Here is a 57671-nt window from a genome sequence, read left to right as displayed (position 1 = left end):
TGTTCCGGCGAAGCGACAGTCGAGGAATGCCGGCGGGTCGAGGAATGGATAAAGCAATCGGATGAAAATTACCGGGTTGCCAAGCAGATCCATACGCTTTATCTGGCCACGGATACGATGCAGGTATTGTCGAAAGTGGATACGGAAAAAGCATTGTCTTCTGTTTGTCAAAAGATGAGTAAAGACAGTGTTCGTCCTAAAGTAACCCTGGTTACTTGGCTGCAACGTGTTGCAGCCATCCTGTTTATGCCTCTGTTGATAGCCTTCGGCATACAGAATCTGAAACATCGCCCGGTCGAAATAGCCCAGACGATTGAAGTAAAAACGAATCCGGGCATGACGACCACGGTTCATCTGCCGGACGGTTCTGTTGTCCATCTTAATTCGGAATCGAAACTGTCTTATCCGTCTTTCTTCGATAAGGACAAAAGAAGGGTGACTTTGCAGGGAGAGGCTTTTTTTGAAGTGCAGAAAGATCCGGAACACGGCTTTGTCATCTCTACTCCCCATGAAACGAAAATAGAGGTGTTGGGCACTTCTTTCAATGTCGAAGCATTCGAAAAAGACGCTTTTGTCTCTACTACCTTAATTGAAGGAAAGGTGCGCTTCGATTATATGAAAAACCGGCAGTCCACAGCCGTACTGATGAAACCCGGACAGAAACTGACCTATGATTCTTCTTCTTCCCGGATACAACTGACCGAAACGAATGGCGAGTCGGAAATTGCCTGGAAAGACGGAAAGATTGTTTTCCATGCGACTCCTCTGCCAGAAGCCTTGCGGATGCTGGAGAAGCGGTTTAATGTAACTTTCGTATTATCCAATGACCGTCTTCGGAGTGAAGCGTTTACCGGATCTTTCAGTCATCAACGGTTGGAGCGCATATTGGAAATCTTCAGGATATCATCCAATATCAAATGGCGTTATCTGGATACACAAGATACCATGAATGAAAAAACGAGAATAGAAATCTATTAAACAATCAAAGTAAACATGAAAAACAGACCTCCTTAAAGAAAAACATCCGGAAGAATATTGGCGTATTCTCCCGGATGAAATGAGTTAACTTTAAAACGCTTGTTTGGCGACAAGCAGTAATAAATCATTTTTTATTAAATACATCACAACAAAGTTATGCAAAAACATTTTAATACCCAACTGTTTTGGGTACCAGAGTCGCTTTGGTTTACCTTAAACAAAATTCCAAGAGTTATGAAGCTATACATCTTCTTACTATTCTGTTCGATCGGTTTGGCGCAAGCTACGAACAGCTATGCTCAAAAAGCCACTGTCAGTTTGAACATCCGGAATCAAACGGTCCAGTCGGTTTTAGACGAAATTGAAAACCAATCGGATTTTTCGTTCTTTTTCAATACGAAACATGTCGATCTGAACAGGAGGGTTTCTGTGAATACGAAAAAAAGCGACATCTTTAAGGTCTTGGAAACGGTCTTTTCGGGGACAAATGTGCGCTATTCAGTGGTGGATAAGAAGATTATTCTTTCTGCAGAACCAGCTTCAGTTTCCGTTGTTCAACAGAATAAGAAAACGGTAAGCGGCGTTGTAAAGGACGAAAACGGCGAACCGGTTATTGGTGCGAATGTAGTAGAGAAAGGAACAACCAACGGAACGGTGACGAATATGGATGGCAAATACACATTGACGGTTTCACCGGGAAGCAATTTGCAGATCTCTTATATCGGTTTCAATGAACAGGTAGTAAAAATTGGCAAGGAGAGTGTGATCAATATAACATTGCGGGAAGATACGCAGGCTTTGGACGAAGTTGTAGTCGTTGGTTACGGTACGGTGAAGAAAGGCAATTTGACCAATGCGGTAACTTCTGTTAAAGCCGATGTGTTGGAAAACCGCCCTGTTAGTTCAATGGCTGATGCCTTGCAAGGTCAAGTTCCGGGATTGTCGATCGTTCAGTCCGGTCGTCCGGGTAAGGCTGCCAGTATGCAGTTGCGTGGTGCTACTTCTTTAAATAAAAAGGCCGATGATAAATATTCGAATGGTGCTCCTTTGTTGCTGGTCGATGGTATTCCGACCGATGCTGAAAATTTCAATTACCTGAATGTGGAAGATATCGAAAGCATGTCTGTTTTGAAAGATGCCGCTTCGGCTGCTATTTACGGTTCGCGTGCTGCAAACGGTGTTATCTTGGTTACAACCAAGCGTGGTAAGTCCGGCAAACCTGTTTTCCGTTATAATGGTTATGTCGGGGTAAACACTCCAACTGAAATGCCTAAGATGGTTAGCTCGGAAAAGTATGCTCGTATGCGTAATGAAGCTATGTACAATTTGAAGCCGGAAGAGGGCAGAAACCAGTATTATAGCGAAGAGCAAATACGCAAATATGCTGACGGTTCCGACCGGAATCATTATGGCAATACAGACTGGATTGACTTGATGTTTGAAAACAGCATCACTACTCGCCATGCGATTTCGGCTACCGGTGGTGCCGAGAATATCAAGTATTTTTTGAGTGCCGGCTTGGATTACCAAACAGGTGCATTGCCCGAATCACAGCACAAAGTCTATAATGTCCGTTCGAACATTGATGCCCAATTGACTAAAAAGTTGAGCTTGTCATTCGACATGCGTTACATCTTGAGACAAAAGAACGAAGTGGATGATATGGATGGCATCATCAGCGATGTATATAAAATGAATCCTACCGATATCGCTTATTATACGGATGGCAGCTATGCCATGAACGCTAAATCGGTTGTCAATCCTATGGCTGATTTGCACCAGAGAGGTCATAATTTGAATGACACTCACGATGCATCAGGAACTTTTAAGGTCAAATACGATATTTGGGATGGCTTGAAATTCCAAGGTGTTGCTAACGTGAATTTTAAGTTTGACAAATCGACTACTTTCAAGCGCATGGTTGGCTATACCAATTATGATACTCAGGAAGTGACTTATATGGGGCAAAATGCATTGGATGAAGGGCGTGACTTTACCCAATACTACAACTTGCAGGCTTTGCTTACTTATCAGAAGAAATTTGGTGAACACAACTTGGATATCTTGGCCGGATATCAGCAGGAAAATGAAAAGTGGGATGGTATCAGTGCTTATCGCGACGGATTCCCTACCGATATTCTGCATGTACTTGATGGCGGTTCGAAAGAGAATTGGTCAAACGGAGGTTCGGCTACTCACTGGGCAATCGCTTCTTTTATCGGTAGCTTGAACTATGACTATGCCAGCAAGTACTTGCTTTCTTTGAAGATGCGTTCGGATGGTTCCTCACGTCTGGCGAGCGGCAGCCGTTGGTCGACTTTCCCTTCCGTATCGGCTGCATGGCGAATTAGCAGTGAAAGCTTCATGGAAAAGACACAAGATTATTTGAACGATTTGAAAATTCGCGCTTCTTGGGGGTTGACAGGTGCTACTACCGGTGTAGGCCTTTATCCGAGTTATTCTACGATTGGATTTGGAAACGCAGCTTTGGGCAATCAGTATATCCTGTCTGCCTATTTAAGTGGATTGGGAAACTCTGAATTGGGGTGGGAAAAGACTTCCATGCTTGACTTCGGCTTCGATGCCCGTACGTTGGATAACCGTTTGGGCGTAACATTCGACTACTATATTAAGAATACGAAAGATATCTTGATCGGTTTGCCCGTACCTTTGGAATATGGCTTTGATAAACCCAATGTCAATATCGGTGAAGTGCAAAACAACGGTTGGGAATTGGAATTGAGCTGGAATGACAATATCGGTGAATTCAGATATGGTATTCAAGCAAACTTGTCTAACAACAAGAACGAAGTAAAAGACTTAGGCGGTACGAGCCCTTGGAAGGACGGTTATACGGCAGAAGGTTTGGCCATGAATTCCTACTACGGTTATGAAGCGTTAGGTTTGTTCCAGACGGAAGAAGAAGTGAAGAATTCGCCCGTTTACAGCCGTCGTTACGCGAAACCCGGCGATGTGAAGTACAAAGATCAGAACAATGACGGCGTGATCGATGCCGATGACCGTGTGGTTTTGGGCGACCGCGATCCGCACTATCTGTTTGGCGTCACCTTGAATGGTGCATGGAAAGGTTTTGACTTTAGTGTCTTCTTCCAAGGGGTTGGCAAGCGCAACTATATATTGAACGGTCCGAGCATCCGTCCGCTCTCCGACCAAGGGAAAGGCCCGGCCTTCGAGCATCAGTTGGATTATTGGACCGAAGACAACCGCGATGCCAAATATCCACGTCTGTTGGAAGCAACAAGCTCATTGGGATTCAACCATATGACTTCCGACTATTGGATGATTAACGCCGGTTATTTGCGTCTGAAGAACTTGCAGGTGGGGTATAACTTCTCGAACGATTTGTTGAAGAATACGGGATTCTCCAATATCCGTCTCTATTTTTCGGCAAACAACCTGTTTACCATTAGCAATTTCACTCCCGGATACGACCCGGAGACACTCAACGCATATACATATCCGTTGTCTCGAACTTATTCGTTTGGTTTAAATCTACAGTTTTAATTGAATAAAAAGATAGTGTAATGAAAACTTTAAAACATATCATGATGGCAACGCTTTGTACGGTTGCCTTAACAGGATGCGATGACTTCTTAACGACTCCTCCGTTGGATCAAATTCCGGAAGATGCATGGTGGAAAAGCGAGCAGCAGGCTAAAATGATGGTAGACGGGTGCTACGACTATGTTTATGAAGGGGATGGCGATAATATCATCGCTTTTCGTGACGCTTGGACCGACAACTCGACATGGTGGGGGCTCGAACATTTTGCCAACGGTGATTTGCGACCGACTTCTCGTGGCCTGCAGGACGAGTGGAAATATAAATCCATCGCTCAGATGAACTATGTGCTTCATGGATTGGAACTGTCTAAAGAATATCTGACTCCGGATCAATATGCACACATGCGTGCCGAAGTTCGTTTTATCCGTGCATTGAATTACTATGACATGCTTTTTTTCTTCGGAGATGTACCTTTGGTTGATAAGGTGTTGACCGTAGATGAGTCGCGTGAACTGACACGTACGCCTCGTGCCGATGTGTACGAATTTGTGATTAAAGAATTGGAAGAATGTTTAGTGGATATCAAGAAGGCTCCTAACTTTGAATCGGGCCGCGTCACCGAAGATGTGGTCAACGCCATGATCGCTCGTGTTTCTTTGCATGAGGCGGCTAAGTCAAAATATATAAGCTTCTTGAAAAATAGCAAAGAGTCAACCGAAGATCTTTATAAAAGAGTCTTGACTGCAACTCAGGCTATCATAGACGGTGGGCGTTACGGCTTATACCGTGCCTACGACGGCGATCCTAAAAAGCATAGCTACGAAGAGTTATTCCGCCCTCAAGCCGATGGAAACAACAATGAAGTGATTTTCGAACGCCAATACTTCCCTTCCTTGAAGACGCATAGCTTGAATAACAACCTTTCCTATCCATCGTCTGTCTATTGCGGGTGGAAGGGCTTACTTCCTTTGCAGGACATTGTCGACGAATATGAATGTATCGAAGGCCACCCATATGATCAATGCGAAACGTTGAACTGTCCTCACGTGGCCAAACGTGCGGAATTAGACCAAGCCGGCATGTTGAGCTATGGTGAATATGAATTTCGTGACCCTCGTTTGAAATCGACGATTATTCACCCGGGATGGGAATGGATCAAAGGCGGTAAAGTCGATTCGCATTATGGCGTGGAAGATCCCGATAGCCGTGATTATATTGGCAAAGAACCTGTAAGCACCGGCTTTTTGTTGACCAAGTGGACTGACTTGGAAGGAGAAGAACCGGATCGCTGGCTGGGACATAAGAACATAACCATCTTCCGCTACGCGGATATCCTGTTGATGAGGGCTGAAGCCTTGATAGAGTTAAACGAAAACTTAGGCGAAGCCTTGAGCCTTATTAACGATATCCGTAATCGTGCAGAAATGCCCGAATATCCGGCCGTGACCAGTCAAAGTGATATGATTGCCAAAGTGCGCCACGAACGTCGTGTCGAAACGGCTTTCGAAGGTTTGCGTTACTACGATATCATACGGTGGGGCATTGCGCCTAAAGTACTTAACGGACCGGCCTATGGATGGAAACGTTGGAATCCCGAAACTCAGAAACATGATAATCCGTATGTGTTCGAAAAGCGTATTTGGGACGATGTGCAAGGACGTTATTTTTGGCCTATTCCTCAAGCTTCTATCGATCAAAACGAAAATATCAAGCAACAAGAGGATAAATGGTGGTTGCGTTAATTTGTAAACGAATCGTTTATGGATTAGTAGAATCGTCATTCTAAAAGAGATAGCAACTTTTCGAGTATTTAGTCAGAAGCACGACTACTTCAAAAGTTGCTATTCTCGTTTTTGCATGAGTTTTGTCTTAACTCCGTTCCTGTTGATCGGATTTATATTGGAGATGAAATTGGAAATTGAAAATAGAAGATGAGTGTTAAAGGCAATGAAAAGAATGTTTTCCAATGAGTTGAAAGTTTATGATGTAGAATAAAAACAAGCAATGATATGAACTTGAAGTTTTATTTTTTAGAAATATTATTCCTGTCTTTGACATTGTCTGTGGCTGAAGCGCAACAAGTCTGGACTCCGGATAATGGAGATGGGACATTTACAAACCCGATTATGTGGGGCGATTGGCCGGATCCGGATGTCATTCGTGTGGGAGATGATTTTTATTTCGTTTCTACAAGTATGCATTATGTTCCGGGATGCCCGATTGCTAAGTCGAAAGATTTGGTCAATTGGGAAATTGTCGGTTATGCAATAGATCGTTATGATGAAGATCCGCGATATGACCTTAAAGGGGGAAATCTGTATCTGAATGGTTCTTGGGCGAACTCGATACGCTATCATGATGGGAAGTTTTATGTCTTTTTTTGTACTCCTTATGGATGGGGAACGGAAACCGGTCATTTTTCGGTTTGTGAAGCAGAAAAGCCGGAGGGACCTTGGACCAGAACGATTTTCCCCGATTATCTATATGATCCCGGCGTCTTGTTTGATGACGACGGCAGGGTTTATGTCGTGCATGGACAGAAGACTCTGTATGTGTCGGAATTGAACGCGGATTTGAAGTCGGTCAAGAGCGGGCCTGTTGAGATTTGGAATAAGAACATTTATAATGAAGATCAGAAGAGAAGTGCTGCAATGGAGGGATCTCATGTGTACAAAATCAATGGGATGTACTACATTCTTTGCCCTGCAGGGGGAACGGAAGGGTGGCAAGTCTGTCTTCGTTCAAAAAGTATTTATGGACCTTTTGAGCATAAAGTGGTTTTTAGCGATAATAGTTCTTATCCGCCTAACGGTCCTCATCAGGGCGGAATGGTGCAGTTGAAAAACGGAGATTGGTGGTTTATAATCATGCAAGACCGTGATAAGATCGGACGCGTCCCTTGTCTGTTGCCAGTAAAATGGGTGGATGGTTGGCCTATGTTAGGAGCGAATGGTAAGGATGCCGTTGCTTATCGGAAACCGAATGTCGGGAAGACATATAAAATCAAGAATCCGGCGACTACAGACGAGTTTGAAAGTAAGCGCTTGGGTTTGCAATGGCAATGGAATCATAATCCGGATAATAAACGGTGGTCTCTTACGGAACGTCCGGGTTATATGCGTTTGAAAGCTTCGCAAGCGGAGGATTTGAAAAGTGCTCGCAATACGTTGACTCAACGTGTGCAAGGACCGAGTTCGTCCGGTACGGTAGAGATGGATGTGGCTGGCTTGAAGGATGGAAATGTGGCCGGTTTTGGCATATTTCAATTTCCTTATGCTTATGTCGGTGTACAACAGGTTGAAGGGAAGCGGAAAGTGGTGATGTGTAACAACGGGCAGATCATCGAAACGGTAGTGGATGATTTGAAACAAGATAAAGTCTGGATACGGGCACGTGTAACGGATAAGGATTGGACGGCCCGTTTTTATTGCAGCTTGGATGGCGTAGCGTTTTTTCCTGTCGGGAACGTGTTGAACATGGATTTGGGACTTTGTTTTACAGGTAACCGCTTTGCTCTTTTCAATTATTCGGTGACGGAAGAGGGAGTCGATGGATTTGTTGATTTTAATTGGTTTCGGTTTTATGGAAAATAGTAGGGTGAAGTCCGTTCTTTGGGGAGTCATTGTGTGTTTGAACTTAGTCGCTTGGTGTGCTTGGGGACAGCGGCAAGTCTCCGATTTTGATCGCGACTGGCGTTTTGCCCGTTTTGGTTTGCAGGCCGACGGGACACGTTTGCCGGAGCCGGATTCGCTGGAAGCATATGAGGCCGACGATGCGGGTTGGCGCAAACTGGATGTCCCGCATGACTGGGCTATCGAAGGTCCTTTCCGTATCGAACTGGAAGGCTATACCGGCAAATTGCCCTGGAAAGGAATTGGTTGGTATCGGAAACATTTCGATGTGTCGGGCAAAGATAAGACGAAGCGTTTCTATCTGGATTTCGATGGGGCGATGGCCAATGCTGAAGTCTGGCTGAACGGTCGGAAAGTGGGGGAGCGTCCGTTTGGCTACAGCTCTTTCCGTGTAGACCTGACGCCCTATCTGCGCTATGGGGCAGACAATGTGGTGGCGGTCCGGCTGGATACGGAGAGGTATGACTCGCGCTGGTATCCGGGTGCCGGTATCTATCGGCACGTTCGTTTGGTCGAGACCGGGCCGGTTCATGTCGGCCAATGGGGTGTCTTTGTGACGACACCTGAGGTGACAGATGCCTATGCAACCGCTTCCGTACGGGTAGAGGTTGAAAACCACCGGTCCTCAGCCGTCGAAGGACAATACAAGGTGGATATTTATGAGCTGGATGCAAATGATGTGGCGGGCCGGAAGGTTGCATCGACAACCAAGCAACCGTTGGATTTGGCGGCGGTATCTGTAGTGATAGACTCGGTTTCTTTGCGCGTGGAATCTCCCAAAAGATGGGATTTGGAGCATACGCACCGCTACTTGGCAAGCGTCTCAGTGTATGAAAAGAACAAATTGGTGGATGTCTATGAGACGCCTTTCGGTTTTCGCACAATCCGCTTCACGCACGACAACGGCTTTCTGCTGAACGGAAAGCGTGTGCCTCTTAATGGAACATGCAACCACCACGATCTGGGAGCGCTGGGGGCAGCGATCAACAAGGTTGCGTTGGAACGCCAGTTACGGATCTTGAAGAGTTTCGGTTGCAATGCATTGCGTACGTCCCACAATCCGCCCGCACCTGAGTTGTTGGAGTTGGCTGACAAGATGGGCTTCCTTGTGATGGATGAACTTTTTGATTGTTGGACAGTCGGGAAGAAAAAGAAGGATTATAGCACGCTGTTCGATAAGTGGCATGAAAAAGATATAGAGATGTTGATCTGTCGGGATCGTAACCACCCGTCGGTCATTATGTGGAGCACCGGTAACGAAGTGTATGAACAATATAAACCGGAGATAGGTATTGCTCGGCATCTGACAGAGGTGGTACATCGTTTCGACACGACCCGTCCTGCGACGTTCGGCGCTTCTTATCCCAGCAAGTCGGCAATGAATGGGACGGAGTTGCAAGTAGATGTACATGGAATGAATTATGCGGCGGGTGTGTATGGCGGACCTGATTTTTATGGAGAATTTTTGAATAAGGAAGGGCATGAGCATCTTTCGGGCTATTCGAGCGAATCGAGTTCGACGATGAGTTCGCGTGGTGAATATTTTCCGCGCAAGTTCCATGTATCCTCCTACGACTTGACGGAACCCGGCTGGGGCGGACTGCCCGACTGGGAGTTTGCGGCTTTGGACAAATATCCGGCAATCTGTGGTGAGTTTGTCTGGACCGGCTTCGATTATTTGGGCGAACCGACCCCATATAACAGTGATGCCAGCGTTTTGCTCAATCATTCTGCCGCGATGACGAACGAAGAATTGCAAAAACAGCGTGAAGAGTTGGTACGCATAGAGCGCAATCGTCCGACATCGCGTAGCAGCTATTTTGGCATTGTCGATTTGGCAGGTTTCCCGAAAGACCGATACTATTTATATAAATCCCGTTGGATGCCTGACACGCCGATGGTGCATATCCTTCCGCATTGGAACTTCCCTGATAAGGTAGGTGAATCCATCCCCGTCTTTGTCTATACTTCGGGCGATGAGGTCGAACTCTTTTTGAACGGCAAGTCGTTGGGCAGGAAAGTGAAGAAACCTTTCGAATATCGCTTCCGTTGGGACAGCGTGACGTATGAATCCGGCGAACTGAAAGCAATTGCTTATAAGCAGCATGAAAAATGGGCGGAAGCGCAGGTACAGACAACCGGCAAGGCTGTCGCTCTGAAAGCCGTGCCGGATAAACGACAGATTAAGGCGGATGGCGAAGACTTGGTCTTTGTGACGGTTTCATTGGTCGATGAGGAGGGACGGAGTGTGCCGACGGAAGAACCTGTCATCTCTTGTAGTGTGGTTGGCGACGGCGAGATCGTGGCAACGGATAATGGTGATCCGACTTGTCTGATTACCTTTTCAGAGCCTGCTCGCCCGGCCTTCAACGGCTTGTTTTTGGCCATCGTCAAGGCAAAACGAGGAGGAACCAAACCCATCCGACTGACTGTGGAAGCGAAAGGATTGAAAAAAGCGGTGGTTGATATCGAGATATGAGCCGTGTTACCAATTGTCATTTAAGAAAAGATATATGAAAAAGAACAGTCGTATGAAGATCTGCTTGGCCGGTCTTCTTCTCACTCTTTTTACAGGGTGTGGTTTGGGAGAAAAGGAACTGCCGGTGGAAAGACCGGTAGCTACCTGTGCGGAAGGAGAACTGCTGGGATCCTGCCGGATCGAGCCGATGGAGGGAGATGTGCCCTATTCGATCCACGAAACGCAAGTCAAGCCGGTTCAGGGTAAACATGCTTTGGTCCTTGTCTTCAAGGCAGCAGACGGAGAAACGAAGGATGAGGACCTGATGGATTTGGAATGGCTTGCATTTGAAAATAAAGTATATAAACGATAAACTATATGAGATTGACAAACAAATTATGGATAATGTTGATGGCGATATGCCTGATCAACTTATTGGCCTGTGCTCCTAAAGAGAAGGAGAAACATGATTTTGCTGCTGGAAAAGGCACGTTTTTATTGGATGGCAAACCGTTTGTGGTAAAGGCTGCGGAAATCCATTATTCCCGTATTCCGGCCGAATATTGGGAACATCGTATTCAGATGTGTAGGGCCTTAGGTATGAACACGATCTGTATTTATGCCTTTTGGAACATCCATGAACAGAAACCGGGGCAGTTCGACTTTAAGGGACAGAACGACATTGCTGCTTTTTGTCGTTTGGCACAAAAGAACGGTATGTATATCATCTTGCGTCCGGGACCGTATGTCTGTTCGGAGTGGGAAATGGGAGGATTGCCTTGGTGGCTGTTAAAGAAAGAGGATATACAGTTGCGCACGAATGATCCTTATTTCTTGGAACGCACGAAGTTGTTCATGACGGAAATCGGTAAACAGTTGGCCGATTTGCAGGTAAGCCGGGGCGGGAACATCATCATGGTGCAGGTCGAAAACGAGTATGGCGCGTATGCGGTGGACAAACCTTATATCGCCAATATCCGGGACATGGTCAAGGAGGCCGGTTTTACGGACGTTCCGCTCTTTCAGTGCGACTGGAGTTCGACTTTCCAGTTAAACGGATTGGATGATCTGATCTGGACGATAAACTTCGGAACGGGAGCTGACATCGATGCCCAGTTCAAGAAGTTGAAGGAAGCGCGTCCGGATGCTCCGTTGATGTGCAGCGAGTTCTGGAGCGGTTGGTTCGACCATTGGGGACGTAAGCATGAGACACGCGATGCAGGCATCATGGTTTCCGGTATTCAAGATATGTTGGACCGCAACGTATCCTTCTCTTTGTATATGGCACACGGAGGAACGACTTTCGGCCACTGGGGAGGTGCGAACAGTCCGTCTTATTCAGCCATGTGTAGTTCTTATGATTACGATGCCCCGATCAGCGAAGCGGGCTGGGCAACTCCCAAATATTACAAATTGCGTGAACTCTTGTTGCAATATGCCGACTCCGGACAAGTGATTCCGGAAGTGCCTTCTGCTTATCCGTTAATCACGATTCCCGAATTTGAACTGAATGAAGTTACACCTTTGTTTGAAAATCTACCGGAACCGAAGTTCTCGGAAGAGATCAAGCCGATGGAACAGTTTGATCAAGGCTGGGGTACGATCTTGTATCGGACAGTCTTGCCGGAAGTGAAGGAGGGTACAACATTGTTGATCGACGAGGTGCACGATTGGGCACAGATCTTTGCTAATGGCAAATTGTTAGGTCGTTTAGACCGCCGACGTGGCGAAAACACATTAATTTTTCCGGATTTGGCTAAGGGAACTCAACTGGACATTCTGGTGGAAGCTATGGGACGTGTGAACTTTGACGTAGCGATTCATGATCGGAAAGGTATCACCGACAGGGTGGAATTGAGAAGTGAAACCGAGCGGACAGAACTTAAGAATTGGCAGGTTTACAACTTTCCGACCGACTATTCTTTCGTGAAAGATAAGAAATATGCGATAGGCAAGAGGTTAGATGTTCCGGCCTATTACCGGGCAACATTCAATTTGGATAAAGTGGGTGATGTATTTCTCGATATGCAAACCTGGGGAAAAGGTATGGTCTGGGTCAATGGAAAAGCAATGGGGCGCTTTTGGAAAATCGGACCGCAGCAGACATTATATATGCCAGGGTGCTGGTTGAAGAAAGGTGAAAATGAAATCATCGTCTTGGATCTCCTTGGACCGGACCGTGCTGTAGTGAAAGGGTTGGATAAACCGATTTTAGATATGTTGCGTGCAGAAATACCGGCTACTCACCGTATAGAAGGTCAGACCTTGAACCTGAAAGGTGAAAAGCCTGTAGCAAGCGGTTCCTTGAAGCGGGAAAGCGGTTGGCAGGAAGTACGTTTTGACAAATCATCGAAAGGTCGTTATTTTTGTTTGGAAGCCCTTAGTGCACAAGATGGTGAAAAGGTCGCCTCGTTGGCTGAATTTTATCTGCTTGACGAATCAGGTAAACCGTTGCCACGCTTGAAATGGAAGATTGCATACGCCGATAGTGAAAGTACCGGTTGGGGCAACTACACGGCAGACAAGATCTTCGATTTGCAGGAATCGACTTACTGGAGTACCCTTGACCATGATGCCTATCCGCATCAAGTCGTGATTGATTTGGGCGAAGAACAGACAATCTCCGGTTTCCGTTATTTGCCGCGTGTAGAAGAGGGATGCCCCGGAATGATAAAAGATTACAAGGTATTTGTAAAGGCAACGCCTTTTGCAATGTAATCTTTCTGAGTGAAAAAAGTTTTAATAAACGGCTATTATTCGCTCTGTTGTATGTTGGTAGATAATAATATTGTATTATGAAATTGGAAATATTCGGATGTTTGCTGATGTTGGCGGCATGTACGGGAGAGAAGTTGGCAAAAGAAAATGCTGATATGGTCTTTTATGAGAGGAAGAAATCGTTGATGACGGCTGTCTGGAAGGCACCGTTCGGTTATGAACAGGTGAAAAGTAATCATGCTCCGTTAGGACCTTACTTAGGAAATGGAGATGTCGGTATCGTCAGTTTTACATCAGTTGGAAGTCAGACGCTCCAACTGTCGAAAGTTGATTTCGTCACGGACGGTTGGGAAGACTGGGCGGGAAAAGGGGCGGCTGCTTTGCCTGCTGGTGGTGTGCAGATTGTGGTTGAGTCAGATTCGGTTGGCGGCTTTTTGTATGAGATGGACGAATTGAATGCTGAATTGCGGATGAAGAGCGGAACGGTGCTCCCGGTCGTTATGAAAACTTGGATAGGGACAGAAGAAAACATTATTGTGACAGAACTATCTACCTGCTCGAAAGAACCGGTATCGATAACGGTTGATACCTATGCTGGTGATACTTCGCCTCTTTATGCAACAACGGCCGCTATACAGGGAAATGTTGCCCAAGTGACGCGCCGGACCAATACTGAAGGCGGAATTCGTTGGATCTCACAAGTGGGCATCTCTACACGTGTTTTGGGAGCGGATGTTACCTCTGAACAGCTTTCGGATGCGAAGGTACGGACGAAGTTTACGTTTTCCAACCAAAAACCGGTACAAATCCTGACCTACGTGTCGGGAGGCGGAATGGACAATAATGCTCGTTTGGCTGAAGCCTACGAGGCTTTGAAGGCATGCGATGTGTCTCGGCTCCATGCGCTGAAGGCAGAAAAGGAGGCGTGGTGGAAAGAGATGTGGACTCGTTCGTATGTGGAGACTAACGATTCGTTGCTGAATCGTCATTATTTCTCGTCCATCTATTTGTTGGCTTCTGCCTACAATAGTCATTCTCCGGCTTGTGGTGGGATGTATGGTGTCTGGAATATGGACGATAAGATGATGTATCATGGTGACATTCACTTGAATTACAATAGTCAGGCTGGCTTTTATAGTGTGTTTTCGGCCAATCGTCCGGAGTTGGCGATGCCTTTTTATGATTTTATCGAAAAGATGGTACCCGAAGGCCGGAGGCGTGCCCGTGAGGAGATGGGGATCATGCACCCTTCTTGGAAAGGAAAGTCTTGTCGGGGTATTTTGTTTCCCGTATGCGGTTTAGGCATTGGTTCTTTTTATGGTGAGTATTGGCAGCAGACGATGGATGCCCCGTTCAATGTGCCATTGTTTAGTTGGTATTATGAATATACGGGTGATGAGACGTTCCTGCGTGAAAGGGCTTATCCTTTTATTCGAGAGTGTGGCGATTTCTATGAAGATTATTTAGACAAAGAACCGTTTGGTGATTCCTATCGTTATTCAATTACGACTGGTGGACATGAAGATTCCTGGGATTTGAATCCGCCTTCCGATTTGGCTTTTGTGGAACAGACCTTCCGCCTATTGCTGCGCTATAGCGGGATTTTGGGTGTCGATGAGGAACGACGGGCGTTATGGCAAGATATTTTAGGCCATTTGCCTGCATATAAAGTCATCATGCCGACTCAGGAACCTAACCTGGGATTGCCCGTCTATGCCAAGAACGAAGCCGGTTGGGACTGGCCGAGTCATGTCATTCAGATGCATCCTGTTTACCCCTGTGAAATCTTGCATTTCCATTCCGACAGTACCGCCTTGCAATTGGCTCGTAATACGTTATATTATTATGGCGTGTCGCAAAATGGATTGACCGAGACCATGAACGAGTTAGGGTTGAGTGCTTTTGTGATGGGAGCGCGTGTCGGCCTCTCGCCGGATATTTTGGTAGAGAAGATGCAGACGTTAATCCGGAGAGCCGGTGCTAATTTCCTGATTGCAGACGGTCATCATTGCTTGGAAAAGACGACGGTTGTGGAAACGGTCAATTCCATGATGCTTCAATCGGTTGAAGGGGTTTTGCACCTGTTCCCTTGCTGGTTACAAAAGCCGGCATCCTTTACCCGCTTGAGAACCAAAGGCGCATTCCTGGTTTCGGCAAGCTATGACGGTGAGAAGCTCACCGCTTTGCAGATTGAGAGTGAGAAAGGAAATATTTGTAAATTGTGTGATCCCTGGCAGGGAAAAGATGTGGTGGTCTTGGAAGATGGACAGCCTGTTTCTGTTAGGCGGGAAAACGGCATCTGGTCGTTCGAGACGCAGAGTGGATGTCTATATGAAGTCGTTCCCCGATGATTAAGTATGTGAAATATAAAGATAAAGAAATTAAAAGATGAACAACTATTTAGGTGTATTCGGCCTGCTTGTGATGGGAGTATTGGCCGGATGCCAATCCGGTGAAAAGAAAGAACCGGCAGATCAGGAGAAACCTGTCGCATCCGTTTCAATGCATCGTGCTCTGAACCCTATAGCCCCTCCGGGAGTCTTCATTGCGGATCCGGAAGTGAGGCAAATGCCCGATGGGCGTGTTTATGTTTACGGTTCACGTGACGAACCGGGGAATAGCTGGTGTTCAAATTCTTATGATGTATTGTCATCTTCCGATTTGGTGAGCTGGAGCGTAGAGCAGTTCTCTTTTGCTACTGAAGGAATCGGGAAACAGACCGATTATACAGATGATATCCTCTATGCTCCTGATTGTATTCATCATAACGGGAAGTATTATCTTTATTATTGTTTGGCCGCTGATGGCGAAAACGAAGGAGTGGCTGTCTCTGATTCTCCTTATGGACCGTTCCGTGATGGAAAGAAAATTACGGGTATTACGGGTATCGACCCGTCTGTATTTATCGACGATGACGGGCAGGCTTATCTGTTTTGGGGGCAGTGGCATGTCAGAGGTGCAAAGTTAAGCAAGGATATGCTTTCTATCGAAGGGGCTGTCCATGATAGCCTGCTGACCTACAAAAAAGATTACTTCAACGAGGGGAGTTCGGTACGGAAACGGAACGGTATCTATTATTTGGTCTATGGCGGCCATTCCCGGCATGGTAGGTCCAATTGTGCGACATTGGAGTATGCGACGGCCACCTCTCCTTTGGGCCCGTACACCTATAGAGGGGTGATTATCGACAACTGGGGAAGTGACCGTAATTTAGTGAACAACCATGGCTGTATCACCGAAATCAACGGACAATGGTATATCGCTTATCACCGTCCGACCCATGCCACCGAGACCGGGACGATGCGGAAAGCTTGCTTGGAACCGATTACCTTTAATCCGGATGGCACGATTAATGAGGTGGAAATGACTACACAGGGGGTGGGCGGTCCCATCTCTCCGTCCTACCGGATGGATGCGGCCAGGGCTTGCCTGTTGTCCGGCCATGTAGCGGTTGCCGTACGCAGGCCGGACAATGATGTTCCGGTAGAGTATTTGTCGTCTATTCGTGATGGCGATCATGCCTATTGGAAATATTATGATTTTAGCGGTACGGATGTGGATCGTTTTATTTGTAAGACCTGGGATAGGAACAAGAAAGCGAAGATCGAAATCAGGTTGGATAGCCCGGAGGGCGAGTTACTCGGAGTCTGTGACCTGGAAGCAATGAATGGTGAGGTGGCTTATGCTATTCATGAAACCCATATCAAATCGGTTACCGGTAAACATGCGTTGGTTTTGGTCTTTAAAGCAGCAGAACCGACAGGAACTGAAGAAGAGGATCTGATGAATCTGGAATGGTTTACTTTTTCTAAGACTCATCCCTTTTGACCAGTCCTGATATTTGTGCACTTCGTCGATGAACAGGTGCTTCCCTCCGTTCTTGTAGAAATCTGATGCCAGGTCAAACAGACGATGTTCCGTGAAATACAGATCGTCGGCATTGACAAAAAGAGTGTCTTCTATGTTGTGGTAAGCTTGATGTGCTGTAGCAGCATAGTCGTTTTGCCGACACCTCTGGGGCCGACTATGCCCAACATACGGGAAGACCAGTCGATCCGGTCGTGCAGGTATCTGACATACGACGTATCGGTGAGTCTGAGCAATCAGCGGATTTTCAAACATAGCCGTCTTATATCCAGAAACTCGGCAATCAACGTTTTCGGCCGTCTGCTGCGCCGTAACAGTGTGGTTTGCCTCCATGTTTTAAGGGGAGGAATATTTACCATATCGAGGAGATAGAATGAAACTCTTGGAAAGGATACATATAAAGTTGAAATTTAGATATCATTAATCATGAATGTAAAATCATTATTAAAGAACGCAAGTGGGGTTATGGCAGCCGTACTGCTTATGGCTTGCAGTGGAGCTGGTATTGAAGGATCGTGGGTGGAACCGGTTCCGGGAATGGAGCATATGCTTCAGGGGATCAGGATCGAATCCGGAGGTAAGGCTTCTTCTATCAATATGGCAACCCTCCAATATGAAACGTGGGAAAGTAAAGGTGATAAATTGATCCTGACAGGAAAAAGCATCGGAAATCACCAAACGTTGTCCTTTACAGATACATTAATAATAGAAAAGCTGACACGAGACAGCTTGGTTCTTAGTAAGGGCAACTATGTTTTGAGGTATACTTCAGTGCCATCGGCACATTAAGGTTGAAATCCCCCATCTGCAAACCACTTATGCTTAGTTGTGTAAGGTGGCAGATGGAGAAATATTTTTTTTAAACTATTGAAAGATGAGATGATATTCGGCTGAATCGGCTATTTTTGTCGTCTACACTTTCTGACTTTTTTATTAAAGCCGGAATGTTGAAACCTATTGATAAGGATATGGATGATTACACCCGAGCTCAATTGACGATTACGCAGGAACAGTGCGACGAATTGAAACGATATATGTCAAAATACCCTAAACCTGCAAGTCCTGTCCTTTATTACCTGACGGCAAACAGTGTGCAGGCATATAGAGATCAATTACCTGTTATCGGAGTATATGGTAAGGGAGTAGAGCATAAAGACGGGACAATCGTTGCGAACCATAGTGTCTGGAAAAACGTGACGGTTTTTGAAACATATAGGGGAAAAGAGTTGGTTAAGGTTTCAATGGTTGGAACGGATTCTCCTAATCGGGATTATACACTGATCCGTTATCCGGAAGGTTCGACACGGGTTGAAGCTGTTGCATGGGATGGAACACGAACATTGGTATATGGTAAAAGATAGTCAAATTTGTAAGAGAGAATATCAGAGAAAGGGGATTTGGCATTTATGAAATATCTTGTTCTATTGTTGATTATTGTTTGTGGAGGGTGTAGCCGTTCCGAAAATCTGGAGCCGGATGCGGAGTCTTCCGGGCGTTGGGTCATTTGGTCCGCTTTGCCTGCCTGCCAATGGGAAGATGCGTTTGTTACTGGGAATGGACGGCATGGAACGATGGTTTGGGGGCGGCCGAATGACGAGCGTATTGTCTGTGTGCATGAGGAATTGTTTGTCCGTGGCTGGGATCATCACAAAAAGACTGTGCCGGTAACGGCACAACTCCTTCCTGAGGTGCGTCGCTTGATCGATGCGGGCAAGACGGACGAGGCAGATCGCTTGATCACTTTAGAGGCGGACCGCCAGTTGAAAGAAATGGGAGCGGAACAGCGTTGGCCTTTGATACCCCATCCGGCTTTTGATTTGCATATACGACATATGGATACCGCCGTATCCGTAAAAGCTGACTATCGTCGTCAGCTTGATCTTGAAACGGGAGTCGCTTCTGTTTTCTGTCAAGGGGCAGACGGAGTGGAAGAGTCGGTGTTCTCTTCGAGGACAGACAACGTGAATGTCATTCGCCTGAAAGCCGGCAAGACTGGAAAAGTAGACGTTGCGCTGGGATTGGAAGAAACGCCTGGCCGGCATGGGAGTCATTTTGAACACAATTTGGACAGTGCTTTTATTTTCGTGGAGTCCGGTGCTGAATCGGGCTGGCTCACTTATCGGGCGGGTTACAGGCAGGATACCGGAGGCTACGAGGGATTGGCGCGGGTAACCTTGAAAGGAGGAAACATGAAATCGGAAGGACCGGTCTTGAAAGTGGAGGATGCGGATGAGGTGCTGATTGTGGTCCGTATTACTCCGTTGGCTGATGGCAAAGTGTCGGAAGAAAAGGAAACGCGCCGGGAATTGTCTGCGCTTCCGGTCGATTATGACAAATTGCTGCTTTCTCATCGGAAGGAGCATGGCGAGATGTTCTGTCGGATGCAACTTGATCTGGGTTGTGCTTCGGATTGGAAGAACATTCCGGTGGAGCAAATGTTGGCAACTGTCCATGAAGAGGGCATCACCCCGTTGTTTATGGAGCAGATACATGCCATGGGACGTTACCTCCTGATTTCGTCTTGTGGAAAGTATCCGCCTCCTTTGCAAGGAATTTGGGGCGGCGGTTGGAAGCCTGCCTGGATTGGTGGTTTTGTGTGGGACTCGAACATAAATTTGGCAATATCGGCGGCGGCAATGAGTAATCTGCCGGAGTGTGCGGAATCTTATTGCGGCTATGTCGAACGTTTGCTGCCCGGTTGGCGTTTGAATGCTAAAAATTATTTGGGCTGTCGTGGTTTTATTGTAGCGCATTACAATGATCCGGAAAATGGTTTTCTGACGCATTTCGGTCCGTCTTTCCCTTGGATGTGCTGGCCTGGAGGGGCCGGATGGAATTTACGTCCCTTCTATGAATATGCAATGTTGATGGGAGACAATGAAATGTTGAAAAATAGAGTGTTGCCTCTGTATCGCGAGATGGCTGATTTTTATGAGGACTATTTGACTATGGGCGATGACGGCCTGTATCACATAAGCCCGAGTGTGTCGCCGGAGAATGCGCCCGCAGGGACACATACCTGGTTGAGTAAAGACGCAACGATGGATGTGGCGATTGCACGTGAAGTGTTCGGGATATTGCTTGATTTGGGTAACCGATTTGATCTTCCGGAGGCGGAACGCCTCAAGTGGTCGTCTTATCTGGAAAAATTGCCTGAGTATCGCATAAACGAGGATGGGGCTCTGGCGGAATGGGTAGATACCACTTATCCGGATGTTTATGATCACAGGCATTTGTCTCATTTGTATCCGGTATTTCCCGGTTCCCAACTGACTAAAAACAAAGGGGATGAGCAATTGGTCGATGCCGCTAAAGTGGCGTTGAACAAACGTTTTGAGTTTGATACCAGTTCGGCTCACGGCCTGCTTCATGTGGCTCTTCAGGCTGCGCGTTTAGGCGATATGGATAAGGTTACCAAAAATTTGGATCGTTTCAGCCGCCGTTATTATGTCTATAATAGTTTGGTGACGTCTCATGATCCGGATCATCGGATCTATAATCTGGATGCCGTGTTGAGTTTGCCCCGTCTGTTTATGGAGATGTTGATTTATACCGAGCCGGGGAAAATCGAATTATTGCCGGCTTGGCCTGAAGGCTATGCCGATGGCCGGTTGAAAGGTATCCGCGTGTCCGGAGGGCATACGCTGGATCTGGCATGGGCGAATGGAGAAGTGACCGAAGCTGTTTTGCATGCAGCCCAGGATGGCCTGTATGAAGTGGCTTACCGGGGCCAAACCAAACAACTGGACTTGAGTGCCGGTGAAGACTATTGTTTATCTTTTTAGGCACTGGTTACACGGATTAACACGAATCGATTTGTTTTTTCGTGTTAATCCGTGCCCACGCCTACGTCTCTTTGTAGACAGTTGCCGAATACTTGCATCATAATTAAACGATGAATCTGAATTAACGGATAAACAACAGTTCCCTGTATTTCGGCAACGGCCACATCTGGTTGTCGACCATCAGTTCCAGATCGTCTATATGGCTACGGATTTCGTCCAGGTAGGGAGCGACGGTGTCGTGGTAAGCGATCGCTTTGGTTCGCAAGTCCGTGATGCGGTTTGCTTTTTTGCGGGCTTCCACCATTTCGTCCACCATGCGGGTGACGGAACAGATGTGGCCGGCAATCTTGCGGACCAGGCGACGGGGCTCTTCCGACATATCGTCATATTCCGGATATCCGCCGAATGTCTCTTTCAGTTTGGCGATGTTGTCCAGGAGCAATGACTGGTAGCGGACGGCAACCGGGATGATATGGTTGAGCGAGAGATCGCCGAGGACACGAGCTTCGATCTGTACCTTTTTGATATAGATTTCCCATTTCACTTCGTTGCGGGCTTCCAATTCCTTTTCGCTCAGAACGCCGGTCTCCTTGAACATCCGGATGACTTCCGGTTTCAGGTAAGCGTCGTATTGCAACGGGACGCTGTTTTCGCAATCCAGGCCGCGGCGGGCAGCTTCTTCCTTCCATTCGTCGCCGTAGCCGTTCCCGTCGAAGCGGATCGGCTTGGATTCTTTGATGTAGGCTTTCAGCACTTCGAAGATGGCGGCCTCTTTGCTCTTTCCTTCGGCCCGCAATGCCTCGACATCCTGTTTGAACCGGCGGAGCTGGTAGGCTACGGCAGAGTTCAGTGCCAACATCGCCGAACCGCAGTTGGCCGACGATCCTAATGCACGGAATTCGAAACGGTTTCCGGTGAAAGCAAAAGGAGAGGTACGGTTACGGTCCGTATTGTCTAACAGCAGTTCAGGAATCTGTCCGAAGCCCAGGTGCAGGCGTTTCTTGTCGTCCACCTCGATAGCGTCTTCGATGGAACAGTTCTCGAACTTGTCCAGGATTTCGGTGATTTGTGTTCCCAAGAAGGATGAGATGATAGCGGGAGGCGCTTCATTGGCGCCCAGGCGGTGTGCGTTGGTTGCCGATGCAATGCTGGCTTTCAGCAGAGCGTTGTACTTATATACGGCCATCAGCGAGTTGACTACGAATGTGATGAAACGCAGGTTGTCTTCCCGGTCCTTTCCCGGCGAGAAGAGGTTGATGCCCGTATCGGTTCCCATCGACCAGTTGCAGTGCTTGCCCGAACCGTTCACACCCATAAAAGGCTTTTCGTGGAGCAGCACGCGGAAGTTGTGGCGGCGGGAAACACGTTTCATCACCGACATCAACAACTGGTTATGGTCGTTGGCGAGGTTGCATTCCTCATAAATAGGTGCCAGCTCGAACTGGTTCGGGGCAACCTCGTTGTGGCGTGTCTTGACCGGGATGCCTAATTTATAACATTCAGTTTCCAGGTCCTTCATGAACTCTTGTACACGGGAGGGAATGGCTCCGAAATAGTGGTCGTCCAATTGCTGGTTCTTCGCACTTTCGTGTCCCAACAGGGTACGTTCCGTCAGCGACAGGTCGGGACGGGCGGAATAGAGGTCTTCGTCTACCAGGAAATACTCCTGTTCCCAGCCTAAATAGGTGATGACTTTATTGACGTCTTCGTTGAAATAATGGCAGACGTCTTTGGCTGCCTTGTTCAGGGCTTCGATGGAGCGGATCAGCGGGGTCTTGTAGTCCAGCGCTTCACCGGTATAGGCGATGAATACGGTCGGGATACACAAGGTGTCGTCAACGATAAACGCAGGCGAGGAGGGGTCCCAGGCTGAATAGCCGCGGGCTTCGAACGTGTTGCGCAATCCGCCGTTAGGGAAGCTGGAAGCGTCCGGCTCCTGTTGTGCGAGCAGCTTGCCGCTGAATTCTTCGATCATGCCGCCGCCTCCGTCATGTTCGACGAATGCGTCGTGCTTCTCGGCTGTCCCGTCGGTAAGAGGCTGGAACCAGTGTGTGTAGTGTGTGACTCCTTTTTCCAGTGCCCACATGCGCATGCCCGCAGCCACATGATTGGCAATTTCGCGGTCGATAGGGGTCCCGTTGTCGATGGCATGGGTCAGGGCTTTGTAGGTTTCTTTGGAGAGATACTTTTGCATTGCCTTCCGGTTGAAGACGTTCTCACCATAATATTCGGATACTTTCTGATCGGGAGTAATGGCTTCCACGGCCTTTCGGTTGGATGCTTTCTCCACTGCATTGAAGCGTGAGATTGACATACAGATTGTTTTTATGTTATACCGGCTGCAAAGATACATGCATTTCTCCATGAATGCTTTCTTCCGGTAGTTAAAAATATACGTGCAGGAAACTATTTGTCCCGGCGCATCCCGTTCGGCAATGCACCAGCTTCTCTAAAGCTATGCATTAGGTTGCGTAACCCATAGCTTTAGCCTTCATAAAGCATAGCTTTACGGTAGCCTTTTTGAGGTGTCTGTCCTTTCGAATGAGGGCGTAAATGAAGATTCAAACATTTCATCGCGTGGAATAAATAAAAAAGGTGTATTAAGAAATGCTATTATTGATTGTCAGTGATTTATGATGATAGATGATAGATAAAACCCCGTTTCTGTAAAAGTTTAGGAAAAATGAATTAAAAAACGCCGCCTTTAAGGTGACGTTTTTTAATTCAAACTCAGAAAAGTTTTACAAAAAGGCCTTTTCACCTATCACCTATCACCCGATCAGAACAAACTCCAGGCTACTGTCAGTCCTGCCATGACGATAGCTACCATGCTCATCAGCTTGATCAGGATGTTGAGGCTGGGGCCGGAGGTGTCTTTGAACGGGTCGCCGACCGTATCGCCTACGACTGTCGCCTTATGGGCTTCGCTGCCCTTGCCGCCGTGGTTCCCTTCTTCGATATGTTTCTTGGCGTTATCCCAGGCTCCTCCAGAGTTAGCCATGAAGATCGCCAGTACGAAACCTGTACTCAATCCGCCGATCAACAAACCGACTACTCCTGTCACTCCGAATACCAGACCGGTGACGATCGGTGCAATGATGGCTAACAGGGAAGGCAGCACCATCTCGTGCTGTGCCCCTTTTGTCGAGATGGCCACGCAGCGGGCGTAATCGGGTTCGGCTTTTCCTGTCAAAATTCCGGGAATTTCGCGGAACTGGCGGCGTACTTCCTCCACCATATGCCCGGCAGCCCGTCCGACTGCGTTCATCGTCAATCCGCAGAACATGAAAGCCATCATGGAACCGAGGAACATCCCCGCCAACACCTTCGGATTCATAAGCGTGACATCATAATAGATCATGAAATCGGAGAAAGAGGCTTTTGACACTTCGATCGCCCTGCCGTCGGCAAACTGCAGAACCGTTTCGCCCAACCGGAGCAAGCCTATTTTAATCTCTTCCACATAAGAGGCCAGCAATGCCAAGCCCGTCAAGGCTGCCGAACCGATCGCAAATCCTTTGCCTGTTGCGGCGGTCGTGTTGCCTAAGGAGTCGAGTGCATCCGTACGTTTGCGGACTTCCTTGCCCAAGCCGGACATCTCCGCATTGCCGCCGGCATTGTCGGCAATCGGCCCGTAGGCGTCTGTAGCCAGTGTGATGCCCAAAGTCGAGAGCATCCCGACGGCGGCAATGCCGATGCCGTACAACCCCATTCCTATATTATTGAAATCGAATCCGGAAGCAAAGAGGAACGAACAGATGATTCCGACTACTACGGCCAGTACCGGGATTGCGGTGGACAACATGCCCAGTCCCAACCCGGAGATGATCACCGTTGCCGGTCCGGTCAGTCCGGCTTCCGAAACCCGTTGGGTGGGCTTATAAGACTGGGAAGTATAGTATTCCGTCGATTGGCCGATCACGATCCCTACCAACAATCCGATGATGACCGAACAGCTGATCCAGAACCAATTGTCCAAGCCCAACATGTATAGGATACCGAAGGTGGAAAGGGCAATCAACACCGAGCTGAGGTTCGTCCCTATCGCAAGCGCTTTCAGCAACTCGCGTATCGTCGCATTCTCTTTGGTACGGACGGCGAAGATACCGATAATCGACAAGACGATCCCGACCGCGGCGATCAGCATCGGCGCCACGACCGCCTTGTATTGCATCTCCACGTCGCCGGACGCCACGAATGCGGCCGCGCCCAGTGCGGCGGTTGCCAGGATCGAACCACAATAGGATTCATAGAGGTCCGCCCCCATGCCGGCTACGTCGCCGACGTTGTCTCCCACATTGTCGGCAATGGTTGCCGGGTTGCGCGGGTCGTCTTCGGGGATACCGGCTTCCACTTTCCCGACCAGGTCGGCCCCGACATCGGCGGCTTTTGTATAGATGCCTCCGCCGACACGGGCGAAGAGCGCCTGTGTGGAGGCTCCCATCCCGAAGGTCAGCATGGTGGTCGTGATAATGGTCAGTTTATGTGTGGCATCCATCGCTTCGGCCGGGATGCAGATGTTTAATAATATGTACCAGAACGAAATGTCAAGCAAACCGAGGCCGACGACGACCAGCCCCATGACGGCGCCGCTTCTGAAGGCAACCTGCAAGCCGCTGTTCAGGGACGAGCGGGCGGCATTGGCGGTACGGGCGGATGCATAGGTCGCCGTCTTCATCCCTAAGAAACCGGCAAGGCCGGAAAAGAAACCGCCGGTCAGGAAGGCGATCGGAACCCATTCGTTTTGTACTCCGAACCCATACGCCATGATGGAGAACAGAACCACCAAGGCGAGAAACACCGAAGCGACCACTTTGTATTGTTGTTTCAGGTACGACATAGCCCCTTTGCGTACGTGCCGGGCTATTTTTGCCATTAACTCCGTCCCTTCACTCTCTTTCATCATCTGTCTGAAGAAGAACCAGGCAAATACCAGTGCCAGGATGGAGGCTACCGGTATGATCCAAAAAATAGGTGTAATCATAGCAATGAGATTTAAATTTAATATGGATTTGATCGTTTTGACACTTAGTGCCTTACGATCCTTTATTGTTTACCTGTAAATATAACGAAAATAAAGAAGTAGAGAAACTTTTTCGTAAATAATAATGTTTCATTCTAAAAAAAACAGCATATTTGTCACAGATTAAGAATGAAAACGCAAATGACGGAAGAAACGAACCATAAGACCTATAAATTGGGCTTGGCTCTGAGCGGGGGAGGAGCGAAAGGTTTTGCTCATATCGGAGTTTTTAGATTACTCGAAGAATGCGGCCTGAAGCCTGATATCATCGTAGGTACAAGTGTCGGTTCGTTGATGGGGGCTTTGTTTGCCGATGGCTATACGTCCGGCGAAATCAAAGAACTCTTTACCGGACGTGAGTTTTCCGAATTCGCCCAGTTGCAAATCCCGAAATCGGGATTGTTCGATAGCAAGCGGTTCCGTTATTTCCTTCGTCGTCATTTGAGAGCTAAGACGTTTGAAGAGCTGAAAACTCCTCTGGTTGTCGTGGCTACCGACCTTGACAACGGTGAAAGTCATGAGTTCCGTAGCGGTCCCATCGTGGAGGCGGTGGCTGCTTCTTGTAGTATCCCGATTATCTTTAGCCCGGTCGTGATAAACGGAGTGCATTACGTCGACGGAGGTCTTTTCCATAATTTCCCGGTTTCCATCATCCGTGAAGAATGTGAGCGTATCATCGGTGTGAATGTCAGTCCCCTTGTCCCGCAAAAGTACAAGCAGACGATTTTCCATATTGCGGAACGTTCCTATCACTATATGTTCCGGGCAAACACGTTGGAAGACCGCGAAATGTGTGATGTCCTGATCGAGGCGGAGGAGTTCGGCATGTATAAGACATTCGACCTGGAGAATGTGGACGAGATCGCGGATATCGGATATGGCGCGGCAATCCGGGCATTCGAGGTCGTGATAAAAGAAAATAAATATGAAACCCTGGTGAACGCTATTATGGCAAGAAGAAACAATGCCCTGATGCCATAGTTTTTTCCGGATGTTCCGGTGTTCACCTGAAATATTAACTAAGTTGACAAATAGCGCGATGAAACAGACAAATAAGATGGTAATATACCAGGTCTTTCCACGTTGGTTCGGTAATAAGAAATCATCCTTGGTGAAGAATGGAAGTAAAGTCGAAAACGGAGTCGGAAAGTTCTCGGACTTTACGCCCCTTGCTTTATCAAAGATCAAGGAACTGGGAACTACCCATGTGTGGTACACCGGAGTGATCGAACATGCAACGAATACCGATTATACGGCTTACCAGATACGAAAAGACCATGCGGCGGTCGTGAAGGGGAATGCCGGCTCGCCTTATGCCATCAAAGATTATTACGATATAGACCCGGATCTGGCGGATCACGTGCCGGAACGAATGGGAGAATTTGAATCGCTGGTCGGAAGGACGCATGAAGCCGGAATGAAAGTGATTATCGATTTCGTTCCCAACCATGTCGCCCGCCAGTATCATTCGGATGCCAAGATGGCGTATGTGGAAGATCTGGGACAAAAAGACAATACTTCGAAGGCTTTCGATCCCGACAATAATTTTTATTATATACCGGGACAACCCTTATCCTTGCCGTTCGGGGCCCAGCAGGAAGATTTCGAATATAGTGAATTCCCGGCTAAAGTAACCGGAAACGACCGGTTCGATGCTTGTCCGGGGCAAAACGACTGGTATGAAACGGTCAAGTTGAATTACGGGGTCGATTACCTGAACGGGCGTGCTACGTATTTTGATCCGGTCCCCAATACTTGGACAAAGATGTTGGATATCCTGCTTTTCTGGGCGGGAAAGGGCGTTGACGGCTTCCGGTGCGATATGGCGGAAATGGTTCCGGTTGAATTCTGGAACTGGGTGATCCCGAAGGTGAAACAGGTTTATGATGTTTGCTTTATTGCCGAGGTTTATAATCCGGCTGAATATCGCAATTATATCCGGAACGGACATTTTGATTATTTGTATGATAAGGTCGGACTCTACGATACGGTACGCGCCGTCATGTGCAACCAGGCTCCGGCAAGCAATATATCCGGATGCTGGCAGTCGCTTGAAGGCATCCAGCATAATATGCTGAACTTCCTTGAAAACCATGACGAACAGCGTATCGCTTCTTGCTTCTTTGCCGGTGATCCGCGTCCGGGTATTCCGGGGATGATCGTCTCGGCCATGATGAACACCAATCCGGTGATGGTTTATAGCGGGCAGGAGTTAGGGGAGCCGGGAATGGACGACGAAGGGTTTAGCGGACGTGACGGGCGTACGACGATTTTTGATTACTGGAGTCTTGCCAGCTTGCGCAACTATATAAACGAAGGGGCTTTCGATGGCGGCAAACTGACTGCTGAGCAACGGCAATTGCGCGAAGCGTATGCAAAGATCCTGAATATAGCCAAGTCCGAACGGGTCATCACGGAAGGTGTTTTCTATGATTTGATGTATGCAAACCTGAGTAATCCGTATTTTAATCCGCATCGCCAATTCGTGTTCATGCGTAAATATCTGGACGAAGTGTTGTTAGTGGTGGTTAATTTTGACAAGGCGGAGCAGACGGTACGCATCCGGATACCCGACCAGGCATTCAAAGCGCTTGACTTCGGGGACAACAAGGCGGCCGTGCTGACCGATCTGATGACCGGCGAAACCAGTATCAGTACATTGACGGCAGCCTGGCCTTATCAGGTCGTCATACCTGCTTATTCCGGTCGTTTACTGAAGTTTGCTTATTAAATTGACAATGGATGATGGACAATAGACAATTAGTTTTTCGGTAATTGTCAATTGTCCATTGTCAATTGTCAATTCTTTTATACCTTTGCACCCACAATTCAAATCTATTTACTTAAGATAAATATTCGGAATAATGAGTGCACAAACTCCTTTCTTGGTGTTTTCGGGAACCAACTCCCGGTATCTTGCAGAGAAAATTTGCAATAGTCTTGGTTGTCCGTTGGGACAGATGAACATTCAACACTTTGCTGATGGAGAGTTCTCCGTTTCTTACGAAGAGTCGATCCGCGGCCGCGATGTTTTCTTGGTACAATCAACGTTTCCTAACTCTGATAATCTGATGGAGCTTCTCCTGATGATCGATGCTGCCAAGCGTGCTTCTGCACACTCTGTAATCGCAGTTATTCCTTATTTCGGTTGGGCTCGTCAGGATAGAAAAGACAAACCGCGTGTGTCTATCGGCGCCAAGCTGATCGCAGACATGCTGAGTACTGCCGGTATCGACCGCCTGATCACGATGGACTTGCATGCCGATCAGATTCAGGGATTCTTCAATGTTCCGGTCGATCACTTGTATGCATCTTCCATTTTCCTGGATTACATAAAATCATCTTTGCCTCTGGATAACCTGTGTATCGCAACGCCGGATGTTGGGGGTACCAAACGTGCCAGCAGTTATTCCAAATACCTGGGACTGCCGATGGTTATTTGCCACAAATCACGTCTGCGTGCCAATGAGGTGGCAGAAATGCGCATCATCGGTGATGTGGAAGGCTTGGATGTCCTTTTGATCGACGATATGGTGGACACGGCCGGTACTATTACGAAGGCTGCCAACCTGATGCTCGAAAACGGTGCCAAATCCGTGCGTGCCATCGCCAGCCATGCCGTGATGTCCGACCCGGCTTCTACGCGTGTCGACCAGTCTGCTTTGACTGAAATGATCTTTACAGACTCTATCCCTTATGCAAAGAAATGCGAGAAGGTGAAAGTACTGTCTGTTGCCGATATGTTTGCCGAAGCCATCCGTCGTGTATGTAGCGGTGAATCCATCAGTTCTCTGTATGCTATTTAATTAATTCATATATCAAGGGAAGGCTGCAATCCTATGGATGGGCAGCCTTTTTTATTTCCGTATAATTCTTAACTTTGTGTGCAAGAAAAAAGCGATAACCTTCTCGCTTGATTCGTTTGACCATGAAATACCGCTATCTCTTAAATCTCCTTTTCCTGGCGGCCTGTGCCTTTTGCTATGGGCAGCAGGATTCCATTGTCCCTTTCAAGGATGCTTACAAGCGTATTTATAATGTAACGAAGGTGTCGGGAAACAAGCCGGTAATAGACGGAAAGCTGGACGAGCCTTTCTGGACGGAGCAAGGCGAGTGGTCCGACCGCTTTGTTCAGATTATTCCTTATGAGCGGATTGTCTCTTCTTCGCCTACGCGGGTCAAACTTTTTTATGATGATAAATATATTTATGTAGGGGTTTATTGTAAAGATGGAGTTCCGGGGAAGATGAACCGTTTTATCGGTAACCGGGACGATAACAGCATGGGCGATCTGATCAGTGTGGCTTTCGATACCTATCATGATTATCGGGCGGCTCCGGAATTCAATATTAATTTAGGCGGGAACAAGACCGATTTGATCGTGACGGACAAGTTGAATGTGAACTTGAGTTGGAATGCGGTCTGGGAAGGGAAGACACATGCCAATCTGCCGGATTCGAGCTGGACGGCCGAATTGCGTATCCCGTTCAGCCAGCTTCGTTATAACCGGAAATCCGAAGATGGTATCTGGGGACTCCATGTGAGGCGTATCATCCGGCGGAACAATGAAGTGCAGAACTGGAGCATGATCCCGTTGAAAAATAACGGGCATGTCTTTTCGTTCGGTGAGATGCACGGGATGGACGAATTGCCCAAACCTCGCGGTATTGAGTTCTTGCCCTATGTGATGGGGAAATACAGAAGCGAACCGAAGATCCCCGGCAGCCCTTATCAGAAGGGGCATGGATGGGGTGGAAATGTGGGACTGGATGCCAAATTCGCTTTGTCGGATTTTACGTTGGACCTGACGATCAATCCTGATTACGGGCAGGTGGAGTTGGACCCTTCGGTGATGAACCTGACGGCCTATGAGACTTTTTACGATGAAAAGCGTCCGTTCTTTTTGGAAGGCAAGCACATTCTGGATTTTGCCAACGGCAATGATATGATGTTCTACACACGCCGTATCGGGGCAGCCCCTTCCTACACTCCTCCGGGCATCGATAATGTCAATCGCTTTGCCAGCCGGAAAGAGAATATTCCTATTATCGGAGCTTTGAAACTGACAGGGACGAACCGTAAGGGGGTGACGGTCGGAGTGGTGCAAAGCTTGACGGCACAGTCGTCTTCCAAAGTGACGTTCAACGGGGTGGAAGATAAGGTTGTGGTGGAACCGTTAACGAATTATACCGTAGCCCGTGTGCAGAAAAACTGGGAAGGGAATACGTTGTTGGGGGGAATGGTTACTTCTGTAAACCGTGCTTTGGATGAACCGTATCTGGAGGATTTCATGGTACGTAATGCGTTTACGGCAGGGATTGATTTTACGCAATATTTTAAGAATCGTTTGTATTATATCGAGGCGAAGGCGATGGCCAGTTCCCTGAATGGAAGTCGGGAGGCGATCCGTGCATTACAGGAAAATGCGGTGCATTATTATCAACGGTCGTCTTCCGCCGGTTATTTGGAGGTCGATCCGGACCGTCGTTCGTTGAATGGAACGGGCGGTTATCTGAAGCTGGGACGGAAAGGAAATGCGAAATGGGCTTTTGCGGAGACCTTCAGCTGGTCGTCTCCCGGTTTCGACCTGAATGATATCGGCTACTTGAAGCAAACGGATAATTTATCGAATGAGACGGAGGTCGTCTATCGGCAGACGGATATTTGGAAGATGTTCCGGTATAACGCTTTTACGTTGACACAACGGAACCAATGGAATTATGGCGGGACTCCTTTTTATAATGATGTGGCGTTGAAGTGGCAGACGATGACGATGAGCCGTTATGAACTGGTCTTATCGGAAACGTTCTGCTGGAACAGCCTGGATAGCCGTTTGCTACGGGGTGGCCCGGATGTGCGTTTTGATCCTTATTTCCTGACATCGGTCAAGTTTAATACGGATAAGGCAAAACGGGTTATGTTGACGTTGCAATATGAAGGGAATCATAATCTGGATGGATATAACCGTTTCAACTCCTTTATACCGGGGTTGACTTTCCGTCTCGGAAACCATGTCTATCTTTCCGGGCAGGTGAATTATGCCTGGAATAGGGACAATATGCAATTTGTACAGGCTGTACCGGAGATCACTACGGTCCCTTACATGACAGCGCATATGGATCAGAAAACATACGGGCTGACCATGAAGTTGCAGGTAAACGTGACACCGGATATTTCGGTTCAGTTCTATGGCTCGCCTTTTACCTCGACTGCCCGGTTCAGTGATTTCAAATCCATGACAAATACGACTTCGCATACGTATGAAGATCGTTTCCGCCCGTTGTCGGAGGAGGAAACGTCTTTTATAAAGGAGAAGCCGGACTTCAGTTTTAACGAGTTCCGTTCCAATCTGGTGGCACGCTGGGAATATCTGCCGGGTTCTACATTATACTTGGTATGGGAACACAGGATGTCTAATCGTGACAGCCGTTATCTTTCCGGCTGGGGAAATAACTTGGACCGCATGTTCGGCCTTCCCGCAACGAATACGTTTATGATTAAAATGAATTACTGGTTTAACCTGTAACGGTCAGAATAGATCGGCATGCGTACCGGTTATTCATCCAGTCCGCATTTTTTTTCTTTGCGGACCTTGATCTTGCCTCCTAATCCTTGAATTAGTTTACGGATTGTTGCAGCGTACTCTTCGGGAATGGCTATCTCGAATGTCTTTAATGTTTTTATCGTTTCTTTTTTTATACTTGTTGCTTCCATTTTTACTTAGTTTAAATATTACAACTTGAAACAAAGATACATAATAATCGGCAATTGGCCTATTTCTCTTCATCAATAATCATGCCGCTGCCGAGGCAAAGATGGTGGTCTTTGTCGTAGACCACTCCGTACTGTCCGGGGGCGATTCCCTGGATTTTGTTGTCGGATTCGATGCGGTAGAGGTCACCGATGCGACGGATGCGGCCATGTGTGAAGTCCGGCGTGTGACGGATCTTGAAAGTGATCTCTTTCTCGTCCGCAAACTCTCCCCACGGGTCTTCGGTAATGAAGTCGAAGCCGTGCATGTTGATAATCTTGCCGTATTGTGTTTCCGGATCATAACCGTTGGAAACATAGATGATGTTCCGCTTGATATCCTTTTTGATAACGAACCACGGTCCGCCACTCAAGCCTAAACCCTTACGCTGCCCGATCGTGTGAAACCAATATCCGTTGTGCTTGCCCAACACCTTGCCGGTTTCCAGTTCGACGATCTTTCCGGTCCGTTTTCCCAGGTAGCGCTCGATGAAGTCATTATAGTTGATCTTGCCTAAGAAGCAGATACCCTGGCTGTCTTTCCGTTTGGCGCTCGGCAGTTTTTGTTGCTCGGCGATGGCTCGGACTTCGCTTTTCATCAGGTGTCCGATCGGGAACATCAACTTCTGTATCTGCAAACGGGTGATCTGGCCGAGGAAGTCGGTCTGGTCCTTCACGGGGTCTTTGGCAGTGGAGAGCCAAACTTTGCCGTCGATCTCGGTTGTCGTGGCGTAATGGCCGGTTGCTATCTTGTCGAAGTCTTTGCCCCATTTCTCCTCGAAACAGCCGAACTTGATGTATTTGTTGCACATCATATCCGGGTTGGGGGTGAGTCCGCGTTTTACGGAATCGATGGTGTAACTCACGACACGATCCCAATACTCGTCGTGCAAGGAGACGATCTCGAACCGGCATCCGTACTTCTTGGCTATATAGGAGGTGATCTCGATATCTTCTTCGGCGGGGCAGTCTATATATCCGTCTTTATCTTCCATGCCGATACGGATATAGAAAATGGTTGGATCGTATCCAGCCTCTTTCAACTGGTGGACGACTACGGAGCTGTCTACTCCTCCCGAAACTAATGCTGCAATTTCCATATTTCTACAGTGAATAAGAATTGTACAAAGGTACGGTAAATTTTTCAATTAAAACAGGAGAGATGCTTTGGGCGCTTCGGGGTATATTTATAATTTTGTACGTTTAGTTCATCTTAATTGATAAAAACGATATGCATATACGTTATTCAGCTTTGTTATTGTCAGCCTTATTGTTGTCGACTGATGTTCATCCTTATTCGGCTTGTCTCTTGCAGGAAATGCAGGAGGTTTCTGTCCCTAACCCGTGGAAAGGGAAAAAAGTGGCTTTCTTGGGTGATTCGATTACCGATAAGATACATGTCGGGACGACGAAAAATTATTGGCAGTATCTTTCGGAGATGTTGGGCATGGAACCCTTCGTTTACGGCATTAACGGTCATCAGTGGAACGGCGTGTTGGAGCAGGCCGGGAGATTGCTGGCTGAACGGGGTGGCGATATCGACGCAATCCTGGTCTTTGCCGGGACAAACGACTTTAATGCCGGAGTCCCTTTAGGTGAATGGTACGCCGAGAAGGAAGAATCCGTTGAAGTGTCGGGGCCGAAGCGGGAAGTGCGGAAGCGGCGGACGCTACAAACGGATGACCGGACGTTCCGGGGACGTATCAACCGTGTCCTGTCTTATCTGAAAGCGAATTATCCGACGAAACAAATCATACTGTTGACTCCGATACATCGCGGATATGCCGAATTCGGGGATAACAATATCCAGCCGGACGAATCTTATCCCAACCGGATCGGTCTGTATGTGGATGAATATGTGGAAGTGATCAAAGAAGCGGCCAATGTCTGGGCCGTTCCTGTCATCGACCTCAATAGCGTCAGCGGGCTTTATCCTGTCAGCGACTCCCATACCCGATATTTTCATAAGGAAGATACGGACCGCCTTCATCCGAATGCGGACGGGCATTACCGGATGGCAAAGGCTTTGATGTATCAACTATTGACTTATCCGGCCGATTTTGAATAAAACATATCGCAGGCGATTTGTTGCGAGGCTGACAGATGGGCATCTGTTCCATCGACAGAAGTCCATCTGTCGATGCAGCAAATTTTCAGATTCCGATATATCCTTTCAGCGCATTCACATAATCCTCGAACGCCTGCTTGCCGACAGGCGTGATCCGGCAGGTGGTACGGGGCTTTTTCCCGACGAAGCTTTTCTCGACTTCGATATATCCGGCTTCATTCAATTTGTCTATCTGCACACTCAGGTTGCCGGCGGTCGCTTGTGTCTTTTCTTTCAGGTAGACGAAATCGGCTTCATCAACCGACAAGAGAATGGACATGACCGCAAGCCGGAGCTGGGAATGTAATAATGGATCTAATTCTTTGAACATAGCTGCTTCATTTGTTTATTCAGGATATGTCCCGGTATAATCATCATGACGGCAAAGATAGCGGCGAAAGCTAATAACCGGTCGGCCCCGTGTATAAATAAGATGGAAAAGGAGAGTGCAATGCTGACAGATCCGGCTATGACCATCGGCTTATATTTGCTGACACATCCGGAGAGCGTTGTTGCCATCCCCATTAGCAACGGGATGATGAACAAGATGTCCACCTTTCCGGCAAAAGAGACAAGGGATAGGAACCAGCCGACAACGCCAAACACGATCCATATCTGGCCGGTGATGCGGTCTATATAGTTTTTAACTCCTCTTTTCCCGTTTTTGCGGGCGAAATAGATCGTGATCGGGCCGGCAATGACGGGCAGTGCGAACCATAAATAATTCACCTTGTAAGAACCGGTCTGCAGGAAAGCATACCAGATGGCAACCGCTATTATAATCGTCGTGTATCCCCATACCAGAAGCGGGTAGGCGGCATAACGGGCTACATTTTCTTGGGTTTCCCTGATCATCCGGGTAATGAGTTCCAGACTTTCTTTCTCGTTTAATTTTCTGTCTTCCATGACTTTATTTGTTTTTTATTTTGTTCGTATGTACTTTGTTGATTCAAAGATAATTATTTTTCAATGAGCCGGCTTCTTTCGTCGGCCGAACTTCTTTCGATCTTGCTCTTTTTCACTTTCTTCCCGCTGTTGAAGTTCCATGTCAGGGATATTTTGAAAGTCCGTCCCGAAAGGGCGCTTTCGTACCGGCTGTAAGTTGTGTAGGCATCGATACGGCTGACGAAGGACTGTCGGCGGTCGAAAATATTGTTGGCGGAAGCCGTCAGAAGGAAACGGTTATCGGCAAACTTCTTGCGCACGGCCAGATGGACCGTATGGCGGGGAGCGACCTCGCTGTTTCCGGAATAGAGGCGGCTTGTCCCGCTGTACTGGACCTCTGCCGTGAAATCCGCCGGCAGCAGAAACGTTGCATTGGCATTGGCAAAGGCCAGATAATGCGCTTTGAAGTCGGCTTCTTCCGTCATCCGGATATCCTGCCGCACGCCTACGAAGTTTGCCGTCAGGTTGCACCATGCGGTCGGTTGCATCGGCAGGTTGATGGCTACGAACCAGTGGTTTTCCGAATGATGGTTCTCGTAGGTGATGTAGGAGATATCCGGATTTCCCGCATCCTGTTTGCAAAACTCCCGGATCAGGTCGTGGTGGAAGTTTCCGCCGACGGTCAACGTATAGCGGTAGTTATAGACCAATGTTGCACTGAACCTGTTGATATAAGTCGGACGCAGATAGGGGTTCCCGATCTGGTAACTGTAGTCGGACGTTTGCAACCGGTTCGGGTTCAAGGTGTAGAATGCCGGACGCTCGATGTTGCGGGCATATTGGCCGACCAGCATCCACTTTTTCATCCGGTCGAATGCATACGTGGCACTCAGGTTGGGGAAGAAGTCGAAATAGTCACGTTTGATGCGGTCGCTCCGGTCGTCCGTCTGTGTGTATTCTCCCCTCAGGCCGGCGATAAGCGACCACTTGCCTGCCTTGGCCGAAAAAGAAGCATACGCGCCCATGATGTCCTCCTTGTATTTCAGGCTGTGCCCGTAGACTGGGTTTTCTTTCCATTCCTGCTGTTGCAACAGGCCGTCATAGCGGGAATAGTCGTCCATGGAAGTATGCGTGTACTTCACTCCGGCGTTCAGCGACAGGTTTTTGTTGAAATATTTCAATCCCGACAGGTCGGATGTGACAATTTCGTAAGTCGCATCCGCATGGCTTCTGTAGAGGCTGTCGTGTTTCAGCATTTCCGTCTCTTGGGTGACGCTGTAGTCATTATCGCCTTTCGATTTTTTATTTGCATAATCGACGATCAGTTTGATCGCTGAACCTCGATTGTCTATTTTATGCAGATAATTCATCGTGGCGGTGACAGTCTGGTATTGGCTGCTCTGTCCGTATTTCCCGTTACTGTTCAGCATGAATCCTCCTTTCGTGAGATTTGTCCGGCTCCAGGACGGTCCTTTGGCCGTTTGCCGGATGTATTCGATTTCTCCCCCGACACTATTGGCCGTATCTATTTCAAGGATCGCCCCTAAACGTCCCGTCCCGTAACCGGAGCGGGTGTCGAATCCTGAAAGGCTCGAAAAATGAATAGTTTCCTCCGGGTATTCCCTTTCCGAACTCATCTTGCTTCTGTCGTTCGGTGTGAATATGCCTGAAGCCGCTGCCTGGATGCTCCATTTTCCAATACGTGCATGAAGGCCGGCGGAAGGTAAATACCGGGTTAATGAAGGAGCCAAAAACGTTCCCATCGAGATATTTCCTTGTACGCCGTTATCCAGCCTGCGCCGGAGGGAGATCCGGATAACTCCGCCCCGCATATTGGCATCATATTCCGCTCCGGTAATCGGGATCACTTCGATCCGCCTGATATTCTCGGATTTTAATGAACGCAGGTAGGAAAGCAGTTCTTCTCCGCTCAACTTGATTTCCCGGTTGTCTACAAACACCTTGGTCCCCGATGCTCCATTGATGGAAATGCTCTTGTCGGTCAGCCATACGCCCGGTGCTTGCGATAACAATTCCGTCCCGTCTTTGCCGCTGGCAGGGGAGACGTTGACGACAAAGCGGTCTGCTTTCCGCTCGATATTAGGAGCTTGTACTACCACTTCTTTCAATGCATAGGTTGAAGTCTCCAATATAAATGCCTCGCGTGTGTCGGCTGATAGCCGGATTGACTTGCGTATCGTTTCAAAGCCTATACATTGAATAATGAGTGTGTAGGCTCCTGTGTCGGCCTTCAATGCGAAGTTTCCGATACTGTCGGTTGCACCTCCGGCTATTTGATCGCCGTTCCGCAGTAGAACGACGGTCGCATAGTTCACCGCTTCCCCTTGATGGTTTTGTATATGGCCGCCGTATACTGTCGTATTCGTCTGGCCATATACGTGAGCGGAGAGAGTCGCCACCGTTAGTAGGATCAGGAGTGATACCCGTTTCATGACTTTATTCGTGAGTCGGGTAGTACAATTTCAGGCTGACGGTCTCTTCGTCCTGTTTAGGTTTCCAGCTTTTCATCGCGTAACCCTCGACTGGCTTTTTATCTTCAGAGAAATCCATTTTCCAATTGTCGTTTTCGTCATGAAAAACAGACAGGTCGAATTCGTCCCATTCCACATTTTCCAGTTTGATGACAGCGGTTCCCTTTTCGGCTTTAGCCATTCCATAAACCGGTTTGCTTTCTTTTCCCTGTTGAGCCATCACCAGGATGTTCCCTTTTTCACCCCGGATATTGCTGACCTTCACGATGATGGTGCGGGCTATTACCGAACTGCAACTGAAAATCAGGGCCAATATACTTGTTATAATAATACGTTTCATTTTTTCCCCTCCTCTTGTTTGATAAAATACTGACTAATGATGTTTAAACTCAGATCCAATCCCCAGCCGGCGACTACCCATAAAAACCACCAGTAAGATGGATTTGTGATATAATTGACTATTGCAAGGAAACTGCATACTACGATATATCTCAGGATATTCATTTTCATCTGTGCTGATAATGAACAGTCTCTTTTGTTTGTCTCTGTTGTTGCTTCCATTTTTGACTTCTTTTTAAGTTTGATGTGAATAAGTTTATTTTGTAAACCATATATGGATTAAAAAAGTGCAAGGAGCTGCGCGTTTCTCACTTGCACGCTACAAAAATAAAATAGTTTATGATGTAAACCAAATAAAATGGGAAATACTTTTTATTTTTCAAATCAGGATTTTGTCGGCAGGCAATCGCTCTGATACGAATATACAAAATAATTCGATACAATTCCCGAAATATCTGTACCTTTGCGAGGGAACCTTTTAAATAATAATATGGGAAAAGCTAAAAGTTCGTATATGAGAAATATAATGTTATCGCTTATGACTGCAATGGCTATGACTGCCTGTACGGGGCAGAAGGTAGAGACACATGACCGTGCGTCTCTACAGGATGATTTCAATTATGTCGTGGATCAGTTTGCTGATCTTCAGATACTGCGTTATCAGGTTCCGGGATTCGAATCCCTTTCTTTGAAGCAGAAACAATTATTATACCATTTGTCGGAAGCCGCCCAGATGGGCCGGGATATCCTGTTCGACCAGAACTGCCGTTATAATCTGCCGATCCGCCGTACGTTGGAGGCTGTTTATACCGGCTATAAAGGAGATCGTACAGATCCGCAGTTTGTTGCTTTGGAGACTTATCTGAAGCGGGTTTGGTTTGCCAACGGCATCCATCACCATTATGCGGAAGATAAATTCGTTCCCGGCTTTACTCCCGAATTCTTCCGTACTTGCGTCTCCGGGGTTGAGGCTTCCGCACTTCCGCTACGTGAAGGGCAGACGGTGGAACAGTTTGTCGCCGGGATCAGCCCTGTGATCTTTGATCCGGGTGTGATGGCGAAACGTACGGTGCAAAGTGGAGATGTCGACCTGATCCGGGCTTCGGCCAACAATTATTATGGTGAAGGAGTTACCCAGGAAGAGGTCGAGGATTTCTATGCCCGGATGAAAGCCGGGAAAGATACGATTTCTCCGATCTCGTACGGCTTGAACAGTCGTCTGGTAAAAGAGAACGGCAAGCTGGTCGAAAAAGTGTGGAAAGTAGGCGGCCTCTATTCGCCGGCAATCGAAAAGATCGTGTCGGAATTGCAGAAAGCCGTGGCTTTTGCCGAGAACGATGCGCAAAAAGCAATCATCGGGAAACTGATCGAGTACTATCAGACCGGCGACCTGAAAACTTTTGACGCCTATTCGATCCTGTGGGTGGGAGATACGGCTTCGGAGGTCGACTTTGTAAACGGCTTTATCGAAACATACGGTGATCCGTTAGGAATGAAAGCCAGTTGGGAATCGACCGTGAACTTTATAAACAAGGAGGCGACGAAGCGGACGAAAGTGATCAGCGACAATGCACAATGGTTCGAAGATCATTCGCCGGTAGATAAACGGTTTAAGAAAGAAAAGGTGAAAGGTGTCAGTGCCAAAGTGATTACGGTTTCCATGTTGGGAGGCGATTGCTATCCGGCAACCCCGATCGGTATAAACCTCCCGAATGCCGACTGGATCCGCCGCGATCATGGTTCGAAATCCGTTACGATCGAGAACATCACCGAGGCATACGACAGAGCTTCTCTGGGAAATGGCTTCAATGAAGAATTTGTCTGGAGCGATAAGGAGCGCGAGGAATTGAAGAAATACGGATTTATCACCGACAATCTGCATACCGATTTGCATGAATGCCTGGGACATGGTTCCGGCAGATTGCTTCCCGATACCGATCCGGATGCTTTGAAGGCATACAGTTCGACATTGGAAGAGGCGCGTGCCGATCTTTTCGGTTTGTACTATCTCGGAGATGCCAAGCTGGTGGAACTCGGACTTGTGCCGGATGCCGAAGCCTATAAAGCCGAATATTATAAATATATAATGAACGGCCTGATGACGCAGCTGGTCCGGATCGAGCTGGGCAAAAATATTGAAGAAGCCCACATGCGTAACCGCCAGCTGATCGCCAAATGGGTGTATGAAAAAGGAAAGGCCGATAACGTGATCGAGCTGAAACGGCGGGATGGCAAGACATACGTGGTTGTGGGTGACTATGCCAAGCTGCGCGAACTGTTCGGAACTTTGCTGGCGGAAGTACAGCGTATCAAGAGCGAAGGCGATTTTGCCGCCGGAAAGAAACTGGTGGAAGAATATGCCGTAAAGGTCGATCCGGCTCTTCATGCCGAAGTGCTGGAGCGTTATGCCAAGTTGAACCTGGCTCCGTATAAGGGATTTGTGAATCCTATGATGAAGGAAGTCAAGGACGATAAGGGAGAAGTAACGGATATTGTGCTGGATTATACTGAAGGATATGCCGAACAAATGTTGCGTTACAGTAAGGAGTATTCGTTTTTACCGTCTTATAATGAATAATAAAGCACATGTTAGAAGATGAATTAAAAGAGATACGGACCCAGCTTCGCCTGGCGATGAATGGTGTGATCTCCACCAGCATGAGGGAGAAAGGTATTGTCTACAAATTGAATTTCGGTGTACCTCTGCCTGAAATCAAAGAGATTGCCGCTACGCATAGACCGGATTCCGAACTGGCTGCCGCCTTATGGAAAGAAGATATTCGTGAATTCAAGATCTTGGCTTCTCTCTTGCAACCGGTGGACGAATTCTCGTCCCGGAAGGCGGGGCAATGGGTGAAGGAAATCCCTTATTTGGAAATTGCGGAGCAGTGCAGCCATAATTTGTTTTATAAGTTGCCGGATGTGGAGAATCTGCTGCTCGGACTGATTTTTAATGTGGAAGACGAATATGCACGTACGGTGGCTTATCTTGTCTGGGCCGAACTGTTTAAGGAAGGAAGGGAACTGATTGCACCGGTGAGGGCCGCATTTATTGTGGAATGTATGCGTACGGTAGCCTGGCCTGAGTTCGGGGCGACTTTCAAAGAAAAGCAGGCTGCGGTGAAAGCGATGAAATTTTATGGAAGGCAGTCGGCGGAACAGGCGCGGCAAATGCTGGGCGGGTTCGACGAATTCCCTGAATTTATGAAGACGCCCGAAGGACAGGAAATATATAATGATTTAAAATTTGAATTTGAATATTGCCGTTAAGGCTTTGCGTTTAAAATAAATGCGCTAACTTTGTCGGTCGCGTGGAGTCGCAACTTGAAGATGGATGCAAAAAAGTACACAGAGATGCAAGACCTGTTCACCAGGTATCTTGCCGAGAAAAAACTACGAAAGACGGAGGAACGGTATGCCATATTGGAGTGTATATGCAGTTTCCCCGGTCATTTCGATATGTGTTTGCTTCATCAGAAATTGGAGGAAATGAATTTTCATGTCAGTCGGGCGACTGTTTATAATACGCTTGATGTATTGGTAGACAGCGGTATGATTGTGCGCCATCAGTTGACTTCCCAGGCTGTACAGTATGAATTGCGGATATTGGCGGAGACCCATTCGCATCTGATCTGTACGAAATGCGGAGCGATCCGGGAGCTGAAGGATGCAACTTTGAAAAAAGATGTAGACAATTTGAAGGTGACACGTTTCACTCCGGAATATCATGCGCTTTATATTTACGGCTTGTGCAGTAAATGTAAATACCGGCTTCAGCGGAAGAAGTAAGAATATTAACATCTATATAATATATAAACGATGAAAGTTGACGTTCTATTAGGATTGCAGTGGGGTGACGAAGGCAAAGGAAAAGTTGTCGACGTTTTAACTCCGAATTACGATGTGATAACTCGTTTTCAGGGAGGTCCCAATGCTGGACATACTTTGGAATTTAACGGTGAAAAGTATGTGTTACGTTCCATCCCCTCCGGTATTTTCCAGGGAGGCAAGGTAAACGTTATCGGTAACGGTGTCGTACTGGATCCGTTGTTGTTCCAGCAGGAAGCGGAAGCGCTTGCCGCCAGCGGACACGACCTGACCCAACAACTGTGTATCTCTAAGAAAGCTCATTTGATCTTGCCTACTCACCGTATATTGGATGCTGCTTACGAAGCGGCGAAAGGTTCGGGCAAAATCGGTACGACCGGTAAAGGCATCGGCCCGACTTACACGGATAAGATCAGCCGTAACGGCCTGCGCGTAGGCGACCTGTTGCATAATTTCGATGAAAAGTATGCTGCTGCAAAAGCAAGACATGAAGCGATTCTGCGTTCTCTGAATTATGAATATGATATTACCGAACTGGAAGCGCAATGGTTCAAGGCTTTGGATTATCTGAAACAGTTCCGTTTGATCGATAGCGAACATGTTGTCAATAATTATCTGAAAGAAGGCAAGTCTGTTTTGGCTGAAGGTGCACAGGGCACGATGCTGGATATCGACTTCGGTTCTTATCCGTTCGTGACTTCTTCCAATACGATTTGTGCAGGTTGCTGTACGGGTTTGGGGGTTTCCCCGCGTAACATCGGCGAGGTGTATGGTATCTTTAAAGCCTATTGTACGCGTGTCGGTAGCGGTCCGTTCCCGACAGAGTTGTTCGATGAGACTGGTAGCAAGATCCGTCAGATCGGACATGAATATGGTGCGGTGACCGGACGCGAACGCCGTTGTGGCTGGATTGACCTGGTTGCGCTGAAATATGCAATCATGATCAACGGTGTGACGAAACTGATCATGATGAAGAGTGATGTGCTGGATGGCTTTGAAACAGTGAAAGCTTGCGTTGCCTATAAAGTCAATGGTGAAGAAATAACAGAGTTCCCGTTTGAAATCAACGAAGGCATCGAACCGGTATATGTGGAAATGCCGGGTTGGAATGTCGACATGACGAAGATGCAGAGCGAAGACGAATTCCCCGAAGAGTTCAATGCTTACATCTCTTTCCTTGAAGAAGAGCTGGAAGTGCCGATCAAGATCGTTTCAGTCGGTCCTGACCGTGAGCAAACAATTGTCAGATATACCGAAGAATAAAACCTGGAAATAATACAAAATGGCAGAAGACCACATCCCGTAAGGATGATCTCCTGCCATTTTTGTTTTTGGCAGGCTTTTTGTCGTTTATGATTTTGTATAACTATTATAAATTAGAAGAATATGAGCATGTATTGGATTATATTTATCGGTTTTGCCCTTCTTAGCTGGCTGGTCTCTTCCAGACTCCAGAATAAGTTTGAGAAATATTCGAAGATTCCTATGCCGAATGGCATGACAGGGAAAGATGTGGCGGAAAAGATGTTGCATGATAACGGTATTTATGATGTAAAGGTCATTTCCACTCCCGGACATTTGACGGATCATTATAATCCGGCAAACCAGACCGTCAACCTGAGTGAATCGGTTTATTACAGTAATAGTATTGCCGCTGCTGCCGTTGCGGCTCACGAATGCGGGCACGCTGTCCAGCATGCTACGGCTTATGCGCCTCTCCGGATGCGTTCGGCTTTGGTTCCGGTCGTCAGTTTTGCTTCCAACATTATGACATGGGTCTTGTTGGGGGGGATGTTGCTGTTGCATACATTCCCGCAGTTATTGCTTTTTGGTATTATCCTGTTTGCAATGACCACCTTGTTCAGTTTCATTACGCTGCCGGTCGAGATCAATGCAAGCCGGCGGGCTTTGGCTTGGTTAAGCAATGCCGGTATCACAAATGCTTATACGCATGACAAGGCTGAAGATGCCTTGCGTTCTGCCGCTTATACATATGTGGTGGCTGCTTTGGGTTCGCTTGCTACATTATTATATTATATCATGATTTTCCTGGGTGGAAGAAGCCGGGATTAAACAGGAAGCATTACCTTTGCAACCTGAATAAATAAATTAGTGAATCATGCAAAAGCCGTCTATCCCTAAAGGAACAAGAGATTTTTCGCCTGAAGAAATGGCGAAGCGTAATTATATATTTAATACTATCCGCGAAGTGTACCATCTGTACGGATTTCAGCAGATCGAAACTCCGGCTATGGAAAACCTGTCTACGCTGATGGGTAAATATGGAGAAGAAGGTGATAAGTTGCTTTTCAAAATATTAAATTCCGGTGATTGCTTTTCCGGAATAACGGATGAAGAACTGTCGGAGCGCAATGCCGTAAGATTCGGAATGAAAGCCTGTGAGAAAGGTTTGCGTTATGACCTGACGGTCCCTTTTGCCCGTTATGTGGTACAGCACCGTAATGATATCGCTTTCCCGTTCAAACGTTACCAGATACAGCCGGTATGGCGTGCCGACCGTCCGCAGAAAGGACGTTACCGCGAGTTTTACCAGTGTGATGGCGATGTGGTAGGTTCCGATTCGTTGGTGAACGAAGTCGAACTGATCCAGATTATGGATGAAGTATTCCGCCGTTTCGGAATCCGTGTCTGTATCAAGATGAACAACCGTAAGATTCTTTCCGGTATTGCGGAGATAATCGGTGAAGCCGATAAGATTGTCGATATCACGGTTGCTATTGATAAACTGGATAAGATCGGTCTGGATAATGTAAATGAGGAATTGCGTTCTAAAGAGTTGTCTGAAGATGCGATAGCCCGTTTGCAGCCGATCATTATGCTGAAAGGTACGAATCGTGAAAAACTGGCTGTCCTGAAAAAGGAACTGGCCGCATCGGAAATAGCGATGAAAGGTATTGCCGAAATGGAATTTATCCTGGACCGCATCGGGAAGTTGGAACTGACAGCTGAGTTGGAACTGGACTTGACGTTGGCACGTGGTCTGAACTACTATACGGGTGCGATCTTCGAAGTAAAAGCGTTGGATGTCCAGATCGGAAGTATCACGGGGGGAGGACGCTATGACAATCTGACCGGTGTGTTTGGCCTGGACGGTGTGTCTGGTGTCGGGATCTCCTTCGGTGCCGATCGTATCTTCGATGTGCTGAACCAGTTGGAACTTTATCCGGTCGATTCTTTGAAGACCACGCAACTGCTGTTCGTGAACTTCGGCGAGAAGGAAGAAAATTATTTATTGCCTTTGATCTCGAAAGTGCGTGCTGCCGGTATCCGTACGGAACTATATCCCGAATCTACCAAAATGAAAAAACAGATGGGATATGCCGATACGAAAAAGATTCCGTTTGTGGCGATTGTCGGTGAAAACGAAATAAATGAAGGTAAGATCAATCTGAAAAATATGTTGACAGGTGAACAGTCTCTCGTCACATTAGAAGAGCTGATCGAAAGATTCTAACAAAAAAGTAAAGGAAGTGCTGCGATTCTATTGTGGCACTTCTTTTTTATATACATATCCTTATGAAAATACCTTGTCTTATTCTCTCGATTGCTTTATGTCTGTCATCTTGTAAATTCCAACCTCGCGCCTCTTGGGTGACGACGACCGAGAAGGCTTTCTGGCAGGAACAACCCGATCTGCTTTCCGCTTCGGCTGATACTGTCCGGACAATCGATGTGACCGTATATAAGGATAAGCCCTTGCAAGAGATCGACGGGTTCGGTGCCTGTTTCAATGAATTAGGATGGATTTCTTTGAGCCGTCTGGATCCGGCCGACCGTGAAAACATAATGGAGGAACTTTTTTTTCCGGAATACGGGGCTAATTTCACTATCTGCCGTATGCCGGTCGGGGCAAATGACTTTTCACGTGACTGGTATTCTTATGATGAGACGGACGGTGATTTTGAAATGAAGAATTTTACTATCGCGAACGATCAGCAGACCTTGATCCCTTTTATCCGGAATGCCCGGAAATATAATGCGGACTTGCGTATCTGGGCGTCTCCTTGGTGTCCGCCTTCCTGGATGAAGTATAACAGGCATTATGCTTCGGCTTATACCGGAGAGGCTTATGATGAAAGATACCGGAACGGCTTGCCGGCGGATAAGATTGGGCACGAAGGGGAAGATATGTTTATTCAGGATTCGCTCTATTTGCAGGCATACGCTTTGTATTTTTCCAAATTTATCCAAGCTTATAAGGAGCAGGGGATAAACCTATTTGCCGTCATGCCGCAGAATGAATTTAATTCCGCTCAAATCTTTCCGAGCTGTTGCTGGACAGCGGTCTCGCTGGCAAACTTTATCGGCAATTATTTAGGGCCGGCAATGGCGGAACAGCAGGTAGAAGTCATGTTTGGAACTGTCGAGCGCAAGAACGAAGCGTTGGTCGATACGATCCTGTCAGATCCCGTCTGCCGTCGTTATATAAAAGGTGTCGGTTTCCAATGGGCCGGCAAGGGAGCGATAAAAGGAATACACGAACGCTATCCGGATTTGAAACTTTACCAGACGGAGCAGGAATGTGGCGACGGTTTGAATGACTGGAAAGGGGCCGTCTATTCCTGGAACCTGATGCGGCATTACCTGGATAATGGCGCTTCTGCCTATATGTATTGGAATATCTCCCTTGAGAAAGGAGGGATCAGCCGTTGGGGGTGGGCGCAGAACTCGCTGGTGGTTGTGGATCCTGTTGATAAAACTTATTCTTTTACTCCCGAATATTATATAATGAAGCATCTGAGCCACTATGTCCAACCCGGTGCCCATAAGGTGGAAACAGACGGAACGTTTACCGATCTGCTTGCTTTTGTCAATCCGGATGAAACCATCGTGATCGCATTGGCGAACGAAGGGTATGACAGCCGTACCGTTTCAATCCGTATCGGAAACCGCGTGTATCGACCGTTGCTTCCGGCACAGTCCGTTTCCACTATTTTAATAGACTGATAGTTGAACTTCCTCGTTCACTCTCTTGTTGTAATGGGGAAGTCCTTTTGTGGCAGGATAGTCATCCTGTCAGACATATTTGCATTGTCAGCCAGTCCGGAGTGTAAAATTGTCAGTCTTTTCCCTGACAACCGTTTTGGCACAGTATTCGCATAGGCATTTACGTGCGATAAGAAAGCACAAGATTAACGTAATATTATTAACAACTAAAAAATATACAACGATGAACATTAGACCATTAGCAGACAGAGTGCTGATTAAGCCGGCTGCAGCAGAAGAAAAGACACTTGGCGGAATCATTATCCCCGATTCAGCAAAAGAAAAACCTTTAAAAGGTGAAGTTGTCGCCGTTGGTAACGGAACAAAGGATGAAGAAATGGTTGTAAAGAATGGCGATACTGTACTGTACGGCAAGTATGCAGGTACGGAAATCGAACTGGACGGCGAGAAATATCTTATCATGCGCCAGTCTGATATTTTGGCTATTATCTAATTCATTATTAAGAACAATAAAAAATATAAGATATATATTACTATGGCAAAAGAGATTAAATACGATATGGATGCCCGCGACCTTCTGAAGAAAGGTGTGGATGAATTGGCTAACGCAGTAAAAGTAACACTGGGCCCGAAGGGACGTAACGTGATCATCGAAAAGAAATTCGGTGCTCCTCACATTACAAAAGACGGTGTAACGGTAGCTAAAGAAGTTGAGGTTGCTTGCCCGTTTGAAAACATGGGTGCTCAGCTGGTTAAGGAAGTCGCTTCCAAGACTAACGACAATGCCGGTGACGGAACGACAACTGCAACCGTTTTGGCGCAGTCCATTATCGGTGTCGGTCTGAAGAACGTAACGGCAGGTGCCAACCCTATGGACCTGAAACGCGGTATCGACAAAGCTGTGGCTAAAGTCGTGGAAAGCATTGCTGCCCAGTCTGAAGCTGTAGGCGACCAGTTCGAAAAGATCGAACACGTTGCCAAGATTTCCGCTAACGGTGACGAAGCCATCGGTAAACTGATCGCTGAAGCTATGCAGAGAGTGAAAACCGAAGGTGTTATCACTGTAGAAGAAGCTAAAGGTACGGAAACTACAGTAGACGTAGTAGAAGGTATGCAGTTCGACCGTGGTTATATCTCTCCGTATTTCGTAACCAACACGGAAAAGATGGAATGCGAGATGGAAAATCCGTATATCCTGATCTATGATAAGAAAATCTCTGTATTGAAAGATTTGCTGCCTATCCTTGAACCGGCAGTTCAGAGCGGTCGTCCTCTGTTGATCATCGCTGAAGATATCGATAGCGAAGCATTGGCAACTTTGGTTGTAAACCGTCTGCGTGGTTCTTTGAAGATCTGTGCTGTTAAGGCTCCGGGCTTCGGCGACCGTCGTAAAGCCATGCTGGAAGATATCGCTGTCCTGACCGGTGGCGTTGTGATCTCCGAAGAAAAGGGCTTGAAGCTGGAAGGCGCTACAATGGATATGCTGGGTACTGCTGAAAAGGTTACGGTAGACAAAGACACGACTACTATCGTAAACGGTGCAGGCGATAAGGAAGCTATCCAGGCTCGTATCGGCCAGATCAAGACTCAGATCGAAAATACGACTTCCGACTACGACAAGGAAAAACTGCAGGAACGTCTGGCTAAGATGGCCGGTGGTGTTGCCGTACTGTATGTAGGTGCTCCTTCTGAAGTAGAAATGAAAGAAAAGAAAGACCGTGTCGACGATGCTCTGCATGCAACTCGTGCCGCTATCGAAGAAGGTACGGTTCCCGGCGGTGGTGTCGCTTACATCCGTGCTATCGAAGCATTGGAAGGCATGAAGGGTGAAAACGAAGACGAAACAACCGGTATCGAAATCGTTAAACGCGCTATCGAAGAACCGTTGCGCCAGATCGTTGCCAACGCCGGCAAAGAAGGTGCGGTAGTTGTTCAGAAAGTAAAAGAAGGTAAGGGTGACTTCGGTTACAATGCCCGTACAGACAAGTATGAAAACTTGTGTGCAGCCGGTGTAATCGACCCTGCTAAGGTAACACGTGTAGCTTTGGAAAATGCCGCATCTATCGCAGGCATGTTCCTGACTACTGAATGTGTGATCGCTGAAAAGAAAGAAGAAACTCCGGCGGCTCCTGCCATGAACCCGGGTATGGGTGGCATGGGCGGTATGATGTAATTCTTCCCATAAAGCATAAACGCAGAAACGGCTGCTTCCCGAAAGAGAGGTGGCCGTTTTTTTGCGTAAAAAAGTAAGGTTACTGTTTGGCAGTTTCAAAAATGTTGCTACCTTTGCAACCGCAATCGAGAGAGATTGCTTCACTGAAAAGTGCTGAATTGCCCAGGTGGCGGAATTGGTAGACGCGCACGTTTCAGGTGCGTGTGTCGAGAGGCATGCAGGTTCGAGTCCTGTTCTGGGCACTTCAAAGCGGATGATCTATAGGGTTGTCCGCTTTTTTTATATCCCTTTATGAGGCCTGATTAAACTTTGGACCGGTATTTCCGTCTGTTATAGGAGGGAAACGGAAGGAGATAATGATTATTTTCTTATATTTACCCCAAATTAGTGAGTAGGAATGCAACAATATATAGAGGAAGAGATAATAAAACAATTACGTGATCCGGCGCATCAACGTGATGCCTTCGCGCAGGTTGTCAATTTCTACGGGGAGAAGTTGTATTGGCAGATACGGAAAATGGTGCTGGACCATGACGATGCCAACGACTTATTGCAGAATACATTCCTGAAAGCTTGGACGAATATCGACTATTTCCGGGGAGAAGCGAAGTTGTCGACCTGGTTGTATAAGATCGCGATAAACGAATGTATCACCTTTCTGAACCGCCAGCGTGCGCAGAACAACGTTTCGATCGACGATACGGACGTGTTTTTGCTGGAGCGTCTGAAAGGAGACGAATATTTCGATGGAGATGCTGCACAGATGAAGTTGCAGGAGGCCATTCTGACATTGCCGGAAAAACAACGTGCCGTTTTTAATATGAAATATTTTGACGATATGAAATATGAAGATATGTCTGAGATTTTCGGAACTTCCGTAGGCGCATTAAAAGCCTCCTATCACCATGCGGTGAAGAAAGTAGAGGAGTTTTTAACAAAAGACATTTAAACCTTTCGTGTTACCATTTGTCAAAAGAGCATAAAAGAGAGATGATATGAAAACAGAACAAAACAATCTGGACCGTCTTAAAGGGAAAAATCCTTTTACTGTGCCTGAGGGGTATATGGAAGGATTGACGGCAAACATCATGAGTCAGCTTCCCGAAAGAGAGCCTGAAGAGGAGGCGAAAAAGGTTTCCTTGATGGATCGTGTTCGTCCCTGGTTATATATGGCAGCCGTCTTTGCCGGACTGGGGTTGTTTTTTAAAGTTTTGGTCGGACCCGAAGACAAAGCGGCGAAAACCGGTTCTCTACTCGTAAAGACAGAAGTGTCTCCTGCTTCAGTTTCCGCTCTGCAAGCGGCCGAGGATGAAGAATACCTGGAGTATCTGGAGGAACAATATGCCGGTTATATATTGGCAGAAGAAATAGGGGAAACCGAATAGATTGAAAAAAAATTAAGTTTGACGAAATATTTTTGAAAGAATACTTGTATGAATAAAATATTTTTTATTACATTTGTGGCGTGTTCAGTTGTGTTCTCATTCAGTGCTCACGCTCAAGGTGGGAAACAGCATCGTAACTTTGATAGAGAAGCGTTCCTTGCTAAGAAGAATGCTTTTATTACGGCAGAGATGGGGTTGACCCCGGAAGAGGCTGCATCATTTATACCTCTTTGTAACGAACTGCAAGAAAAGATGTTTGAGGCCGGTCGTGAATGTCGTAAACTATCCAAAGATTTAAAGCATAATGAAAGTGCAACCGATGCTGATTACCTGAAAGTGATTGATGAGTGTGTGAACGTGAACATGAAACAGGCACAGTTGGAAAAGGAGTATTATGAAAAGTTTAAAAAGATATTGTCTCCAAAGAAACTTTACAGATACAAACGTGCGGAAGGAAAGTTCGCACGGGAGTTTATGAAAGGAGGAGACGATAGAAAAGAAGAGAATAGAAAGAAATAAAATATTATCATTATTTGTGTTTTTTGTTTAGATTTAGTTTTGGCGTTTAAGTTAAGGGAGGGGTGGCGACGTGATGTCGGTTCCCCTTTTGTTTTTATAACCCTTTCGCTTTTGCTTCATTCCAGATCCGGTCCATTTCTTCCAAAGACATTTCTTTCAATGATTTGCCTTCTTTGATGGTATGCTCTTCTAAATAGTTGAAACGGCGGATAAACTTTTGGTTCGTGCGTTCCAAGGCATTGTCCGGATTGATCTTATAGAGGCGGGCAGCGTTGATCAGGCTGAAGAACAGGTCGCCGAATTCAGCTTCCATCTTGTCTGCATCCATCTTATCGATTTCGGCTTTCAGCTCGGTAAACTCTTCATGCACCTTATCCCAGACCTGGTCGCGCTGTTCCCAGTCGAAGCCGACGTTGCGGGCTTTGTCTTGGATACGGTGGGCTTTGACAACAGAAGGCAGGGAAGCGGGGACGCCTTCGAGAACGGTCTTGTTGCCGCCTTTTTCCTTTAGTTTGAGTTGTTCCCAACTTTGTTCCACCTTGCCGGCTGTATCGGCTTGGGCGTCTCCGAAGACGTGCGGATGACGGTAGATCAGTTTCTGGCAGAGGCTGTCGCATACATCTTTGATGTCGAACGCCGCCTTTTCCTCACCGATCTTGGCATAGAAGGCAATGTGCAGGAGCAGGTCGCCCAATTCTTTTTTGATGTTATTGTTGTCATCTTTCATGATGGCATCGCACAACTCGTAAGTTTCTTCGATCGTATTCGTACGAAGGCTTTCGTTTGTTTGTTTACGGTCCCACGGACATTTCACGCGAAGCTCGTCCAGTATGTCGAGCAACTGTCCGAAGGCTTCCATCTTTTCTTGTTTTGTTGCCATTTGTCAGTTTGTTATAATTGGAAGGAATGTGAAAAAAGAACCAAGTACGCGAATGGCGCGGATAAACACGGATTTTTATTATAAATCCGCGAAGGTCCGTCCAATCCGCGGTCATCTGCGTACCCGGTTCTTTTTGGGCATATGCCTATAAGATGTTATTTATTCTTTTCTTGTTCTTTAAATACCTTCAACCCGTTTTCCAGGAACTGGATATAGTCGGGAACACTTTCGTTGAAAGCGTATGACGGGCCGAGCGGTTCGCCTTCGTCGTTCAGCAGGATGTAGAACGGCTGGGCATTCGCTCCGAACTTACTACGCTGCAAGTAACTCCATTTGTCGCCGATTGTTTTCAGTTTACGGGTCTTGCCATGCTCTTCGATTGTGATCGGCTGCGGCAGCTTCGTCTTATCGTCAACCATCAGGGTGATCAGGACATAATCCTTTTCCAATATCTGTTTTACTTTCGGGTCGGTCCAGACGGATGCTTCCATCTTGCGGCAGTTCACACAACCGAAACCGGAGAAGTCGATCATGACCGGCTTGTTCACCTTCTTGGCATAAGCCATACCGGTTTCGTAATCGTCAAAAGCAGCGTGCACTTCACTATCGTATAAGTTGAAATCCTGAGTGTACAAGGGAGGAGCGAAAGCACTGATCGTTTTCAATGGCGCTCCCCAAAGCCCCGGAACCATATAAACGGCAAAGGAGAATGAAATGATCGCCATGAACAGGCGCGGCACGGATACGTACGGCAGGTCGCTGTCGTGGCTGAACTTGATCTTGCCTAACAGGTAACAGCCCAACAGGATAAAGATGACGATCCAAAGCACGATAAACACTTCGCGGTCCAGCAAGCGCCATCCATAGGCCAGGTCGGCCACGGAGAGGAACTTGAGCGCCAGTGCCAGTTCGAGGAAGCCTAACACCACCTTGACGGAGTTCAGCCAGCCTCCGGACTTCGGCATGCTTTGCAGCATATTGGGGAAGATGGCGAAAAGGCTGAACGGAATGGACAGCGCCAAAGCAAAACCGAACATGCCGATAGCCGGTCCTACCGCCGTTCCCATCGAGGCAGCCTGTACCAGCAAGGTCCCGATAATCGGACCCGTGCAAGAGAAGGAAACCAGCACCAGCGTGAACGACATGAAGAAAATGCTGATTATGCCCGTTGTCGAATCCGCTTTCGAATCCAGCTTATTCGTCCAGGAAGAGGGCAATACCATTTCGAACGCCCCGAAGAAAGAGATGGCGAAGACTACTAACAGCAGGAAGAATATGATATTGAAGATCGCATTCGTCGACAAGTCGTTCAGCGCACTTGCTCCGAATATACCCGTAATCAGCAATCCCATCACCAGATAAATCACAATGATCGAAAGTCCGTATGTCACCGCATCGCGGATCGCTTTCTTGCGGTCTTTCGTCCGTTTGAGGAAGAAACTGACCGTCATCGGGATCATCGGCCACACGCAAGGTGTCAGCAGGGCGATCAGTCCGCCTAAGAAACCGGCGAAGAAGATAAACAACCAGGACGTATCGGTTGCAGAAACCGTCGTGTCGCCGAAAGCCTTCAGGCTGTCGATTACAGGCGTCCAGAGAGCGGCGTTGTCCGTCAGTTTGTTGGAGACTTGTGCCGGTTGGGAGCCCGCTTGGCTGTTATCGGCATCCGGATCGGGAGTCGTCGGTTCGGCGACTTCTTCCGTCACCTTTTCCGTATCCGGCTGTATGGCTGTCACGTCTTCCTGAGCGGCCGACGGAGCCTCGGTCGTTGTTTCAGCGGCGGCTGTAAGCTTGACATTCTTTTTGTCGAACGAGAAACCGACACGGTCGGGAGGCAAGCAAGTCTCGTCGTTGCAAGCCATGAATTCGACTTCACCCTCGGCTTTGAACTTGGCAGGATCGGTCACTTTGATCTTCTGGGTGAACGAAACCGTTCCCGGATACCAGCGCAGGTCCATTGCGAACAGTTCGTCGTACACGGTAGTCGGTTTGACGGACGGCGTCGGTTTGCCGATCAGCTCGGCTCCTTTCAGTGTCTCGAATGTGAACGAAGTAGAGACAGGGCCGCCTTCCGGCAGGTCCTGGTCATATAAATGCCAGCCTTTGTCGGCAGTAGCAGTAAACACGATTTCCTTTTCTGCCGAATCGGAATCATTCAATTGGATCTTCCATTTCACAGGCTGGAGAATCTGTGCCTGCGCGGTCAGTGCCACGAGCACTAACATCAAGGTACTAAAGAGCTTCTTCATATTATTTTTATTTTTGTTTATTTAGCTAAAGAGGTAAACTTATCAGGAATGCGTGTCTCGAAATGCATCTCTTCGCCCGTTGCCGGATGAATGAAGTCGAGCCGTCGGGCGTGAAGCATCAGCCGTCCGGTAGGATCTGTCTCCGCACCGTATTTGTAATCGCCGGCGATGGAGTGGCCGATCGACTGCATCTGTGCGCGTATCTGGTTCTTGCGTCCTGTCTCGAGGTCGAGTTCCAACAACGAATAGGCTCCGTTGCTGTGCAGCAGGCGGTAGCGAGTGATCGCCTCTTTCCCGTCTCCTTCAGCCGTTACGTAGACTTGCATCTTTGCATTTTCGGTCAGGTTGGAGACGATCAGGTCGGCGTCTTTATCGGGCCGTCCTTCCACTACGGCGACGTATGTGCGTGCTGTGATGGCGGAGTTCCAGTTCGATTGCAACTCCTTTTGTACCCGTTGGTTCTTGGCGAACATCATCAGCCCCGAAGTATCGCGGTCCAGGCGATGGAGCACGAATATCTTGTTACGCGGGTCCGTCTTCTTGACATATTCGCTGAGCAGGTGGAAAGCGGTCCGTTCCTTCACGCGCGTGCTGGAAACCGAAAGCAAGCCTTCTTTCTTGTTCACGACTATCAGGTCGTCATCTTCCCAAACAATCGTGAGCAGCGGATTGTTGAACTCGACTTTCCCCCGTTCGTAACTGATTAACACCTCGTCGCCCGGTGCGAGCGGCGTGTTGAACTGGGAAGTTACCGTGCCATTGACCGAAATCTGTCCGTGGGCGAGTAACGCCTTGACTGAACTTTTACTTTGTTCGTTTAAAAGACCGAACAGGAAAGGAAGTAACGTATTCTCCTCTTTCACTGTAACTTTACGTCCTCGAGGGGCCCTGGATCTATCTGTGCCTCTGTATTCTGAGCGTCTTGTCATATTCCTAATTTATATAGTTTACAAAAGTACTACAATTTCTTGATATACGGAAGAACGTGGAAGGGGTAAACTATTGGGGTACGTGACCGGACGCATAGTTTGCTATTTTTCTCGCCAAACCGGGAGGTATTGCCAATACTTCGGAAATCCCATATCTTTAAGTTCGAGCAGACTGCAATCGGATTTAAGCAGTTCCTTGATATGCTTTTTGAAGTCGTTACCGGGACTAATCATATCAAGGATATAGGCTATACAAGAAAGTATGGCAAACAATTTGTTTGTACGTATTTGTTCGATAGTCGTTTTGTCCATAAACGGATAAAGAGTGTTGTATGGTAAGGTTATGCTGACCATAAATCGACGATTCCAAATGCGACTGTGGTGGGCACAACAGTTGCGTAGATTGGATATTGCGTGTAGCCAATTCTCCAATATAGCCACTTTTTTCAAGCCGAATTGATCAGTAATGTATTCTTTGCGAGTGTCTAATCTTAAGGATTGGAATAAACGGCTTAATGTGGAAAACGACACCACTTCGAGTGCCATCCAACTCGGTGGCATTGGTGGAAAATTATATTTGGAACTGTAATGCTTGATAAAATCCTCGTTGCTACGGTTTACGTCGACTTCGATATGTTCCATTAAATTATCATAGTCGAAACGATATAAACATTCATTATCATACCAATGGCTATCACCTGTGCTTTCGGCATAGACTTGTACAATTTTTGTGCGCACCGCTACCTCAATCTTCTCAATTGCATTGAAAATAAGCGAACGTAGTCTGCGGTCAAAGCAATAGAGGCTGATGATGTCCTTAAAGTGTATGTCTTTACGAGTGAAGTTATGGTCGGTTTCGTCATCGTTTTCTTGGAACGGATAAGTGTAAGCACGAAGCCGGTAGTAGCTAATATTGAAAAGATAAGCGGTCGCCTCGCTTTCATCATCGAAAACAAGCCCTCGTTGTTTTAGCCGCGCAACTTGCTCGGCGAGGGTCAACGGCTTCTTTGTATAATTAATTTTATCAGAAGCTGCCATGTGAAAACTCGAAGACCTCCCCGGGTGCGCTGTTCTATGGGAAGCGTGGGAGGTCATATTGTTTGCAAAGGTAATATTTTGTATATGAATTTGCAAGGCTCTCATGAAAAATGTTTGCAGTGTTCCTGTTTTTCTTTGTGTTTATTAGGAATTCCCTCCTTATTTGTTGTACCTTTAGATGCTATCGTCTGGATGATTTGGCGAGGATGGCGCAAGGGCGTTCATCTTTTTCATCGGCTTTTGCCGTTGCGGGAAGACGAAGGCGGCTGCAGATCTGAAGAGGATGATGCAGGCGGAAAAGCTGGTGCGGACGTTCGTCGGGAATGCGTATCTGTTTCATGTTCCGGTGGACGGAGTGTGAACAATTAAAGGGCGCGGCAGATGGAGTTGATTGGGTAGGAAAATAATTGTGTGGTGATTTGTAGTGACTGCGCTTTTAATTTATATAAAATGTTCTTATCTTTGTTTCGTGCGTAAGGGCAAAGCGTTGCCGGCATCATTTTGTTTTAGAAAACGTAGGCGTTTAAAGATACTATTTTATTTGGAATCTGGACAATTTCATCATCACGAATAGGCACGACGTCAACGTCCTTTTATTTGTTTATACACAATGGATATGATGTAGATTGTATTCATATGTTATACAGATAAAGGGCGTGGCGCTGTTGTTTATGTCGTGATGAGGGCCGTCCAGAGCCTCAAATAGATATATCAACAGTTTCCACGCCTCTTTATTTATCTATTTCAATTATATTCAATCGGGAACTGTTGAATGTAAAATAAACACATAGCGAGAAAGCAAAATTGAGAAAAGCGTAGCGAACAGACTGAAAAAGCGTTCGTTACGCTATATTTTTCTCTCGGCAAAAAGCCAAAGAGAGCCACAATATAGCCAAACAGCGCAAAAGTTCAGTTACTTTATCATTACCCGTGTGATGATGCAAATTTCTTGCAAAAACTAAATTTTGCATCGTTTGGCGTCATTTGTCGTATCTGTCGGTAACTCACTATAAACTAATGTAGATAATAACTGAAAAGTACTCCACTTAGTAATTGAAAAGTATACCACTAAGTGCGTCTGATTAGACGGTTCAAATATAGTTATTTTTCATTGGATTTCAACATTTTTTGTGTTTCTTTCAC

At 47.2% G+C, this 57671-nt stretch carries 43 protein-coding genes, 1 tRNA gene and 1 pseudogene (1 of these 45 running past the window's edge); 30 read left to right on the top strand and 15 right to left on the bottom strand.

From position 1 onward, the window contains the following. The 9 genes from ACW6QF_RS15685 to ACW6QF_RS15645 all read left to right on the top strand — a co-directional run. On the top strand, positions 1-978 hold the 3' portion of the coding sequence (locus ACW6QF_RS15685; protein ID WP_456088498.1) for a FecR family protein. It extends 48 nt beyond the left edge of the window; 978 of the gene's 1026 nt are visible here — the last part of the coding sequence; its start codon lies off the left edge, out of view; the stop codon is at positions 976-978. A 234-nt stretch (positions 979-1212) separates the two neighbouring features. Then, complete coding sequence (locus ACW6QF_RS15680) at positions 1213-4503, top strand: TonB-dependent receptor (RefSeq protein WP_456088497.1); 3291 nt, start codon at positions 1213-1215, stop codon at positions 4501-4503. Between the two features lie 20 nt (positions 4504-4523). Then, positions 4524-6245, top strand: a complete 1722-nt coding sequence (locus ACW6QF_RS15675) for a RagB/SusD family nutrient uptake outer membrane protein (RefSeq protein ID WP_456088496.1) — start codon at positions 4524-4526, stop codon at positions 6243-6245. A 267-nt stretch (positions 6246-6512) separates the two neighbouring features. Further along, positions 6513-8096 carry a glycoside hydrolase family 43 protein gene (locus ACW6QF_RS15670; protein WP_456088495.1) on the top strand — a complete coding sequence of 528 codons (1584 nt, stop codon included), beginning with the start codon at positions 6513-6515 and terminating at the stop codon, positions 8094-8096. Then, complete coding sequence (galB, locus tag ACW6QF_RS15665; RefSeq protein WP_456088494.1) at positions 8086-10614, top strand: beta-galactosidase GalB; 2529 nt, start codon at positions 8086-8088, stop codon at positions 10612-10614. The genes ACW6QF_RS15670 and galB overlap by 11 nt, the downstream gene beginning before the upstream one ends. 34 nt (positions 10615-10648) lie before the next feature. Further along, entirely contained in the window at positions 10649-10966 is a 318-nt protein-coding gene (locus ACW6QF_RS15660) for a hypothetical protein (RefSeq protein WP_456088493.1), read from the top strand. Between the two features lie 38 nt (positions 10967-11004). Continuing rightward, entirely contained in the window at positions 11005-13311 is a 2307-nt protein-coding gene (locus tag ACW6QF_RS15655) for a beta-galactosidase (RefSeq protein ID WP_456088501.1), read from the top strand. Between the two features lie 77 nt (positions 13312-13388). Then, complete coding sequence (locus ACW6QF_RS15650) at positions 13389-15662, top strand: glycosyl hydrolase family 95 catalytic domain-containing protein (RefSeq protein WP_456088492.1); 2274 nt, start codon at positions 13389-13391, stop codon at positions 15660-15662. Between the two features lie 37 nt (positions 15663-15699). After that, a complete protein-coding gene (locus ACW6QF_RS15645) occupies positions 15700-17139 on the top strand; it encodes a family 43 glycosylhydrolase (RefSeq protein WP_456088491.1) in 1440 nt (479 codons plus the stop codon). Here ACW6QF_RS15645 and ACW6QF_RS15640 read toward each other — a convergent pair. Then, a pseudogene (locus tag ACW6QF_RS15640) lies at positions 17122-17414 on the bottom strand (ATP-binding protein); the annotation flags it as partial. The gene ACW6QF_RS15645 and the pseudogene ACW6QF_RS15640 overlap by 18 nt on opposite strands. 190 nt (positions 17415-17604) lie before the next feature. Here ACW6QF_RS15640 and ACW6QF_RS15635 point away from each other — a divergent pair. The 3 genes from ACW6QF_RS15635 (at position 17605) to ACW6QF_RS15625 (ending at position 20963) form a co-directional block, all read left to right on the top strand. After that, positions 17605-17967, top strand: coding sequence for a lipocalin family protein (locus tag ACW6QF_RS15635; protein WP_456088490.1), 363 nt, complete (start codon positions 17605-17607; stop codon positions 17965-17967). Positions 17968-18122: 155 nt separating this feature from the next. Further along, positions 18123-18539 (top strand): hypothetical protein, encoded by a 417-nt coding sequence (locus ACW6QF_RS15630; protein WP_456088489.1) that lies wholly within the window; start codon positions 18123-18125, stop codon positions 18537-18539. 45 nt (positions 18540-18584) lie between these two features. Beyond that, the gene (locus tag ACW6QF_RS15625; RefSeq protein ID WP_456088488.1) at positions 18585-20963 is read left to right on the top strand and encodes a glycosyl hydrolase family 95 catalytic domain-containing protein; all 2379 of its coding nucleotides are present in this window, start codon (positions 18585-18587) and stop codon (positions 20961-20963) included. 121 nt (positions 20964-21084) lie between these two features. On the opposite strand, the gene ACW6QF_RS15620 is transcribed toward ACW6QF_RS15625, so the two are convergent. Both ACW6QF_RS15620 and ACW6QF_RS15615 read right to left on the bottom strand, forming a co-directional pair. Continuing rightward, complete coding sequence (locus tag ACW6QF_RS15620; protein ID WP_456088487.1) at positions 21085-23277, bottom strand: glutamine synthetase III family protein; 2193 nt, start codon at positions 23275-23277, stop codon at positions 21085-21087. A 465-nt stretch (positions 23278-23742) separates the two neighbouring features. Continuing rightward, on the bottom strand, positions 23743-25947 hold the full coding sequence (locus ACW6QF_RS15615; protein WP_456088486.1) for a sodium-translocating pyrophosphatase: 2205 nt from the start codon (positions 25945-25947) through the stop codon (positions 23743-23745). A gap of 180 nt (positions 25948-26127) precedes the next feature. Between ACW6QF_RS15615 and ACW6QF_RS15610 the strand changes: the two genes are divergently transcribed. The 4 genes from ACW6QF_RS15610 (at position 26128) to ACW6QF_RS15595 (ending at position 32512) form a co-directional block, all read left to right on the top strand. Continuing rightward, positions 26128-26967 (top strand): patatin-like phospholipase family protein, encoded by an 840-nt coding sequence (locus ACW6QF_RS15610; protein WP_298552882.1) that lies wholly within the window; start codon positions 26128-26130, stop codon positions 26965-26967. Between the two features lie 58 nt (positions 26968-27025). Further along, positions 27026-28717 carry an alpha-amylase family glycosyl hydrolase gene (locus ACW6QF_RS15605; RefSeq protein WP_456088485.1) on the top strand — a complete coding sequence of 564 codons (1692 nt, stop codon included), beginning with the start codon at positions 27026-27028 and terminating at the stop codon, positions 28715-28717. Positions 28718-28850: 133 nt separating this feature from the next. Next, positions 28851-29792 (top strand): ribose-phosphate pyrophosphokinase, encoded by a 942-nt coding sequence (locus ACW6QF_RS15600; RefSeq protein WP_298552596.1) that lies wholly within the window; start codon positions 28851-28853, stop codon positions 29790-29792. A gap of 122 nt (positions 29793-29914) precedes the next feature. Beyond that, the gene (locus ACW6QF_RS15595; RefSeq protein ID WP_456088484.1) at positions 29915-32512 is read left to right on the top strand and encodes a DUF5916 domain-containing protein; all 2598 of its coding nucleotides are present in this window, start codon (positions 29915-29917) and stop codon (positions 32510-32512) included. A gap of 29 nt (positions 32513-32541) precedes the next feature. Here ACW6QF_RS15595 and ACW6QF_RS15590 read toward each other — a convergent pair whose 3' ends face one another. Both ACW6QF_RS15590 and mnmA read right to left on the bottom strand, forming a co-directional pair. Continuing rightward, positions 32542-32700, bottom strand: coding sequence for a hypothetical protein (locus tag ACW6QF_RS15590; protein ID WP_298552599.1), 159 nt, complete (start codon positions 32698-32700; stop codon positions 32542-32544). Between the two features lie 59 nt (positions 32701-32759). After that, a complete protein-coding gene (gene mnmA, locus ACW6QF_RS15585; protein ID WP_456088483.1) occupies positions 32760-33836 on the bottom strand; it encodes a tRNA 2-thiouridine(34) synthase MnmA in 1077 nt (358 codons plus the stop codon). A 131-nt stretch (positions 33837-33967) separates the two neighbouring features. Between mnmA and ACW6QF_RS15580 the strand changes: the two genes are divergently transcribed. Next, entirely contained in the window at positions 33968-34804 is an 837-nt protein-coding gene (locus ACW6QF_RS15580; RefSeq protein WP_456088482.1) for an SGNH/GDSL hydrolase family protein, read from the top strand. Positions 34805-34889: 85 nt separating this feature from the next. On the opposite strand, the gene ACW6QF_RS15575 is transcribed toward ACW6QF_RS15580, so the two are convergent. Genes ACW6QF_RS15575 through ACW6QF_RS15555 form a run of 5 tightly spaced genes read right to left on the bottom strand, consistent with a single transcriptional unit; the run spans position 34890 to position 38781 of the window. Further along, complete coding sequence (locus tag ACW6QF_RS15575) at positions 34890-35174, bottom strand: winged helix-turn-helix domain-containing protein (RefSeq protein ID WP_298552604.1); 285 nt, start codon at positions 35172-35174, stop codon at positions 34890-34892. After that, complete coding sequence (locus tag ACW6QF_RS15570) at positions 35159-35749, bottom strand: hypothetical protein (protein ID WP_456088481.1); 591 nt, start codon at positions 35747-35749, stop codon at positions 35159-35161. The genes ACW6QF_RS15575 and ACW6QF_RS15570 overlap by 16 nt, the downstream gene beginning before the upstream one ends. A 53-nt stretch (positions 35750-35802) precedes the next feature. Next, positions 35803-38181, bottom strand: a complete 2379-nt coding sequence (locus tag ACW6QF_RS15565) for an outer membrane beta-barrel family protein (RefSeq protein WP_456088480.1) — start codon at positions 38179-38181, stop codon at positions 35803-35805. A 4-nt stretch (positions 38182-38185) separates the two neighbouring features. Beyond that, a complete protein-coding gene (locus ACW6QF_RS15560; RefSeq protein ID WP_456088479.1) occupies positions 38186-38560 on the bottom strand; it encodes a DUF2141 domain-containing protein in 375 nt (124 codons plus the stop codon). After that, positions 38557-38781, bottom strand: a complete 225-nt coding sequence (locus ACW6QF_RS15555; RefSeq protein WP_456088478.1) for a 2TM domain-containing protein — start codon at positions 38779-38781, stop codon at positions 38557-38559. The genes ACW6QF_RS15560 and ACW6QF_RS15555 overlap by 4 nt, the downstream gene beginning before the upstream one ends. A gap of 292 nt (positions 38782-39073) precedes the next feature. Here ACW6QF_RS15555 and ACW6QF_RS15550 point away from each other — a divergent pair, with 292 nt between their 5' ends. The 13 genes from ACW6QF_RS15550 (at position 39074) to ACW6QF_RS15490 (ending at position 51432) form a co-directional block, all read left to right on the top strand. Beyond that, the gene (locus ACW6QF_RS15550) at positions 39074-41137 is read left to right on the top strand and encodes a dipeptidyl-peptidase 3 family protein (protein WP_456088477.1); all 2064 of its coding nucleotides are present in this window, start codon (positions 39074-39076) and stop codon (positions 41135-41137) included. A gap of 8 nt (positions 41138-41145) precedes the next feature. After that, on the top strand, positions 41146-41829 hold the full coding sequence (locus ACW6QF_RS15545; RefSeq protein WP_456088476.1) for a DNA alkylation repair protein: 684 nt from the start codon (positions 41146-41148) through the stop codon (positions 41827-41829). Positions 41830-41889: 60 nt separating this feature from the next. Then, entirely contained in the window at positions 41890-42348 is a 459-nt protein-coding gene (locus ACW6QF_RS15540) for a Fur family transcriptional regulator (protein WP_308573343.1), read from the top strand. A gap of 30 nt (positions 42349-42378) precedes the next feature. After that, positions 42379-43650 (top strand): adenylosuccinate synthase, encoded by a 1272-nt coding sequence (locus ACW6QF_RS15535; RefSeq protein WP_456088475.1) that lies wholly within the window; start codon positions 42379-42381, stop codon positions 43648-43650. A gap of 123 nt (positions 43651-43773) precedes the next feature. Beyond that, positions 43774-44460 (top strand): zinc metallopeptidase, encoded by a 687-nt coding sequence (locus tag ACW6QF_RS15530; protein WP_298547126.1) that lies wholly within the window; start codon positions 43774-43776, stop codon positions 44458-44460. 46 nt (positions 44461-44506) lie between these two features. Further along, a complete protein-coding gene (gene hisS, locus ACW6QF_RS15525; RefSeq protein WP_456088474.1) occupies positions 44507-45862 on the top strand; it encodes a histidine--tRNA ligase in 1356 nt (451 codons plus the stop codon). A gap of 62 nt (positions 45863-45924) precedes the next feature. After that, positions 45925-47355 (top strand): glycoside hydrolase family 30 protein, encoded by a 1431-nt coding sequence (locus ACW6QF_RS15520; protein ID WP_456088473.1) that lies wholly within the window; start codon positions 45925-45927, stop codon positions 47353-47355. A 223-nt stretch (positions 47356-47578) separates the two neighbouring features. Continuing rightward, positions 47579-47848 carry a co-chaperone GroES gene (locus tag ACW6QF_RS15515; protein ID WP_005636683.1) on the top strand — a complete coding sequence of 90 codons (270 nt, stop codon included), beginning with the start codon at positions 47579-47581 and terminating at the stop codon, positions 47846-47848. Between the two features lie 42 nt (positions 47849-47890). Then, the gene (gene groL / locus ACW6QF_RS15510; protein ID WP_298547137.1) at positions 47891-49528 is read left to right on the top strand and encodes a chaperonin GroEL; all 1638 of its coding nucleotides are present in this window, start codon (positions 47891-47893) and stop codon (positions 49526-49528) included. Between the two features lie 160 nt (positions 49529-49688). Next, positions 49689-49770: transfer RNA gene (locus ACW6QF_RS15505), tRNA-Leu, on the top strand. 155 nt (positions 49771-49925) lie between these two features. Beyond that, entirely contained in the window at positions 49926-50477 is a 552-nt protein-coding gene (locus ACW6QF_RS15500; protein ID WP_186929300.1) for an RNA polymerase sigma factor, read from the top strand. A gap of 46 nt (positions 50478-50523) precedes the next feature. After that, complete coding sequence (locus ACW6QF_RS15495) at positions 50524-50913, top strand: hypothetical protein (protein ID WP_456088472.1); 390 nt, start codon at positions 50524-50526, stop codon at positions 50911-50913. A 48-nt stretch (positions 50914-50961) separates the two neighbouring features. Beyond that, on the top strand, positions 50962-51432 hold the full coding sequence (locus tag ACW6QF_RS15490; protein WP_298547143.1) for a hypothetical protein: 471 nt from the start codon (positions 50962-50964) through the stop codon (positions 51430-51432). A 94-nt stretch (positions 51433-51526) separates the two neighbouring features. Here the strand turns inward: ACW6QF_RS15490 and mazG are convergent, their stop codons facing one another. The 5 genes from mazG to ACW6QF_RS15465 all read right to left on the bottom strand — a co-directional run bounded on the left by mazG (position 51527) and on the right by ACW6QF_RS15465 (position 56868). Beyond that, positions 51527-52312 carry a nucleoside triphosphate pyrophosphohydrolase gene (mazG, locus tag ACW6QF_RS15485; RefSeq protein ID WP_456088471.1) on the bottom strand — a complete coding sequence of 262 codons (786 nt, stop codon included), beginning with the start codon at positions 52310-52312 and terminating at the stop codon, positions 51527-51529. A 155-nt stretch (positions 52313-52467) separates the two neighbouring features. Next, positions 52468-54561 carry a cytochrome c biogenesis protein CcdA gene (locus ACW6QF_RS15480; protein ID WP_456088470.1) on the bottom strand — a complete coding sequence of 698 codons (2094 nt, stop codon included), beginning with the start codon at positions 54559-54561 and terminating at the stop codon, positions 52468-52470. Between the two features lie 17 nt (positions 54562-54578). Beyond that, positions 54579-55490 carry an RluA family pseudouridine synthase gene (locus ACW6QF_RS15475; RefSeq protein ID WP_456088469.1) on the bottom strand — a complete coding sequence of 304 codons (912 nt, stop codon included), beginning with the start codon at positions 55488-55490 and terminating at the stop codon, positions 54579-54581. A 102-nt stretch (positions 55491-55592) separates the two neighbouring features. Next, the gene (locus ACW6QF_RS15470; RefSeq protein ID WP_456088468.1) at positions 55593-56528 is read right to left on the bottom strand and encodes an Abi family protein; all 936 of its coding nucleotides are present in this window, start codon (positions 56526-56528) and stop codon (positions 55593-55595) included. A gap of 181 nt (positions 56529-56709) precedes the next feature. Next, entirely contained in the window at positions 56710-56868 is a 159-nt protein-coding gene (locus tag ACW6QF_RS15465) for a hypothetical protein (protein WP_456088467.1), read from the bottom strand. Between the last annotated feature and the right edge of the window lie 803 nt (positions 56869-57671).

This window comes from Parabacteroides sp. (genome assembly GCF_977054455.1).
The sequence above is the reverse complement of the archived record's forward strand: the minus strand, read 5'-3'. Positions and strand labels throughout refer to the sequence as shown.

Coding starts and splice junctions, on each gene's coding strand:
- ACW6QF_RS15680 (WP_456088497.1), top strand. CDS start 1,213: ATGAAGCTATACATCTTCTTACTATTCTGTTCGATCGGTTTGGCGCAA.
- ACW6QF_RS15675 (WP_456088496.1), top strand. CDS start 4,524: ATGAAAACTTTAAAACATATCATGATGGCAACGCTTTGTACGGTTGCC.
- ACW6QF_RS15670 (WP_456088495.1), top strand. CDS start 6,513: ATGAACTTGAAGTTTTATTTTTTAGAAATATTATTCCTGTCTTTGACA.
- galB (WP_456088494.1), top strand. CDS start 8,086: ATGGAAAATAGTAGGGTGAAGTCCGTTCTTTGGGGAGTCATTGTGTGT.
- ACW6QF_RS15660 (WP_456088493.1), top strand. CDS start 10,649: ATGAAAAAGAACAGTCGTATGAAGATCTGCTTGGCCGGTCTTCTTCTC.
- ACW6QF_RS15655 (WP_456088501.1), top strand. CDS start 11,005: ATGGCGATATGCCTGATCAACTTATTGGCCTGTGCTCCTAAAGAGAAG.
- ACW6QF_RS15650 (WP_456088492.1), top strand. CDS start 13,389: ATGAAATTGGAAATATTCGGATGTTTGCTGATGTTGGCGGCATGTACG.
- ACW6QF_RS15645 (WP_456088491.1), top strand. CDS start 15,700: ATGAACAACTATTTAGGTGTATTCGGCCTGCTTGTGATGGGAGTATTG.
- ACW6QF_RS15635 (WP_456088490.1), top strand. CDS start 17,605: ATGAATGTAAAATCATTATTAAAGAACGCAAGTGGGGTTATGGCAGCC.
- ACW6QF_RS15630 (WP_456088489.1), top strand. CDS start 18,123: ATGTTGAAACCTATTGATAAGGATATGGATGATTACACCCGAGCTCAA.
- ACW6QF_RS15625 (WP_456088488.1), top strand. CDS start 18,585: ATGAAATATCTTGTTCTATTGTTGATTATTGTTTGTGGAGGGTGTAGC.
- ACW6QF_RS15620 (WP_456088487.1), bottom strand. CDS start 23,277: ATGTCAATCTCACGCTTCAATGCAGTGGAGAAAGCATCCAACCGAAAG.
- ACW6QF_RS15615 (WP_456088486.1), bottom strand. CDS start 25,947: ATGATTACACCTATTTTTTGGATCATACCGGTAGCCTCCATCCTGGCA.
- ACW6QF_RS15610 (WP_298552882.1), top strand. CDS start 26,128: ATGACGGAAGAAACGAACCATAAGACCTATAAATTGGGCTTGGCTCTG.
- ACW6QF_RS15605 (WP_456088485.1), top strand. CDS start 27,026: ATGAAACAGACAAATAAGATGGTAATATACCAGGTCTTTCCACGTTGG.
- ACW6QF_RS15600 (WP_298552596.1), top strand. CDS start 28,851: ATGAGTGCACAAACTCCTTTCTTGGTGTTTTCGGGAACCAACTCCCGG.
- ACW6QF_RS15595 (WP_456088484.1), top strand. CDS start 29,915: ATGAAATACCGCTATCTCTTAAATCTCCTTTTCCTGGCGGCCTGTGCC.
- ACW6QF_RS15590 (WP_298552599.1), bottom strand. CDS start 32,700: ATGGAAGCAACAAGTATAAAAAAAGAAACGATAAAAACATTAAAGACA.
- mnmA (WP_456088483.1), bottom strand. CDS start 33,836: ATGGAAATTGCAGCATTAGTTTCGGGAGGAGTAGACAGCTCCGTAGTC.
- ACW6QF_RS15580 (WP_456088482.1), top strand. CDS start 33,968: ATGCATATACGTTATTCAGCTTTGTTATTGTCAGCCTTATTGTTGTCG.
- ACW6QF_RS15575 (WP_298552604.1), bottom strand. CDS start 35,174: ATGTTCAAAGAATTAGATCCATTATTACATTCCCAGCTCCGGCTTGCG.
- ACW6QF_RS15570 (WP_456088481.1), bottom strand. CDS start 35,749: ATGGAAGACAGAAAATTAAACGAGAAAGAAAGTCTGGAACTCATTACC.
- ACW6QF_RS15565 (WP_456088480.1), bottom strand. CDS start 38,181: ATGAAACGGGTATCACTCCTGATCCTACTAACGGTGGCGACTCTCTCC.
- ACW6QF_RS15560 (WP_456088479.1), bottom strand. CDS start 38,560: ATGAAACGTATTATTATAACAAGTATATTGGCCCTGATTTTCAGTTGC.
- ACW6QF_RS15555 (WP_456088478.1), bottom strand. CDS start 38,781: ATGGAAGCAACAACAGAGACAAACAAAAGAGACTGTTCATTATCAGCA.
- ACW6QF_RS15550 (WP_456088477.1), top strand. CDS start 39,074: ATGAGAAATATAATGTTATCGCTTATGACTGCAATGGCTATGACTGCC.
- ACW6QF_RS15545 (WP_456088476.1), top strand. CDS start 41,146: ATGTTAGAAGATGAATTAAAAGAGATACGGACCCAGCTTCGCCTGGCG.
- ACW6QF_RS15540 (WP_308573343.1), top strand. CDS start 41,890: ATGGATGCAAAAAAGTACACAGAGATGCAAGACCTGTTCACCAGGTAT.
- ACW6QF_RS15535 (WP_456088475.1), top strand. CDS start 42,379: ATGAAAGTTGACGTTCTATTAGGATTGCAGTGGGGTGACGAAGGCAAA.
- ACW6QF_RS15530 (WP_298547126.1), top strand. CDS start 43,774: ATGAGCATGTATTGGATTATATTTATCGGTTTTGCCCTTCTTAGCTGG.
- hisS (WP_456088474.1), top strand. CDS start 44,507: ATGCAAAAGCCGTCTATCCCTAAAGGAACAAGAGATTTTTCGCCTGAA.
- ACW6QF_RS15520 (WP_456088473.1), top strand. CDS start 45,925: ATGAAAATACCTTGTCTTATTCTCTCGATTGCTTTATGTCTGTCATCT.
- ACW6QF_RS15515 (WP_005636683.1), top strand. CDS start 47,579: ATGAACATTAGACCATTAGCAGACAGAGTGCTGATTAAGCCGGCTGCA.
- groL (WP_298547137.1), top strand. CDS start 47,891: ATGGCAAAAGAGATTAAATACGATATGGATGCCCGCGACCTTCTGAAG.
- ACW6QF_RS15500 (WP_186929300.1), top strand. CDS start 49,926: ATGCAACAATATATAGAGGAAGAGATAATAAAACAATTACGTGATCCG.
- ACW6QF_RS15495 (WP_456088472.1), top strand. CDS start 50,524: ATGAAAACAGAACAAAACAATCTGGACCGTCTTAAAGGGAAAAATCCT.
- ACW6QF_RS15490 (WP_298547143.1), top strand. CDS start 50,962: ATGAATAAAATATTTTTTATTACATTTGTGGCGTGTTCAGTTGTGTTC.
- mazG (WP_456088471.1), bottom strand. CDS start 52,312: ATGGCAACAAAACAAGAAAAGATGGAAGCCTTCGGACAGTTGCTCGAC.
- ACW6QF_RS15480 (WP_456088470.1), bottom strand. CDS start 54,561: ATGAAGAAGCTCTTTAGTACCTTGATGTTAGTGCTCGTGGCACTGACC.
- ACW6QF_RS15475 (WP_456088469.1), bottom strand. CDS start 55,490: ATGACAAGACGCTCAGAATACAGAGGCACAGATAGATCCAGGGCCCCT.
- ACW6QF_RS15470 (WP_456088468.1), bottom strand. CDS start 56,528: ATGGCAGCTTCTGATAAAATTAATTATACAAAGAAGCCGTTGACCCTC.
- ACW6QF_RS15465 (WP_456088467.1), bottom strand. CDS start 56,868: ATGAAACAGATACGCATTCCCGACGAACGTCCGCACCAGCTTTTCCGC.